General features: G+C 51.7%; 60 protein-coding genes, 1 pseudogene and 1 riboswitch (2 of these 62 only partly in view). Of the genes and pseudogenes, 9 read left to right on the top strand and 52 right to left on the bottom strand.

The genetic code is table 11. The features are described 5' to 3' along the window. The 6 genes from NST37_RS03175 to NST37_RS03150 all read right to left on the bottom strand — a co-directional run. Positions 1-466: the 5' portion of a hypothetical protein gene (locus NST37_RS03175; RefSeq protein WP_238986216.1), read on the bottom strand. Its footprint begins 83 nt before the window's first position; the window shows 466 of its 549 coding nt (coding positions 1-466); its start codon is at positions 464-466; its stop codon lies off the left edge, out of view. An 84-nt stretch (positions 467-550) separates the two neighbouring features. Further along, a complete protein-coding gene (tatC, locus tag NST37_RS03170) occupies positions 551-1,324 on the bottom strand; it encodes a twin-arginine translocase subunit TatC (protein ID WP_024985082.1) in 774 nt (257 codons plus the stop codon). Between the two features lie 21 nt (positions 1,325-1,345). Beyond that, a complete protein-coding gene (locus NST37_RS03165; protein ID WP_003389763.1) occupies positions 1,346-1,696 on the bottom strand; it encodes a twin-arginine translocase TatA/TatE family subunit in 351 nt (116 codons plus the stop codon). Positions 1,697-1,738: 42 nt separating this feature from the next. Further along, positions 1,739-2,740 carry a molybdopterin-binding protein gene (locus NST37_RS03160; protein WP_031932565.1) on the bottom strand — a complete coding sequence of 334 codons (1,002 nt, stop codon included), beginning with the start codon at positions 2,738-2,740 and terminating at the stop codon, positions 1,739-1,741. After that, a complete protein-coding gene (locus tag NST37_RS03155) occupies positions 2,734-3,249 on the bottom strand; it encodes a MogA/MoaB family molybdenum cofactor biosynthesis protein (RefSeq protein WP_003389765.1) in 516 nt (171 codons plus the stop codon). The genes NST37_RS03160 and NST37_RS03155 overlap by 7 nt, the downstream gene beginning before the upstream one ends. A gap of 105 nt (positions 3,250-3,354) precedes the next feature. Beyond that, the gene (locus tag NST37_RS03150; RefSeq protein WP_327955885.1) at positions 3,355-3,951 is read right to left on the bottom strand and encodes a 5-formyltetrahydrofolate cyclo-ligase; all 597 of its coding nucleotides are present in this window, start codon (positions 3,949-3,951) and stop codon (positions 3,355-3,357) included. A 188-nt stretch (positions 3,952-4,139) separates the two neighbouring features. Between NST37_RS03150 and NST37_RS03145 the strand changes: the two genes are divergently transcribed. Continuing rightward, entirely contained in the window at positions 4,140-6,074 is a 1,935-nt protein-coding gene (locus NST37_RS03145) for an ABC-F family ATP-binding cassette domain-containing protein (protein ID WP_122958042.1), read from the top strand. Between the two features lie 33 nt (positions 6,075-6,107). On the opposite strand, the gene NST37_RS03140 is transcribed toward NST37_RS03145, so the two are convergent. From NST37_RS03140 to NST37_RS03110, 7 genes are all read right to left on the bottom strand, one after another. Further along, entirely contained in the window at positions 6,108-8,372 is a 2,265-nt protein-coding gene (locus tag NST37_RS03140) for a hypothetical protein (RefSeq protein ID WP_339186243.1), read from the bottom strand. Between the two features lie 215 nt (positions 8,373-8,587). After that, positions 8,588-9,664 carry a tRNA (adenosine(37)-N6)-threonylcarbamoyltransferase complex transferase subunit TsaD gene (tsaD, locus tag NST37_RS03135; RefSeq protein WP_172920591.1) on the bottom strand — a complete coding sequence of 359 codons (1,077 nt, stop codon included), beginning with the start codon at positions 9,662-9,664 and terminating at the stop codon, positions 8,588-8,590. Next, on the bottom strand, positions 9,654-10,118 hold the full coding sequence (gene rimI, locus NST37_RS03130; protein ID WP_003389771.1) for a ribosomal protein S18-alanine N-acetyltransferase: 465 nt from the start codon (positions 10,116-10,118) through the stop codon (positions 9,654-9,656). Before rimI ends, tsaD begins: the two co-directional genes overlap by 11 nt. Before the next feature lie 2 nt (positions 10,119-10,120). Beyond that, positions 10,121-10,843: a tRNA (adenosine(37)-N6)-threonylcarbamoyltransferase complex dimerization subunit type 1 TsaB gene (gene tsaB / locus NST37_RS03125; RefSeq protein ID WP_003389772.1), complete on the bottom strand. Its 723-nt coding sequence runs from the start codon at positions 10,841-10,843 to the stop codon at positions 10,121-10,123. Continuing rightward, positions 10,843-11,295, bottom strand: a complete 453-nt coding sequence (gene tsaE / locus NST37_RS03120; protein WP_081924360.1) for a tRNA (adenosine(37)-N6)-threonylcarbamoyltransferase complex ATPase subunit type 1 TsaE — start codon at positions 11,293-11,295, stop codon at positions 10,843-10,845. The genes tsaB and tsaE overlap by 1 nt, the downstream gene beginning before the upstream one ends. 4 nt (positions 11,296-11,299) lie before the next feature. Beyond that, entirely contained in the window at positions 11,300-12,325 is a 1,026-nt protein-coding gene (thiL, locus tag NST37_RS03115) for a thiamine-phosphate kinase (protein WP_122958044.1), read from the bottom strand. A gap of 120 nt (positions 12,326-12,445) precedes the next feature. After that, positions 12,446-12,925, bottom strand: a complete 480-nt coding sequence (locus NST37_RS03110) for a SprT family protein (protein ID WP_024985088.1) — start codon at positions 12,923-12,925, stop codon at positions 12,446-12,448. Positions 12,926-13,040: 115 nt separating this feature from the next. Between NST37_RS03110 and NST37_RS03105 the strand changes: the two genes are divergently transcribed. Continuing rightward, positions 13,041-13,376: a hypothetical protein gene (locus tag NST37_RS03105; protein WP_003389776.1), complete on the top strand. Its 336-nt coding sequence runs from the start codon at positions 13,041-13,043 to the stop codon at positions 13,374-13,376. Between the two features lie 203 nt (positions 13,377-13,579). Further along, a complete protein-coding gene (gene cmpA, locus NST37_RS03100; protein ID WP_003389777.1) occupies positions 13,580-13,702 on the top strand; it encodes a cortex morphogenetic protein CmpA in 123 nt (40 codons plus the stop codon). A 35-nt stretch (positions 13,703-13,737) separates the two neighbouring features. Here the strand turns inward: cmpA and NST37_RS03095 are convergent, their stop codons facing one another. From NST37_RS03095 to NST37_RS03035, 13 genes are all read right to left on the bottom strand, one after another. Continuing rightward, positions 13,738-15,900, bottom strand: coding sequence for a Tex family protein (locus NST37_RS03095; protein ID WP_339186239.1), 2,163 nt, complete (start codon positions 15,898-15,900; stop codon positions 13,738-13,740). Between the two features lie 225 nt (positions 15,901-16,125). After that, positions 16,126-16,914, bottom strand: a complete 789-nt coding sequence (gene sigB, locus NST37_RS03090; RefSeq protein ID WP_003389779.1) for an RNA polymerase sigma factor SigB — start codon at positions 16,912-16,914, stop codon at positions 16,126-16,128. After that, a complete protein-coding gene (gene rsbW, locus NST37_RS03085) occupies positions 16,889-17,374 on the bottom strand; it encodes an anti-sigma B factor RsbW (protein ID WP_339186238.1) in 486 nt (161 codons plus the stop codon). The genes sigB and rsbW overlap by 26 nt, the downstream gene beginning before the upstream one ends. Beyond that, a complete protein-coding gene (locus NST37_RS03080; protein WP_003389782.1) occupies positions 17,374-17,700 on the bottom strand; it encodes an STAS domain-containing protein in 327 nt (108 codons plus the stop codon). Before NST37_RS03080 ends, rsbW begins: the two co-directional genes overlap by 1 nt. Before the next feature lie 24 nt (positions 17,701-17,724). Then, entirely contained in the window at positions 17,725-18,723 is a 999-nt protein-coding gene (locus NST37_RS03075) for a PP2C family protein-serine/threonine phosphatase (RefSeq protein ID WP_003389783.1), read from the bottom strand. Between the two features lie 27 nt (positions 18,724-18,750). Continuing rightward, entirely contained in the window at positions 18,751-19,131 is a 381-nt protein-coding gene (locus tag NST37_RS03070) for an anti-sigma regulatory factor (RefSeq protein WP_327926871.1), read from the bottom strand. Between the two features lie 210 nt (positions 19,132-19,341). Further along, positions 19,342-19,692 (bottom strand): type II toxin-antitoxin system PemK/MazF family toxin, encoded by a 351-nt coding sequence (locus tag NST37_RS03065; RefSeq protein WP_003389786.1) that lies wholly within the window; start codon positions 19,690-19,692, stop codon positions 19,342-19,344. Positions 19,693-19,695: 3 nt separating this feature from the next. Then, on the bottom strand, positions 19,696-19,995 hold the full coding sequence (locus NST37_RS03060) for a CopG family ribbon-helix-helix protein (protein WP_024985091.1): 300 nt from the start codon (positions 19,993-19,995) through the stop codon (positions 19,696-19,698). Positions 19,996-20,160: 165 nt separating this feature from the next. Then, a complete protein-coding gene (gene alr / locus NST37_RS03055; RefSeq protein WP_024985092.1) occupies positions 20,161-21,363 on the bottom strand; it encodes an alanine racemase in 1,203 nt (400 codons plus the stop codon). Positions 21,364-21,366: 3 nt separating this feature from the next. Beyond that, on the bottom strand, positions 21,367-21,807 hold the full coding sequence (locus tag NST37_RS03050; RefSeq protein ID WP_003389791.1) for a hypothetical protein: 441 nt from the start codon (positions 21,805-21,807) through the stop codon (positions 21,367-21,369). Between the two features lie 396 nt (positions 21,808-22,203). Then, the gene (locus NST37_RS03045) at positions 22,204-23,238 is read right to left on the bottom strand and encodes a DUF4367 domain-containing protein (protein WP_003389792.1); all 1,035 of its coding nucleotides are present in this window, start codon (positions 23,236-23,238) and stop codon (positions 22,204-22,206) included. Between the two features lie 249 nt (positions 23,239-23,487). After that, on the bottom strand, positions 23,488-23,877 hold the full coding sequence (acpS, locus tag NST37_RS03040; RefSeq protein WP_003389793.1) for a holo-ACP synthase: 390 nt from the start codon (positions 23,875-23,877) through the stop codon (positions 23,488-23,490). A 124-nt stretch (positions 23,878-24,001) separates the two neighbouring features. After that, the gene (locus tag NST37_RS03035; RefSeq protein WP_003389794.1) at positions 24,002-24,169 is read right to left on the bottom strand and encodes a gamma-type small acid-soluble spore protein; all 168 of its coding nucleotides are present in this window, start codon (positions 24,167-24,169) and stop codon (positions 24,002-24,004) included. A 214-nt stretch (positions 24,170-24,383) separates the two neighbouring features. On the opposite strand from NST37_RS03035, the gene NST37_RS03030 reads away from it, so the two are divergent. Further along, positions 24,384-24,635 carry a glutaredoxin family protein gene (locus NST37_RS03030; protein WP_024985093.1) on the top strand — a complete coding sequence of 84 codons (252 nt, stop codon included), beginning with the start codon at positions 24,384-24,386 and terminating at the stop codon, positions 24,633-24,635. A gap of 22 nt (positions 24,636-24,657) precedes the next feature. On the opposite strand, the gene NST37_RS03025 is transcribed toward NST37_RS03030, so the two are convergent. The 6 genes from NST37_RS03025 to NST37_RS03000 all read right to left on the bottom strand — a co-directional run bounded on the left by NST37_RS03025 (position 24,658) and on the right by NST37_RS03000 (position 30,413). Then, a complete protein-coding gene (locus tag NST37_RS03025; protein WP_003389796.1) occupies positions 24,658-24,993 on the bottom strand; it encodes a metalloregulator ArsR/SmtB family transcription factor in 336 nt (111 codons plus the stop codon). A 252-nt stretch (positions 24,994-25,245) separates the two neighbouring features. Beyond that, positions 25,246-26,538: an arsenic transporter gene (locus NST37_RS03020; RefSeq protein ID WP_279041549.1), complete on the bottom strand. Its 1,293-nt coding sequence runs from the start codon at positions 26,536-26,538 to the stop codon at positions 25,246-25,248. A 189-nt stretch (positions 26,539-26,727) separates the two neighbouring features. Further along, positions 26,728-27,480: a phosphate ABC transporter ATP-binding protein PstB gene (gene pstB, locus NST37_RS03015; protein WP_024985095.1), complete on the bottom strand. Its 753-nt coding sequence runs from the start codon at positions 27,478-27,480 to the stop codon at positions 26,728-26,730. 36 nt (positions 27,481-27,516) lie between these two features. Then, entirely contained in the window at positions 27,517-28,374 is an 858-nt protein-coding gene (gene pstA / locus NST37_RS03010; RefSeq protein ID WP_003389799.1) for a phosphate ABC transporter permease PstA, read from the bottom strand. Further along, positions 28,374-29,321 (bottom strand): phosphate ABC transporter permease subunit PstC, encoded by a 948-nt coding sequence (gene pstC, locus NST37_RS03005; protein ID WP_227277995.1) that lies wholly within the window; start codon positions 29,319-29,321, stop codon positions 28,374-28,376. Before pstC ends, pstA begins: the two co-directional genes overlap by 1 nt. Positions 29,322-29,411: 90 nt before the next feature. After that, positions 29,412-30,413: a PstS family phosphate ABC transporter substrate-binding protein gene (locus NST37_RS03000; RefSeq protein WP_003389803.1), complete on the bottom strand. Its 1,002-nt coding sequence runs from the start codon at positions 30,411-30,413 to the stop codon at positions 29,412-29,414. Positions 30,414-30,593: 180 nt separating this feature from the next. Between NST37_RS03000 and NST37_RS02995 the strand changes: the two genes are divergently transcribed. Beyond that, positions 30,594-30,788 carry a DUF378 domain-containing protein gene (locus tag NST37_RS02995; RefSeq protein WP_003389804.1) on the top strand — a complete coding sequence of 65 codons (195 nt, stop codon included), beginning with the start codon at positions 30,594-30,596 and terminating at the stop codon, positions 30,786-30,788. Positions 30,789-30,865: 77 nt separating this feature from the next. Here the strand turns inward: NST37_RS02995 and NST37_RS02990 are convergent, their stop codons facing one another. The 11 genes from NST37_RS02990 to NST37_RS02940 all read right to left on the bottom strand — a co-directional run bounded on the left by NST37_RS02990 (position 30,866) and on the right by NST37_RS02940 (position 44,780). Then, on the bottom strand, positions 30,866-31,408 hold the full coding sequence (locus NST37_RS02990) for a GerMN domain-containing protein (protein WP_024985096.1): 543 nt from the start codon (positions 31,406-31,408) through the stop codon (positions 30,866-30,868). A 39-nt stretch (positions 31,409-31,447) separates the two neighbouring features. Next, entirely contained in the window at positions 31,448-33,187 is a 1,740-nt protein-coding gene (locus NST37_RS02985; protein WP_339186234.1) for an N-acetylmuramoyl-L-alanine amidase, read from the bottom strand. 347 nt (positions 33,188-33,534) lie between these two features. Next, positions 33,535-34,209 (bottom strand): hypothetical protein, encoded by a 675-nt coding sequence (locus NST37_RS02980; RefSeq protein ID WP_238986217.1) that lies wholly within the window; start codon positions 34,207-34,209, stop codon positions 33,535-33,537. Between the two features lie 731 nt (positions 34,210-34,940). Further along, the gene (locus NST37_RS02975) at positions 34,941-35,717 is read right to left on the bottom strand and encodes an arylamine N-acetyltransferase (protein WP_003389807.1); all 777 of its coding nucleotides are present in this window, start codon (positions 35,715-35,717) and stop codon (positions 34,941-34,943) included. Between the two features lie 241 nt (positions 35,718-35,958). Further along, positions 35,959-37,329, bottom strand: a complete 1,371-nt coding sequence (locus NST37_RS02970) for a M28 family peptidase (RefSeq protein WP_003389808.1) — start codon at positions 37,327-37,329, stop codon at positions 35,959-35,961. A gap of 164 nt (positions 37,330-37,493) precedes the next feature. Then, positions 37,494-37,979, bottom strand: a complete 486-nt coding sequence (locus NST37_RS02965; protein WP_339186232.1) for a hypothetical protein — start codon at positions 37,977-37,979, stop codon at positions 37,494-37,496. Between the two features lie 24 nt (positions 37,980-38,003). Beyond that, on the bottom strand, positions 38,004-38,264 hold the full coding sequence (locus NST37_RS02960) for a hypothetical protein (RefSeq protein ID WP_003389810.1): 261 nt from the start codon (positions 38,262-38,264) through the stop codon (positions 38,004-38,006). Between the two features lie 134 nt (positions 38,265-38,398). Further along, the gene (locus tag NST37_RS02955; protein ID WP_003389811.1) at positions 38,399-40,045 is read right to left on the bottom strand and encodes a peptide ABC transporter substrate-binding protein; all 1,647 of its coding nucleotides are present in this window, start codon (positions 40,043-40,045) and stop codon (positions 38,399-38,401) included. A 325-nt stretch (positions 40,046-40,370) separates the two neighbouring features. Continuing rightward, positions 40,371-41,105, bottom strand: coding sequence for an NPCBM/NEW2 domain-containing protein (locus tag NST37_RS02950; RefSeq protein ID WP_003389812.1), 735 nt, complete (start codon positions 41,103-41,105; stop codon positions 40,371-40,373). A gap of 218 nt (positions 41,106-41,323) precedes the next feature. Beyond that, positions 41,324-42,955: a peptide ABC transporter substrate-binding protein gene (locus NST37_RS02945; protein WP_003389813.1), complete on the bottom strand. Its 1,632-nt coding sequence runs from the start codon at positions 42,953-42,955 to the stop codon at positions 41,324-41,326. 163 nt (positions 42,956-43,118) lie between these two features. Further along, positions 43,119-44,780, bottom strand: coding sequence for a peptide ABC transporter substrate-binding protein (locus NST37_RS02940; protein ID WP_243014873.1), 1,662 nt, complete (start codon positions 44,778-44,780; stop codon positions 43,119-43,121). Between the two features lie 156 nt (positions 44,781-44,936). On the opposite strand from NST37_RS02940, the gene NST37_RS02935 reads away from it, so the two are divergent. Both NST37_RS02935 and NST37_RS02930 read left to right on the top strand, forming a co-directional pair. Beyond that, positions 44,937-45,464: a DinB family protein gene (locus tag NST37_RS02935; protein WP_024984015.1), complete on the top strand. Its 528-nt coding sequence runs from the start codon at positions 44,937-44,939 to the stop codon at positions 45,462-45,464. A 40-nt stretch (positions 45,465-45,504) separates the two neighbouring features. Further along, complete coding sequence (locus NST37_RS02930) at positions 45,505-45,651, top strand: hypothetical protein (RefSeq protein ID WP_157211842.1); 147 nt, start codon at positions 45,505-45,507, stop codon at positions 45,649-45,651. Positions 45,652-45,663: 12 nt separating this feature from the next. On the opposite strand, the gene NST37_RS02925 is transcribed toward NST37_RS02930, so the two are convergent. The 8 genes and pseudogenes from NST37_RS02925 to NST37_RS02890 all read right to left on the bottom strand — a co-directional run bounded on the left by NST37_RS02925 (position 45,664) and on the right by NST37_RS02890 (position 55,072). Beyond that, on the bottom strand, positions 45,664-47,319 hold the full coding sequence (locus NST37_RS02925) for a peptide ABC transporter substrate-binding protein (protein WP_039070419.1): 1,656 nt from the start codon (positions 47,317-47,319) through the stop codon (positions 45,664-45,666). Between the two features lie 273 nt (positions 47,320-47,592). Further along, a complete protein-coding gene (locus tag NST37_RS02920) occupies positions 47,593-48,471 on the bottom strand; it encodes a pentapeptide repeat-containing protein (protein ID WP_003389819.1) in 879 nt (292 codons plus the stop codon). 271 nt (positions 48,472-48,742) lie between these two features. Then, positions 48,743-49,582, bottom strand: coding sequence for a MetQ/NlpA family ABC transporter substrate-binding protein (locus NST37_RS02915; RefSeq protein WP_003389820.1), 840 nt, complete (start codon positions 49,580-49,582; stop codon positions 48,743-48,745). Positions 49,583-49,628: 46 nt separating this feature from the next. Beyond that, a complete protein-coding gene (locus NST37_RS02910; protein ID WP_003389821.1) occupies positions 49,629-50,294 on the bottom strand; it encodes a methionine ABC transporter permease in 666 nt (221 codons plus the stop codon). A 1-nt stretch (position 50,295) separates the two neighbouring features. Beyond that, positions 50,296-51,309, bottom strand: a complete 1,014-nt coding sequence (locus tag NST37_RS02905) for a methionine ABC transporter ATP-binding protein (protein ID WP_339186230.1) — start codon at positions 51,307-51,309, stop codon at positions 50,296-50,298. Positions 51,310-51,394: 85 nt separating this feature from the next. Beyond that, positions 51,395-51,511, bottom strand: a riboswitch (SAM riboswitch). Positions 51,512-51,604: 93 nt separating this feature from the next. Continuing rightward, entirely contained in the window at positions 51,605-52,756 is a 1,152-nt protein-coding gene (locus tag NST37_RS02900) for a Ger(x)C family spore germination protein (protein WP_339186227.1), read from the bottom strand. 67 nt (positions 52,757-52,823) lie between these two features. Beyond that, the gene (locus NST37_RS02895; protein ID WP_339186225.1) at positions 52,824-53,858 is read right to left on the bottom strand and encodes a GerAB/ArcD/ProY family transporter; all 1,035 of its coding nucleotides are present in this window, start codon (positions 53,856-53,858) and stop codon (positions 52,824-52,826) included. A gap of 9 nt (positions 53,859-53,867) precedes the next feature. Then, a pseudogene (locus NST37_RS02890) lies at positions 53,868-55,072 on the bottom strand (spore germination protein). Between NST37_RS02890 and NST37_RS02885 the strand changes: the two are divergent. Next, complete coding sequence (locus NST37_RS02885; protein WP_227277989.1) at positions 55,065-55,340, top strand: hypothetical protein; 276 nt, start codon at positions 55,065-55,067, stop codon at positions 55,338-55,340. The pseudogene NST37_RS02890 and the gene NST37_RS02885 overlap by 8 nt on opposite strands. Positions 55,341-55,402: 62 nt before the next feature. Here the strand turns inward: NST37_RS02885 and NST37_RS02880 are convergent, their stop codons facing one another. After that, the gene (locus tag NST37_RS02880; protein ID WP_024984012.1) at positions 55,403-56,404 is read right to left on the bottom strand and encodes an LCP family protein; all 1,002 of its coding nucleotides are present in this window, start codon (positions 56,402-56,404) and stop codon (positions 55,403-55,405) included. A gap of 191 nt (positions 56,405-56,595) precedes the next feature. On the opposite strand from NST37_RS02880, the gene NST37_RS02875 reads away from it, so the two are divergent. Next, a protein-coding gene (locus NST37_RS02875; RefSeq protein ID WP_172920751.1) for an MFS transporter crosses the window boundary here: on the top strand, positions 56,596-57,423 show its 5' portion. The gene runs 414 nt beyond the window's last position; 828 of the gene's 1,242 nt are visible here — the first part of the coding sequence; it begins with the start codon at positions 56,596-56,598; the stop codon falls past the right edge of the window.

The raw sequence follows: 57,423 nt of genomic DNA, 5'->3' as shown, positions 1-57,423 counted from the left end.
GGATCATCCAGGGCCGGCGGCTGCTATCCTTTGGCATGACGACGAACATGTTGGCGATCATCGTATCGATTCCCGCCTGTTTATGAAGCAGCTTTTGCGGCGGCGCCAGCGGGATTTTGACAATCATGGCGTGGGACAGAGCAGGCTGAAGGTCCTGCACCCGCCCGCTGACGCTTTTCAGGAGACTTTGCGCTTCGGTTTGAAATTCGCTCGTATTCTCGAGAGTTTTGATGACGCGCTCCTTGTCCGTATCAAACAGCTCTACCTGCTCGGCTGCCAATGGGTCAGCAGCTTCAGTCCCCTTTTGAATCTCGCCGTTTTCCGCTTGATGCAAAGTAATGGCCCTTTTTACAGAGTCATGCAGGAATCCGATCCCTGCGCCTTCGGCAGAAGCATTTGAAGAAGCGCTTGGCATTGCCGTCAAAAAACTAAATAGCGCCACGATCAAAAAGGCAGCTTTCCACATCTTCCGTCACCTCCCAAACTTTCCCGTTTAGTATGTCCAAGCAAAAAAAAATCTCCCGCCCTGGGGGCAAGAGATTTTTCACGTTCAGCGGACAGCCTCATCCGCTTCCATGTTGTATTCGTTGTTCCACTTCTCTTCTTCCGCAAGCTGCTTACGGTACACGATCTTGGAGAGCCAGATGCTCACCTCGTACAAAAGCAGCAGCGGGACTGTGACCAGAATGTCGCTGACAATTTCCGGCGGCGTCAGGGTAATGCCGACAACCGCAAGTCCAAAGTAGGCAAATCTGCGCATTTTGGCCAAACGCATCGGATTCAATAACCGCAGCCGCGTGAGGAAGATGACGATAATCGGCAACTGAAACAAAATCCCAAACGGAATGACCAGGTTAAACAAAAAGCCGAAGTACTCTGCGATCCCGTAGCTAGGCTTGACGTCCATCCCGAGCGACATGCCTGTCACGAACAGCATGATCATCGGAAAGACGACATAGTACCCGAACAAAACCCCGATGATGAACAAGAAGAAAGCGGCAGGGATAAAATACAGCGTCACCCTGCGCTCATTTACTTGCAGGCCCGGGGAAACAAATCTCCAGATGTGAAACAATGCGACCGGCAGTGTCACCACCGCCCCCACCAGAAAGGCAAACTGCATATAGACGCGCAGCGTGTCGGACGGATGCAGGGAGATAAGCGGAACTCCTTCGGTGATCGGTTTCTCTTTCAAGTATTCGATCAGCGGGCCGGCGCAAAAAAATCCGGCGATCAAAGCAACAAAAAATACTGCCAGCACCCAAATGATCCGTGTACGAAGCTCGGTCAGGTGCTCTACTACCGTCATTTCGCGATCTTCCAACATGGCACCCACCTTGTCCGGCTACGCCTTGTGTTGTGCGTTCTCTGCTTGCAGGCGCTCCTGCTCCAGTTTTTCCCGGATTTCTTTTTCCAGGCGCTCACGTTCGAGGCGTTCGCGAATTTCCCGCTCCATTTTCTCGCGGTCAAAGGCATCCTTCTCTGTGACGACAGCTGTTTTTGCTTGCTGCTGTTGATCTTTAGGCTTAGCCTCTTCTTCCTCGTCATCGTCTCTTGTCAGGCCGCGGGTCGCATTCTTGAACTCCTTCAGGGTATGACCGACTGCCCGTCCGAGCTCCGGAAGCTTTTTGGGCCCAAACAAAACCAGCGCCAGCACCAAAATTAAAATAAGACCAGGAATTCCAATCGTACTCATGCACTTCACTCCTTTTTTCCTGTCATTTGACAGTGTAACCAGCTAACACTTGCGCAATCCGCCATATCCCAAACGGGTCATGTCCTGTTCGGCAATTTTTTCTCCGGCCAGGATGCGTGGCAGGAAGACGTCAAATGAAGTAAACGGTTCGTGCATTACCGCTCCCGGCAAACCGAGGATCGGTATGTCTCCTTTATACGCTACCATCAGCATCGAACCGGGAAGCATCGGTGTGCCGTAGCGTACGACTTTTGCACCGGTTCCCGCGATCGCTCCCGGAGTGCGGTCGTCCGGATCCACAGACATGCCGCCTGTCACCAGGATCAGATCGACTCCTTCGTCAAGAAAACGGATAATCTCTTGTTCAATCAGTTCTTTGTCATCGGGAGCAAACCGCTGTTCGACCACGACGGAACCAAGCGCTTCTACCTTGGATCGGATGGCAGGACCGAATTTGTCGGAAATTCTGCCCGAGAAGACCTCGCCACCTGTAGTCACCAATCCGACACGCTTTTTCAGGAACGGCTTCACTTCCACGATCGGGCCGGAAAACTGGCGTGCCAGTTCCTCCAATCGCTCAATTCGCGCTTCTTCCATAATCAGCGGGATGATTCGGGTAGCGGCCACCGTTTGCCCCGGTTGCACCACCTGATCGCCGTAAATGGTGGAAAACGCGATGCCCTCCAGCTCATTCAGCGCGTGAACAGCCTCTTCATGTACTTTGGCCAACCCCAGATGCTTGGCTTTCATCGACACTTTGCCTTCGTAGGGCTCCGTCAAGACAAGCCCTCCTCCCGAAACGGCACGGGCAATCCTCAAGCCGGCTTCTTCTTCGTGGATAAACCCTTCCGGCATTTCAAGGACGTAAATATGCTCTTTGCCGATGGAAAGCAGCGGCTCGATATCCGCTTCTGTGACGACATGTCCTTTTTTAAACAAGCGTCCCTTAAACTCTCCTGGGAGAATCTGCGTCATGTCGTGCGGGAGCATCATGCCGATCGCTTCTCGAACAGGCACTTCCTTCAGCTTCGGTTTTTCTACCAACCCAATCCTCCCCAATCTTCATTGGCTCCTCCGGTTCCCTGCAAGATGTGCAAGGCGTCAGACAGCATGTCCCCGATGGCGTTGAAGCAAATCTCGACGCCCTTTGGATTGCCTGGCAGGTTGATAATCAGCGAATTTCCCCTCGTTCCGGCTACTGCACGGGTCAGCATTGCGCGGCGGGATTGCTGCAAGCCGGCGCGGCGCATTTCCTCGGCCAATCCCGGAACAGGTCTGTCGATGACCCACGCTGTCACCTCGGGAGTGACGTCCCGCGGGCTCAAACCCGTGCCTCCTGTCACAATCAACAAGTCGCATTTCTCACGATCTACGCACTCGATCATGTTTTCCTTCAAATCTTCCATATCATCAGACACAGCACGGTAGACAGATACATCAACCTGCAGCCATTCCTTTACAAGCGTGCGGATAATCGGGATGCGATCGTCTTCGCGCTCTCCCCTTGCAATGGAATCGCTTGCGGATATTACACCTATTTTCCAGTTGGTCACAGCCCATTCCTCCAATAGTTCTTGCTACTGTATTGTACACTGTTTTTTTTCACATGTAGATAGGGCAGGGGCAAATGACGCAATCTCGACACAAAGCAGTCACATTTACGAAAGGTCTGGCTGGCCTGTTTCTCTGATCCCTGACTCCGTCGCAAGAAAATCGAGCGAAATGTCGTGAGGTTCCATCGGCACCGCCTTTTGTACCTGCAGGTCAAACGAACAGCCGATCAACAGCGGCCTGTGCGGGAGGGAGGTAAGAAAGCGGTCGTAATAACCGGCACCGTACCCCATGCGCCCACCCCTGCGGTCAAAAGCGACACCGGGAACAAGCACAGCGTCCAGGTCTTCGGCTTTTCCTTCCGCAGCCAGGCCGGGATCGGGTTCGAGTATGCCGTACGTTCCCCGCTTCAGCATATCAGGCCCCGTATAGATGTAGGGAACAATTCGCCGCTCCGCCGGAAGCGTCAGCGGCAGCCATATCTCCTGCCCACGCTCAAGCGCTTTGTCCAGGAACGGGACGATATCCAGTTCTTCGCGAAACGGATAGTACGCCATGACCGTACGGCAGCGGCGCAGTCTGTCAAAGGAAAGCAAATGACGGCACATTTGTTTGGAGCGGGCCTGGCGTTCTTCCGGACTGACAGATGCTCTTTGGGCGAGAATTTCTCTGCGAAGTTCCCTCTTTTGATCGAGAAGCTCCATGTGTTTTTCCCCTCTCTTTTCTCCCGGCCACTCCCATATCGGTCGGGGTTGTCCCTTTCTGGTCTCTAAGCTACACTGATACAGACAGGAGCAGAGCATGCTTGGCCGCTTGCAGAAGCGCCAGGATCAGCAATCTGTGCCACGCAGGCCGACAGATCGTTTACGGTATTGATAAAGAGGTGGAAGCAATGATCTTACTTCAAGCTGAACATATACAAAAAACGTACGGGATTGAGACCATTTTACAGGACATTTCGCTGCAAATTCAAACAGGAGAGCGCGTCGGACTGGTCGGAGTCAATGGGGCCGGAAAATCGACACTAATGAAGATTTTGGCCGGGCAGCTCAGCTATGACAGTGGAACCGTCCGAATTCCGAAGGATGTCACGCTCGGTTACCTGGCGCAAAACGGCGGGCTGGAGTCCGAACGCTCCATTTGGGAGGAAATGCTCTCCGTCTTCACTCATTTTCAAAAGGAAGAGCAGGAGCTTCGCAAGCTGGAGACGCTGATGGGCGATCCGGCCGTTCTGGCTGACGAAAAACGGTACCAGCAGATACTGGAGGATTATTCCCGCCGCTCCGAGGCATTCAAGGAACGCGGGGGGTACGGCTATGAGGCGATGATTCGCGGCGTCCTGCATGGACTCAGATTCGCCGATATGGACTATCAGACGCCGATTTTCACCCTGAGCGGCGGGCAAAAGACCCGGCTTGCCCTGGCGAAGCTGCTTTTGCAGGCTCCTTCGATCCTGCTGCTGGATGAGCCGACTAACTACCTGGATATTGAGACGCTCACCTGGCTGGAGGGCTACCTGCAAAATTACCAGGGCGCCATCCTCGTGGTCTCCCATGACCGATACTTCCTGGACAAGCTCGTCACCGTCGTCTACGAGATCGAGCGCACCCGTGCGACCCGGTACACGGGGAACTACAGTCAGTTTCTCGACCAAAAGGCGGCCCGGCTGGAGCAGGAATTAAAGCGCTACGACAAGCAGCAGGAGGAAATTGCCAAGCTGGAGGACTTCATCGCCCGGAACATCGCTCGGGCGACAACGACCAAGCGGGCCCAAAGCCGTCGAAAAACCTTGGAGAAGATCGACCGGCTGGAGAAACCGATCATGAACAACAAGTCGGTCAACTTTTCCTTCGATGTCGCCAAAATGAGCGGCAACATCGTGATGAAGGCGGCCAATGTCAGCATCGGCTACCCGGACGCCGTGCTGTCCCGACACCTCACCTTTGAGCTGGAACGGGAGGAGCGCGTCGCTCTCGTCGGCCCCAACGGAATCGGAAAATCGACTCTCCTGAAGACGATCGTGGAGCAACTGCCAGCTATTACAGGCAGCATCCAGTTCGGCAGCAATGTCACGATCGGCTACTACGACCAGGAGCATCGGAATCTGAATGACCAAAATACGGTGCTCAATGAAATCTGGAACGACTATCCGCTGATGCTGGAGCGGGATGTCCGTACCCTGCTCGGTAACTTTTTGTTCAGCGGCGACGACGTGCAAAAGCGCATTTCCGATCTGTCGGGCGGCGAAAGAGCACGTGTTTCGTTGGCCAAGCTGATGCTGAAGCAAGCCAATTTTCTGATATTCGACGAGCCGACCAACCACCTTGATATTTTCAGCAAGGAAGTGCTGGAAAACGCCTTGTACGACTACCCGGGAACGATTCTGTTCGTCTCCCATGACCGTTACTTCCTCAATAAAATCGCCACCCGGGTACTGGAGCTCTCCCCGGATGGCGTGACCAGCTATCTCGGCAACTACGATTATTACGTAGAAAAGAAGCAGGAGCTGGCCGAGCTGGCAGCTGAACAGCAAGCGCAAAGCACGAAGAAACAAGCCTCCTCTGCTGCAGACCTGCAGGAGAAATCGAGCTATGAGCGCGACAAGGAGGCCAAGCGCCGCGAGCGCCAAAGACTGCGCCGCCTGGAGGAAATCGAAGCGGCGATACAGGAGCGGGAGGCCGCCATTTTGACCTGGCAGGAGGAGCTGTGTCTCCCGGAAATCTACAGCGACCACGTCCTGGCCAAGGAGCGCAACGACAAGATCGAGCAGACAAAGGTGGAGCTGGAGCAGTTGTACGATGAGTGGAGCGAGCTTTCAGAGAGTTAGCCTGCTCCCGGCTCCCGTAAAAGCAAGACGTTCTCAAGAGCTGGAATAGCGTTCCTCGACTGGCTCGCACAAAGCGGTGTACAGAGTCGGTACGACCAGGTAGATGATGCATGTGGCCGCGGTAATGATGCCGGAATCATTCAGGAGCAGGCCGGCCAGCGAACCAGCGATCACTCCGGAGAAGCCTTTGACCAGCAACGGATAATCGCTGGCGAAATGGCGCAGATACTTGTCACTGCGCAGCGCCAGCAGCCCCAAAACGAGCAGGGACACGACAAAAACCCGGCTCCACACGGAAATACGAATCAGCCTGAGATTCATCTCCAGCTTGCGTTCCACGATATGCATCACTTCCGTCCAGTCACCGGACAAAAGCTGGCTTGCGACTCTCGTAATATGAGTCGGCGGCTGGCTGGACAAGAGACTGACAGATGCGAGCAACGCAATACCGACCAGCATGCCTCCTGCGAGCAGCAGGAGGCTTTTTTTGCCTGGGCGCCACCCCTGCAGCCGTATGAGCACGACAGCAAAACCGATCAGTCCCGCCAAGAAACCGCCCGCGTCCGCCCCCCACCCCGGAGCGGCCATATAGGCAAGGACGAGCAGAAAGAGAGGCACGATTACCCACAGAGCAGACTTATTCTCCCGGCCTGGCGCTTTTTCGGCTGTTTTCGAATCGCTCCACTGGTACAAGGCGGCTGCAAAAAGGATGGTGCATCCGATCAGCACTCCTTCGTATTCATTCCCCAATCCGTAAAAACGAGCGCCGATTACCGGGTCATACCCCAGATACGAGCGGCGCATCGCCGGGGCGCCGCTCCAGCCATCGATCAACAGCAGGGCGACTGTCAACCCGGCCACGACCGCAAGCGCTGCCGGCAGCGGCCTTCCCTCCATCAGCCAGGCACCCGCCATCGCTGCCAAAATGAGCACGCCGAGAATGACCGGCGGAAATACCCGCCAACCGGCCAAGCCTTCGAGCAGGAACAGCAGGGGAAACCACAGCATGGAGAGGAGAGCAAGACGCATAGCCCTGCGCCCCCATTGCAGGCTCTCTCCGCTTTTCCCCCTTCCCCAAACCCAGAGAGCGGCCGCTGCCGCCAAAATGACGATCTGCAGCATGACGTAGGTGTAAAGCACAGAACTGCGATTGGCGTAAATATGGTGGATTTGTTCCACCTCATAGGCGAGCTCGCCGATCCCTTTTCCCGTTTCCTTTTTCATGACATGTCCAGCCAGCCCATCCGGCACGGAAACCTGCAGAAAGGCAAGCACTGTCGGGAGAATATCAAGCCCGCTGACCAATCCGGATTGCCTCGTTGTCGCAGAGGTGAGCAGCCCTGCCTCTCCCCCCTTCCAAACAAACACAGGCGGCAGCAGCATTTTGGCTTGTACCGCTTTCTGGTTGGGGACCGGCGAGAGCAGCATCACCATTTGTCCGGGCTTGCGCGACGAAAGCAGCCGGTCAAGAAACCCGCCCAAGTCCTTCAGCACCTGCTCGTACTGTTTGGCAAACCGCTCCGGCGCCATATCGTCGGCTACCTGATACAAGCGCGCCAAATCAGCCAGTTGGATCGAGATCAATCCAGAGGCCGTCTCCCTGTCGATGCTCTGGAGCAAGTAATCGTAGTTCGTTTTAACCCCGTAAGGATAAGAAGGCGCTTGTATCGCCGTTTTGTCCGAAAGATTTCCAAACGGCACCCCACCGCGCTCGTCCATCGCGAACAGAACGGCGTGCCGGGTCCTGATGTCATCGTAGTCTCCGCTCCCGTAGCTGATTACAGACAGATTGTGCCGAGCCAGTGTCTCTCCCAGCAAGCCGATTCGGGAGGTAAACGGCTTGTCTCGATTCTCTGCCTGCAGCCGGTAAATGCCGGGAAAAACGATGCGATAGCGCGCTACAGGCTCCACCTCAGGCGGGCTTACTTCCACCATCCGCTCGCCGGCTGTTTCGTACTTGGAAAGATACTCTTCCGGGTGGTAGGCTGTGCCGCTCCGGTCCGTGTAAAGAGCCTGTCCGCCGCTGCCCATCAACAAATAGGAGTTGGCTGCCGATCTCGCTCCGGGCGAACGGATAGACAGCGCTCCGGCCTCGGCTTTTCTCAGCCAATTATCCACATGTGGATACTTCCTGAGCCGCTCAACATCCTGAAAGGAGAGCCCCTCCACAAACAGCGCTATCACCTGCCGCTTTTGGAGATTCTTCTTTGACTCCACAGCAGCACCTGCGTAATCCTGTCCGAGCTGCGACGACCATAGCAGGACAAATAGTGCGGCGAGCAGCAACCATTTTTTCATCAATCTTCCCCCACTGTTGATAAAATTTTCTGTTTATCCACATATTCCACAGATTCATCCACAGAAAAAACGTGATTTTCCCGGTAAATGCCTCTTGTTATCACCAGTATTCACAGGTGTGGGGAAGACAAACCTCAAAAATTATCCAGAAGCTGTGGATAACGATGAGGAAAAGAAAGACTGCTCCCCCAAGTGAGCAGTCAGGATTATGCGTTTTATGACAAGGGCAGGCCCGGCACACCGTTTAAGTCCAGCCGTGCAAAGCGCCTCTTTTGATACGAAATGTATCCCGCTGCGGCAATCATCGCCGCGTTGTCGGTACATAGGGAGAGCGGCGGGATGACCAGTGGAAGGCCTTCCTCCCCGCATCTTTTCGAGAGTCTTTCCCGCAGCCCGCGATTGGCTGCTACTCCCCCTGCAAGCAATACTTGCCTGGCTCCGTATTCCTTTACCGCACGGATTGTTTTTTCCACAAGCACCTCTGTCACAGAGTCCTGAAAGCTTGCAGCGAGGTCTTGCGGACTGATGCTTTCTCCGCGCTGTGACGCATTGTGCAGCGTGTTGAGTACAGCCGATTTGAGACCGCTGAAGCTGAAATCATAGGAATTCGGCTCCAGCCACGCGCGAGGAAGCGGAATGCTGGGAGTTCCTTCGTGTGCCAAGCGGTCAATGTGCGGACCGCCCGGGTACGGCAGCTGGAGGGCGCGCGCAACCTTGTCGTACGCCTCCCCGGCAGCGTCATCCCGCGTCTCACCTAAAATTTCGTAATGTCCATGCTCTTTCATCCAGACGAGCTCTGTATGCCCCCCGGACACGACCAGAGCGATCAAAGGAAACTCCATCTCCGTGACCAGCCGGTTGGCGTAAATATGGCCGGCAATGTGATGCACCCCGATCAAGGGGATTCCACGGGCATACGAGATCGCCTTTGCGGCAGCTACCCCTACCAGCAGGGCGCCAACCAGGCCCGGTCCGTAGGTGACGGCGATGGCCTGGATGTCATCCAGCGTTTTCCCCGCCTCCTGCAAGGCTTCCTCAATCGTCAGGGTAATGTTCTCCACGTGCCTGCGCGAGGCTACCTCCGGCACGACACCGCCAAACCGCTTGTGTATATCTGCCTGCGAAGCGATGATGTTGGACAGGACTGTCCGGCCGTCCTGAACGACGGAGGCCGAGGTTTCGTCGCAGCTTGTCTCGATCCCCAAAATGTTTACCGGACGACCAGACTGCTGCTGAGCCAGATACGCCTGCTGCACCCGTTCTTCATAGCGTGATGGTTTTCTATTCTTCATGCAATGTCACCCACATTATGAGAGCATCTTCATCGTTATCGGAATAATAACGCTTCCGACGTCCTTGTTCTGTAAAGCCCAGCTTGGTATACATATTCCGCGCCACGGTGTTGGACGGGCGCACTTCCAGCGTCATGCTTCTCGCTCCGAATACATAGGCGAGCCCCATCATCTGCCGCATCAACCGCTCTCCTACCTTTTGCCCGCGGCAATCGGGATGGACGGCCACGTTTGTAATGTGAGCCTCGTCCAGTACAATCCACATCCCGCAATAAGCGATGACCTGGCCATTCATCACGGCTACGACATAGCGGGCATTTGGGTTGATCGTCAGTTCATTGACAAAGGCATCACGCGGCCAAGGTGTCGGAAACGCCAAACGCTCCAATTCCCAGACCGCGTCTACGTCTTCTAGTGTCATAAAGCGGAATTCTATATCGATCTGCTCAGTCATTGCTATTCCTTCACCCCGCATGCGGGGTTTTGGGCCAGCCACTTGGCTTCGGCCTCTGCCAGCTGCAAGTATTCGGGAACCATTTCGTGCGGATGACCACCCTCTGCGAGCTTGCCCAGAGCAGCAAGACCGATGTGGGCAGCTCGCGGATGATTGTGGGTTGCAGGCGCAAAAAGGGCTTGTTCACCCAACTGCTCCGCGATCGTCTCCCGGTGAATGCGCAAATCCTCTCCCATAAACAGAACGCGCTCATTCCCAGCCTGTTCCTTTAACGAAGCGAGCCAATCGCGAAGCAGCACCAACCGCTCTTCGGCTACTACAGACAGTTCCGCCCAGTCTTTTGTCCGGAAGGCCCCTGTATAGACCTGTCCGCGCCTCGCATCGAAGAGCGGGACGATCAAGCCGGAGAAGCCTCGCGCATTCATAGCGACAGCCTCAAGGCTGGAGACGCCGATCACCGGTATTTGAAGCGACCAGGCCATGCTTTTTGCCGTGGCCACACCGATCCGTACACCCGTATAAGAGCCTGGCCCTTTTGCAACTCCGATGCCAGCCAGCTGTTCCGGCAATGTTCCCGTTTCATCCATCAACTCGGAGATCGCGTCCATCAGGCGGACAGAGTGGTTTTTCTGCTGATTCGTCGTCAATTCAGCCAAGATCCTGTCCTCTTCGACTACGGCCACGCTCAACACGAGATTGGATGTATCCATTGCAAGTACCCGCATCACCAATCAATCTCCTCACACAATTTCACATAGCGATCCCCCCGGGGAATCAGTTGAATCCGCCGGGCATCATCGCCTTCCGACCGCAGGATGACAGTCAGCCGTTCCGGCGGCAGCACGTCCTCGATCAGAGAAGCCCACTCCACCACAGTGACGCCTTCCCCAAAAAAATAATCGTCCAGCCCGAGCGAGTCCACGTCCTCTCCCACCCGGTAGACGTCCATATGATACAGCGGCAAACGCCCTTCATATTCCTTGATAATCGTAAAGGTGGGGCTGTTGACTGTTCCTTTCACCTCAAGGCCGCGAGCCAGTCCCTGGGTGAAGGTCGTCTTGCCCGCCCCCAAATCCCCCTCCAGGGCGAGAAAGTCGCCGGGGAGCAAGCGGACACCCAATTTTTCCGCAAAGCGCAAGGTCTCTTCTACGCCTGACGCATTCCATTCGTACTTCATCCTGTCACCCTTTCCTGGCATCGGCCTTGCCAAAATGGTTAAATCCCGCTTTCGCAACCGGCTCCCAGCGCGAATTGCGGTTCATCACTACCGATGGTCCGCCCGCTTCCACCCGCCCGATCACGGTAAACGGGATCCCCTGCTGCGCAAACAGCGCTCCGATCCTTTCTTCTTCCACCGCTTCAATCGTTCCTGCAAGCTGATAGTCTTCTCCTCCGTACAATGCCCAATGGAGAGGATCTTTTCCCTTGTGAGACGCATACATGCGGGTTGTTTCCGCTACCGGGATCAACTCCGCTTCGATCCGCAGACAAACACCGCTGGCTTCGGAAATCTCCCACAATTCAGAAGCAAGTCCGTCACTGACGTCGTTTAGCGCTCCTGGATTCGCAGAGGCTGCCAAAATGCGTCCTGCGGCAACCTGGGCCACCGGTCTCTGGTGAAAAGCAACCAACGGCTGCCACATCTCCTCTACAGCTTCTCCCGTTTTTGCCGTTTGCAACAACAGATCCAGGCCGGCTGCCGACCCGCCTACATGCCCTGTCACAAATACAAGCTGACCAGGCTTCGCTGCTGACCTGAGCAACGCCCGTCCCTTTTCCACCTCACCCATCACCGTGACAGACAGTGAAAGAGCGGCGGGGCTGGACACCGTATCGCCGCCAATCACACGTACGCCGTAGGCCTCGCACGCAGCGTAAATGCCGTCGTAAATCTGCTGACACTCTTTTGCTGTCCAATTTGGCGAGACGGCAATGCTGATCAACGCGTATTTGGGAATGCCCCCCATGGCGGCCACGTCGCTGATGTTGCTGATGACGGCTTTGTAGCCGATGTCGCTCGGGTTCATCGTCTCTTTGAGGAAATGGACAGTCTCTACCATGGCGTCGCAGCAGGCTACCACTTCCCTGTCTGCTGGCAGCGAAAACACCGCCGCGTCATCTCCGATCCCTACGCTAAGCCCGTCGCCTGTTTGGCCGGCGGAGCGGCTCGTCCACCGCCTGATGAGGGAAAACTCGTCGTACGTCACTACTACCGCTCCTTTAGTTTACAGTGCCTTCATTATACCGCCCTGCTTTCAAAGCACGCAAGGAAACGGGCGCACAGCCCGGACAGGCTTTTCCGTGCTGCCGCTGCTCTCCGGCTGCCATCAGCCCTGCTGCTTTGCCGCTGTTTCCAGCTCATACAGCCGCAGCTTTCCTGAACAACGGCCGCAGCGGTAACGGGCCGGATTGATTTTTCGCTTTCGTTTGTACCGCATCTGGCAGGCTTCACACACAAGCTCATAGCGATACGGAAGCCGGGTTCTTCCGCCGCCGACCTCCTGGCAGTAGCGACTTCCCCCCACTTGCTTGAGCAGCTCCTGAAAGTCGCGATCTTTATGCTGGTACCCCTTCTTTTCCAGGTGCAGATGATAGTGGCACAGCTCATGCTTTACGATCCCGATCAGCTCTTCCTCTCCGTGCTGCTCCAGATGGCGAGGGTTGATCTCGATGTCGTGGGAACGAAGCAGGTAACGTCCCCCTGTCGTCCGCAGCCTGCTGTTGAACCTGGCCTGGTGACGGAACGGCCTGGCAAAATACTGTGCAGAGACCGCTTCGACCAGTGCTTGCAACTCCTGATCTGTCATTGTTTTTCTCTCCCCAGCTGAAGCTTGTACCTCGACGATAGCAGTTTTGGTTGAAAAGTGCCAGAGCAATACAGTACACTTATTTGATGAGATCATGAGATTGGTGGGGAAACTGATGCGCTATTTAATCTTGCAGGAACAAACTGGGCTGCGCTTTGTCGCCATGCCGGAATCCCATATGTATCAACTGGTCGCTCTTCTGAAACGGCTTCAAAAGGAGATCGACAAGCTGACCATTGCAGAGCGTCCGCAGCTTCCGACGGTCATCGCGGAATGCGCCGAGCTAGAGCTTCTCTCCGATGCGTTTCAAACAGAAGATGGTCTGGCGTACGTCAGCCGGCTGGAGAGCCATTTCTCCTCTTTGCAGGAAACGGTTTATCCGCTGATCTCGTTGTTGACGGAGATTCGCGCTTTGCAGGCACAGCTTGAATTCCTGCTGGAAGATGAGTAATCTCTTTTCGGAGGCTTTGCGAAGCCTCTAGTACCCAAAGGCCGAAAGTCTCGCTTTCTTACGTGCTTTCACAGTTCTGCTTTGTTGCTATATACGAACAACTGCAAATTACTCGTTTACGAGTCGTGCAAAGAAAAAAGGTACCTCCTGTGTGTTTGCCGCATACATTGCCAATATAGGAATGACACCAGGAGGTACCCTTCATGCCACAATGGATGCGCAGGCAATTGCAGCGTGCCTTCATCGGGAAGGACGTCCGGCAAATTCGATTGCTCAACAGCTGTTGGTTTTTATACTGGGAAAAACACGGCGGCCGCCCTCAATAGGGTGGCCGCCTTTTATATGCTTACAACAGCTTGTTCTATAAATCCTGTGGCGGGATTAAAGTCAATCCGACCCGTTGCCGTTTTTCATCGATATCGACTACCCATACATCCACAATGTCTCCGACGGTCACCACGTCCAACGGGTGTTTGACAAACCCTTTCCGCAAGCGGGAAATGTGGGCCAGGCCGTCATTTTTCAAACCGATATCGATAAACGCCCCGAAATCGACCACGTTTCTTACCGTTCCCTGCAGCTTCATCCCCGGGCTGAGGTCAGAGAGCTGAAGCACGTCGCTGCGCAAAAGCGGCTTGGGCAGCTCGTCGCGCGGGTCACGGCCCGGGCGCAGCAGACTGTCGACGATATCTCGCAGCGTCGGTTCCCCGATTTCCAGCTGCCGGGCAACCGTCGGCACATCGAGTCCCTGCAGCCGTTCTCGGCAGGCTTCGCTGCCAATCTCTTCGGCAGACAGCCCGATCAGGTCCAGCAGCTTGTGTGTAGCCGGGTATGATTCCGGGTGAATCGGCGTTTTGTCCAGCGGATTTTCCCCGTCCATAATCCGCAAGAAGCCTACGCATTGCTCGTAGGTTTTCGCTCCCAGTCTGGGAACTTCTTTGAGTGCGGCCCGGCTCGTAAATTTTCCGGTCTCTTCCCGCTTTTTGACGATGTTCGCCGCCACCTGCTTGCTGATGCCGGACACGTATTGCAGAAGCTGCGGCGACGCCGTATTGACGTCTACGCCTACGTGGTTGACCGCCGACTCGACGACGAATTGCAGGCTTTCCGCCAGGCGCGACTGGGAGACGTCGTGCTGGTACTGTCCGACGCCGACCGACTTGGGATCGATCTTGACCAGCTCGGCCAACGGGTCCTGGAGTCTGCGGGCGATGGAAATCGCGCTTCGTTCCGCGACGTCCAGATCGGGGAACTCCTCCTTGGCAAGTGCAGAAGCAGAGTAAACGGAGGCGCCCGCCTCATTGACGATGATATAGGACAGATCGCCCTTCACTTCCTTCAACACGCCGGCGATAAACTGTTCCGTCTCGCGAGACGCCGTTCCATTTCCGATCGTAATGATCTGTACCCCGTATCGTTTGATCAGTTCCTTTACCTTGGCAGAAGCTTCGGCTACCTTGTTTAACGGAGGAGTCGGATAAATGACCCCTACCTCCAAAAGCTTGCCGGTCTCATCGACGACAGCCAGCTTGCAGCCTGTTCGATAGGCCGGGTCTACCCCAAGCACAACCTTGCCCTTCACAGGCGGCTGCAGGAGCAGATTGCGCAGGTTTTCCGCAAAGATGTGGATCGCCCGCTCTTCGGCGACTTCTGTCAGCTCGTTTCTTACCTCCCGCTCGACAGAAGGCTGGATCAAGCGCTTGTACGCATCCTCCGCCGCTGCCTCCAACCACGGCCGGGCTACCGTCTCCCGCGGAATCAGCTTCCTTTTCAGAAAGAGCAGAATCTCATCGACAGGAGCCTCAACCGACACCTTCAGGATACCTTCGTTTTCTCCGCGGTTAATCGCCAACACGCGATGAGGCGCGGCCTTTTTCAACGGTTCACTGTATGCGTAATACATCTGGTAAATGTTTTTCTCGTCTGCTTCGGCCGCCTTCTGCTCCGATACGAGCGTCCCCTTTTGAAAGGTGCGCTCGCGGGTCCACTGGCGAATCTGGGGATCATCCGACACCTGCTCGGCGATGATGTCCATCGCTCCTTGCAGCGCCTGCTCCGCCGACTCCACCCCTTTTTCCGCGTTTATGTACGCTTCCGCTTCCGCCGCCGGATCTCCCGATTTCGGAAGGGTCAATAGGTAGGAAGCCAATGGCTCCAGTCCCTTCTCCTTGGCCATCGTCGCTCGGGTCCTGCGCTTTTGGCGATACGGCCGGTACAGGTCTTCCACTTCCTGCAGCTTTGCCGCCCGTTCGATCGATGCCTTTAGCTCTTCAGTCAGCTTGCCCTGCTCCTCGATCAGCCGGATTACCTCTTCTTTTCGCACTGACAGGTTGCGCAAGTAGCGAACGCGCTCTTCAATCGCCCGTATCTGGGTCTCATCCAATTGTCCGGTCATTTCCTTGCGGTAACGGGCAATAAACGGCACTGTATTTCCTTCGTCCAAAAGGGCGATGGTCCGCTCTACCTGATGCCTCTTGATTTCCGTCTCCTGAGCGATCGTCTGGATCATCAACGTTAGGTCCATATTCTACCTCCTGCGCTCATCTACGTGGTTATTGTACCACAACACCCATCTCGCCACCGGCAAAAATATGTCTGGAACCAAGCGGGCATCTCCGCTCTTCCCGGCTCTCGGGAGGACAGGTGCCCCTTTGACATTCACCGGCTATTCCGGGCAGCGCAATGCAAAAAATCCCGGGATGTGAAGCTGACAAAAAAAGCGGAGGATGCATGCACCCCCGCTTGTCATTTACGTTGTATATTCCTGCTGATCGGTCCGAAGAACTTCCCGCAGCTTGCCCAGTGCCCTCCGCTGCAGCCTGGAGACGTGCATCTGGGACATGCCGAGGAGTTCTCCCGCCTGCTTTTGACTCAAATTTTGATAAAAAGTAAGATGTATGATTTCTTTTTCCCGATGGTCGAGTGCATGAAGCGCCCGGTCGAGCAGCATGTGCTGATCGATGCGATCATAGCCGCTGTCTTCCGAACCGATCAAATCAAACAGGGTAATGGTATTGCCGTCGCTATCCGCCTCCAGTTCGCTGTCCATGGAAAGGGAATGATAGCTCCGTCCCATCTCCAGCGTTTCCAGAACCTCTTCTTCGCTGACGCCCAAATACGCCGAAATATCTGCAATCTGCGGGGAGCGCTGGAGCTTGATGGTCAATTCGTCCACCACCCGCTTGATTTTCGGGCTCAGCTCTTTTACCCTGCGGGGAACATGGACACTCCAGGTCTTGTCCCGTATGAATCGTTTCATTTCTCCGACAATAGTCGGAACAGCAAAGCTCTCAAAGGAGCGGCCAAATGCGGGATCAAACCGCCTGAGAGAAGCTAAAAGTCCGATCATCCCTACCTGAACCAGATCTTCATAAGGGATCTGTCCCCGAACAAACTTTTTGGCAAGGGACTCTACCAAAGACGTATAGGCTTCGACCAATTCTCCTTGAAGGACACTGTCTCCCGTCTCGCGATATTCATTGACCAGCCTGACCAACTCATCTCGACTATGCTTAGGCTTCCGAGACTGCCCGGTCATCGCAAGACACCTCATCCCGCTGCAAGTACTTGGTCATTGTCACTGTCACTCCATCATTGCTGCTCACTTGCACTTCGTCCATTACGGAGTGAATCAGATACAGTCCCAAGCCACCTTCCTTCACTTCGTCAATATCTACATCAGGACGGATCGGTGCCGGTGCTTCCTGTCTATCCTCCAACGGGAGGCCCTTTCCTTTATCCCTTACTTCCACCACAAGCCGATCAGCAAGGAGCCAGCATGAAAGGCGCAGTTGGTCATTTCCTTGCGGGCAATCGTAGGCGTGTTCGACTACATTGGTGCACGCTTCCGCCACCGCGAGCTTGATGTCTTCGATATCTTCATACGGGATTCCCATCCGGTTGGCAATCCCCGAAACAGTTAGGCGGGCAATGCTGACATACTCCGCTCGAGCTGGCAGCGTCAATGTAATCACATCTGCCTCCGGTCTCTGACCCATTATTCGCTCTCTCCTTTGTGAGGCACCATTCTTTCATACAAGCCGGTTATACGAAAAAGCCGTTCCACACGAGGCGACAGATTCTGCACAGCAAGCTCACAGCCTGTCTGCTTGCAGGCCTTCATTGCAGCAACAAAGGTACCGATTCCCGTGCTGTCGATATACTCTACCGCACTCAGATCAACAGCAACCCGCTTTACCTCTGGCCGATTTACCAAACAGAGCAGCAAGTCCCTCAGCTTCGATACGGTATACGCATCGATTTCCCCTTCCAGGTACAGCAAATGTTGGCCGTCCTGGCTGTTCTCTCTGATCATAAGCTCCATTCTGTTTCTCCTCCCTTGCTTGCCTTACGTTCTCCGAAGCACAATCATGGTGTAATCATCCGGCAGTTCAAATTGAGAGAGAAGCAACAGTCTGCGGTACAGATGGTTAGCCATCTCCTGTGCAGACGCACTCGTTTCCTCCTCCAGGAGAGAGACGAGTTCTTCTCTTTGTATGTAATATCGGCCAATCTTTCGTTCCGTTACACCATCTGTCAGAAGGATCAGAAAATCTCCGGGCTCCAAATAAATCTCACGTTCTTCGTATTCGCTGCCCGCCGCAATGCCTAAAGCCGTCCCGCAACCCTCCAGATCGAAAAATCGGTTCTCCCGAGCCCGATACAAAAATCCGGGCTCCTGGCCCGCTGTAGCGTAGCGAAACACGTGCTGAGCCGTGTTATAGCGGCCAAATTGCATGGTTACAAACATGCATGGGTCGATATTTCGTTCAACAACGCTGTTTAAATGTCTCAGCATGTTGCCCGGAGCAAGCTTCATCTCTCCCAGGCTGTCCATCGCGTACCTGAGCATCGACATACACATCGCAGCGGGGATGCCTTTTCCGGTGATATCCGCAATGGCAACAGTGAACTCACTTTTGCTTTCACAGAGGAAATGATAAAAATCTCCGCTCATTTCCTTGGCCGGAATACTGATCATGCCAATGTCTACATTCGGATATTGCGGAAGCGTTTCTGGCAGCAGCGTCTGCTGCATTGCGGTCGCGATGGCGATTTCAGCCTGCAGCTGTTGATGGCGGCTTCGCCAGCTGTCAAAGGAGCGGTAGGCATTGCCGTACTCGATCATGATTTCGGTGAGAATTTGAAAGGAATCTTGTATAAACTCCGGTACATCTCCCAAATGCTCCAGAACGTTTGCGTGCATATCGGTTACTTCCTCAGGAGAAATATTCCGTGAGAGCAGCCACTTTCCCAGTTGTTGAGCCAGGTATAGCTGGTCTTCTCGCTTTCCTTTCAGATAATCGCGCACGATCCGCGTGTATATGTCCTCATTTTCCTGACTCATGAACAGGCGTCATCTCCCCTCGTTCCCTTACCGCCATTTAATGACGACAACCTGTGTCCCCTCTCCCGGACTGCTCTCCAAAGAAAACTCGTCCATCATACGTTTCACGCCTGGCAATCCTGCTCCAAGCGCCCCGGAAGTGGAGTACCCGTCCTCCAGCGCTTTTCGCACGTCTTCTATGCCAGGTCCAGAGTCAGATGCGATGATCCTAAGTCCGACACGTTCGCCCTCCTCGAGAGGCTCTATCAATACGTTTCCGTGACCGGCATAAAGGAAAATGTTCCGTGCCAGCTCGGAAATCGTAGTGGCAATCCGCGATTGCATGATCGTCCCAAACCCCAGGCTTTTCGACAAGTTTCGACCTATTTGTCTAGCTGTGACTATATCTGCCTCTGAATATATCGTTATGTTATATGAATGAAGCCCTGTCACAACAAGAAACTCCTTCCATCGACGAGCTTTTCAGCAGTCGGTTAAACATGCAAAACGTGTCACTTTTTGTCTTTTTTCTTGTACACCATTCGATGCCAGGGCGCAAAATCCCTGCAATCACAGCAAAAAAACCACTGGCTATCCAAGTGGTTTTTCTTTCCTGCTCGTAATATTACCATTCCTTATTTAAAAGTCAATGATTCCCAGGCTAATTTGCAGCGATTCATTGACTCGATCCATCATCTCGTCGTCCAGATGAGTGATCTTATCGGTCAGTCTTTGCTTGTCAATGGTTCTAATCTGTTCTAACAAGATGACGGAGTCACGATCAAATCCATACATTTTTGCGTCAATCTCTACATGCGTCGGCAGTTTTGCTTTTTGAATCTGCGCTGTGATGGCAGCGACGATGACCGTCGGACTAAATCGATTGCCAATATCGTTTTGGATGACTAATACGGGTCGCACGCCTCCCTGCTCGGAGCCGACGACCGGTGACAGGTCAGCGAAAAATACATCGCCCCGTTTGACAATCACATGTCACACCCCGCTAACTAAGCGGACAAGAGTATGGTCAGCCTCTTCTTCAGCGCCGAATGCCTCCGATGCCATTTTCAAGTTGATTTTCGCCATTTCCATGTACCCTTTTTGCATGGTTTCGCGAATGACGCGCTTTTTGCGCTCCTTCAGATACAGGTGCATCGCTTGGCGAATAAACTCGCTGCGATTGGATTTTTCTTTTTGAATTACGCCGTCCACTTCCTGAAGCAAGTGTTGTGGCAGGCTGATCATGATGCGTTTCGTGTTTGACTTGGACAAGACAAATCCACCTCCAACCATGACCGTAACATCCGCAGTGCTTGTTACCACTTACCAGTATGGGTCACTACCATTATGTCGAACCATTTGCAAAAATATACCTGTCCGGTCGCTTCGGGAATAACCCGATTTTGCGCTTTACTAGTATTCGTGCTTTGCTCCAAAATTCCTGCCTGCTTTTTGCTGCTAGTTATTGACACTTTGTGCTGGCGCATGTGTCATCGTCAACGGATGAAACACCTCCGACACTTTCCCGTCTTTGCGATAAACACGCGGAAGCCGGTAATTCAGCATGCACGGAATCTCATAATTGATGGTCCCCACGAGCTCAGCTACTTCGTCCAATGAAATTTCTTCCGTTCCCAGGCGACCGTAGAGCACTACTTCGTCGCCTACCTTCGCGGAAGCGCCATTCAGCCTGACCATGATCTGGTCCATGCACACCCTGCCGACAATGGGAGAACGTCTGCCCTCGTGCAGAACAAAGCCGCGATTGGACAACGACCTGGAGAAGCCGTCTGCATAGCCGATCGGGAGCGTGGCGATTGTTTCACCTGGCTTGGCGGTGTACGTAGCTCCATAGCTTACCGTCATTGCTTCCGCTGCCGTTTTCACATGGGAAATGCGAGTTTTCAGGGACAACGCCGGCACCAGCTTCACCTGTGCCCGCTGCTTCAAAAACGGAGAAGGATATAACCCGTATAAACCTATGCCCAAACGGATCGTATCATACCCCCATTCAGGAAAGACAATCGCGGCGGCCGTATTGCAGCAGTGCACGCGCGGAAGCGTTTTTCCCGCCTCGCGAAGGGCGGCCAGCAGCTCCTGAAATTGCTGGTGCTGACGTCTGACATGTGTTGTATCTTCTTCATCCGCACAGGCGAAGTGGGTAAATATTCCTGTCCAATCAAGGAACGGACTTTGCTCCAAGGCTCTCACGACGTGAAGAAGCTCCTCGGCTGTACGCACTCCGAGTCTTCCCATGCCGGTATCCGTTTTGATATGGATCCCGATCGGCTTTGCACCGGCTTGCTCGATCCGCTCGTTCGCCTGTATGATCCAGTCGGCATGGTAAGCGGTCAGTTCAATTCCGAGCCGGCTGGCAGTTTCGACAGAGTCGACCGGGGTATAGCCGAGAACAAGGACAGGGGCAGTAATTCCCGCCTCGCGCAACACGACTGCCTCGTCCAGCATGGCTACCGCCAGTGAATCGGCGCCGCTCCGCAATGCCTGCTGGCCTACATGCACGGCCCCGTGCCCGTATCCATCCGCTTTGACTACGGCCATAATCCCCGTTGTTTCAGGAATATGCCGACGAAAGCTTGCTACATTGGCCGAAATGGCGTCCAGATCTACCTCTACCCACGTGTCGCGACAAAACGGTTTCATTTGCTATCTCCTCTTTTTGCCCTTTTGGTATAGATACAAGCGTTCATTCAAGTGATTGAGAAACTGCCTGGAAACCATCAGCGACTGGCGCTTTCCGCCCACTCTGTACAGATGGCGCCCTTCAAAAATCGGTTCCACCTCGGAAAGCGGATAACTGGTTTCCTGTCCGCTCATCCGAATGATCAGGTGAGTCTTTGTCAGTGTATACGAGGGACGCAGCGTGAATTTGTACAGGAACGGGGCCAAGCCAACCACCGCAATCGCGATGGCAAAAGCAAAGATCTTGAATGCGTCCGTTCTGGAGTCAAAGAACTGCGACAACAAAAGCATTCCGATGACAAAGGCTAGCGTTTCCATAATCCGCATCTTCATGCTTTTCCGCAAAAGAAGGTCTTTATACCCCGATTCCTCTTGATACAAAATGTCGTTCGACTGTTTCTTCATGAATACCGCTTCACCTCATAGCATAGTTACTCTGACTTTATCTCTTTTGGACAGAAGGTGTCAATTCGTTAAGCACAAATGTATGGTTTTTTTCATATAATACGGACACTTTGCGATTTGGAAAGGGGCCCAATAACGTCAGGCGAAGAGGCCCCTGTCCCTTCCCCTGCCCCGCTGAAAATCCATAGAACTAGGCTGTGATCACAATCGGATACAGGGACTTTCCTAGGAAAACACTACCGTAAGAATTTAAACAAAAACACGCCTGATCCTGCATAGGACCGGGCGTGTTTGTTGCAACATCTTTGATTTGCGAGAAAGGAAAACGGAATCTCAGTGTGATGCGGACATTTCTCTTGCGCTCAAAGCTGAAACTGCGGCGGCTTGGATTCGTCCTTATTTTCCGCCCAAACCGTATGTGGATTGAGCTACCTGAACCATTTCAACCTCCGGCAGGTCTCCCGTCAGCGTAAACTCGACGCCGTCCAGCTCCCAGGTCAGATAACGCTGATTATCTGCCGTTTGGGTCAGCACCCCGATCGTAAATCCGAGGTCGACAGGCATTCCCTGTTCATATGAAACGGTGGCCTCGGTCGGACGGGACTCGATCAGCTTGTAGTTATACGCTCCGTTGTACTGCAGGACGATCGTCTTTTGACCATTCCGGGTAACCGGCTCAATGTCTCCCTGTTTCACACCTTCAGGCATGTACGTTGGAACGATGACCCCGAACTGGCTGTTCGGCTGCTGGCTTGGCTGAGATGCCTGTGCCATCGTCGGGATGACAGACATCGAGCTGGTTGTCATGTTGCGATCTTTGTCAAAGGCATCTTGATCAAATGTCGGATTAAACACAAATTCCGTGAAGTTGATCTTGACCAGCGTATCCAGATTGGAATCCATGATCTCTGCGCGTTTTGGTTTCAAGTCTTCTGTCAGCCAAATTTTTTGTTTCGTGAGCGAGCGGTTTCCACTGTAATTCGCTTTTACTTCAAACACGTAGTCTTTGTTGTCCATGTTCATTTTACGCTCGGTATCGTCGATAATGCTGCGGGCGAGCGTTTCGTAGAGATACAGCGGCCCATTGTTTTCCGGCCATCCGCTTTGGAAACGGAAGCTTTTTTTCAAATGGGGCGTAAGCACAAACACACCTTCGTTATTTCGCAGGATGATCTGTGTGATTCCCCGCTGCTTGGAGGTGAGGGCTACCCGGTAGTTGGTCGGCTTCTCGTACCAGACCTCCACATCGTACTCCATGGGAGTCGAGCTGGTTTGCATGGTCAAAACTGCTTGTGATTTGTAGCCCCCCATTTTGTCCAGCGTACTGCCTAGATCATCGACAATGTCCTCCGGTGTCTTTTGACCGAAGCAGCCGCCGAGCAGCAGAGAAAAGACCAACAAGAGCGCCAATGGAAGTGCTGCCCGTTTCATTCAAAGAACTCCTCCTTGTCTGCATTTTTCGACGAAGAAGGGCTCCCCTGTCTATTTCCTGGGAAATCTGTCATTCTTTCATCCGATCAGCGCATATCTTGTCATCCTCTGATGGGCCGCAGGTGTTAGTCTATCGCTGATTTTCAGCAAACTTCCCATTCTGGCTAGAGCAGGTAGTCCCTCCTAATCTACGCGATATAAATCTATGTCCCATCTCGTCCCAATATGCAGACAAGTTGCAGTTGTCCTCTATTCTTTCGATTCGATGACCACCTGCGCTACTGCGTACTCTTTGCTGTGGGAAATGCTTACATGGATTCGCAGCTTGGAGGGGTCATGTCCGATCCGGTTGCATGCCGCCTCGGTAATCGTCAGTTCCGGTTTTCCTGTCGTCCCTGGGGCGATCTGAAGGTCATGCAGACCTACAGCCCCACCGATGCCGGTCCCGAGCGCCTTGGCTCCTGCTTCTTTGGCTGCAAAGCGCCCTGCTACGTACTCAGCCAGCCTTCCCTCTGGTTTCCCCTCTAGCAGCTTCCTTTCCGCTTCCGAAAAAATCCGGTGAAGCAGCTGCGGCTGGCGCTTTAAAATCGCTTGAATGCGATGAATTTCAACGATGTCAATGCCGATGCCAACTATCATACCAATCATTTCTCCCCGACTTATTTTGCTGCCAACATAACACTTACGATCCATTATTGGCAAGCACACAAATAAAACACCCCCCGCAATCGCTGCGGGGGGAGAGGCGCTCTTAAAGGGTTTGTTATTCAGTCGGTTGTTGCTGCGCTTGTTGAGCCGCATTCGCAGCGGATTGCTGGTTTTGGCGGCGTACTTCCGACACGTTGGTTTCGCTCGCAAACTCAGTTGCGTTCGTAGCGGTTTGGTTGCGCATCGCTTGGTTCATACCTGCTTGCTTGTTTTGTTTCGGCATGGTCTTTTCACCTCCTCGACGTCACTGAATATAATGTGTGCTGAGCAATGCCCCCGTATCCCCGCCTGTTTTTTCCTCACCTCGACAACAGGGGGTTAAATCCCAGCCGCTAATCAAGCCGCGTTTGGTTATGCTATAACGAGAAGCAGGAAGAGCTGCCGCCTGCCGCGAATATGTACGTTCAATGTAAAAGCATGAGAGGAGCAAATGGACTATGGCTCAAACCGTTATTATTTATACACAAAAAACCTGCGGCCCTTGCCAGGAAGAAAAAATGTGGCTGTCGCAACAAAACGTTGCCTTTGAGGATCGCGACATACGTGAAAATGACGCTTATTTTCAGGAAGCGATTGGACTCGGGGCCAGCATGACACCGGTTACTCTGATCGAAAAAGATAGCGGCGACCGTATTGTCATCCACGGATTTGACAAGGAACAACTAAAAAAAGCGTTGGATCTTTCCTGATCCAACGCTTTTTTCCTATACGTCAACCTAGCGAATGCGCTGCTGTAGCCTTTTTGTCCTTTACGATTGGCGACATATCCGGCAAATGCTGCAAAATCTGCCGAATGGCGGGTGAACACTCCGTGTTAAGGGAATAAAACACCCAAGGTCCCTTGCGTTTTTCTTTAACCAAACCGTGTGTCTTCAGTTTGGCCAAGTGTTGAGAGACAGATGGTTGGGACGTTTGCAGAATCTCCACGAGATCTCGTACACAAAAGGATTGTACCTGCAAGAGAGCCATGATCGTCAAGCGTGTTTTGTCGCCGAGCAGTTTGTAAATCTCAGACAAATACAACACCTGCATCAAATCTGTGTCCATAAAAACCCACCCTTTGCCTTGCGTTTCTGATTACAAGTATACTACACGGACATAAGGCAGGGAAGATATGATGTCGACAGATCGGTGAACGCTTGTCTTTTTCCCGGTCAATTCGCTCCGGCCGTGATCGGAGCAAGCACTTGAAATCAGCGCCATTCGTGGATGTATCCGACTGTTTACCGCAGTGAAAAAGAAAAGCGCTCTCTTGGAAGCGGTTTTTGCAGTTTTTTCCATTGCCCGACGTCCATTTTTTCATCCAAATATCCGCAACGTCAAATACAGACCGGTCAATGTGATGAACAGCGTAGGGACAGTCAGGACGATGCCCGTCCGAAAATATTGCCCCCACGTAATCCTGACACCTTTGTTGTTCAATACGTGCAGCCACAAGAGCGTCGCGAGCGAGCCGATCGGCGTAATTTTTGGCCCCAGATCGCAGCCGATGACATTGGCGTAAATCAGCGCTTCCCGGACGATTCCTTCGGCCCCTGACCCTTGAATCGCCAGAGCGTCGAACATGACTGTCGGCAGATTGTTCATGAGCGAAGAAAGTGCTGCAGCGACAAATCCCATGCCCAATGTGGCGGCGTACAGTCCGTGGGCCGCAAACAGTTCCAGCCATCCTCTGACGACTTCAGTCAGCTGCGCATTGTGCAGCCCCCATACGACCACATACATGCCAATGGAGAAGATGACCACTACCCACGGAGCCCCTTTCAAGATACGTCCTGTCTCGATGGCGGGACTTCTCCTCGCCGTCAGGTAAAAGACAAGGGCGGCACCGGTTATGATCAGCGATACGGGAATATCCAGCCACTCGCTCGCGAAGAAACCGGTCAGAAGCACAGCCAAAATCAGCCAGGACAGCCGAAACATCCTCACGTCCCTGATCGCTTCTCGCGGCTCCCTTAGCTGACTTGTCTCATAGCGACGCGGGATGCTTTTGCGAAAATAAAGAAACAGAACAAGCAAGCTGCCGGCGACAGAAAACAGATTGGGCAGCAGCATCCTGGCGGCGTATTCGGCAAAGCCGATCCCGAAGTAGTCGGCGGAGACGATATTGACCAGATTGCTTACCACAAAAGGAAGAGAGCTCGTATCGGCAATAAAGCCGCTCGCCATGACAAAAGCAAGCACCATTTGCGGCTGCAGCTTCAACGCTCTCACCTGCGCCAGCACAATCGGGGTCAAAATCAGCGCAGTCCCGTCATTGGTAAACAGCGCCGAGACAAGCGTGCCGAGCAAAATCACATACATAAACATCAGACGGCCATTTCCTTTGGCCAGCCTCGCCATGTGCAGGGCTGACCACTCGAAAAAGCCGATTTCGTCCAAAATCAGGGAAATAACGATGATGCCAACAAGGGAAATCGTGGCGTTCCAGACAATTCCCGTCACCTCGCCGACATCCGCCATCGTGACGATACCTGTCGCCAATGCGAGCAGCGCCCCTCCCACTGCCGGGTAACCGATCGACAATCCCCGGGGCTGCCAGATCACGAGGATGAGTGTCCCTGCAAAAATGAGTAATGAAAGCCAGACCACGGTTGTGTTTCTCCTCTCTGTTCTGCACATGCTAAAATCGTGTATTCATTACATGACGAAAAGCTCTCAGCTCTCCTCTTTTGGCGAACAAGGCTGGCAGAAGCAGCCGCCAAAGAACCTCCCTGTACAGGAACACACCAAAAAGAGCGGACTTTTGTGTCCGCTCTCCTACGATACTACAGATTCTCTCTAACCGAAACGCCCTGTAATGTAATCCTCGGTTCTCTTGTCACACGGATTTTGAAAAATGACCGGTGTGGAATCGAATTCAACCAGCTCTCCATTCAGGAAAAAGGCTGTCTTGTCGGAGATGCGGGCTGCCTGCTGCATGTTGTGTGTAACGATGACGATGGTGTAGGTCGTTTTCAGCTCATCGAGCAGTTCCTCGATCTTTGCCGTAGAAATCGGGTCCAAGGCCGATGTCGGTTCATCCATGAGCAAAATTTGCGGATTCACGGCCAGAGCGCGAGCAATGCAGAGGCGTTGCTGCTGGCCCCCGGACAAGCCATAGGCCGGTTTCTTCAAAACATCCTTTACTTCCCCCCACAGGGCTGCTGCTTTCAAGCTGCTCTCCACGATCTCGTCAAGCTTGTTGCGGTCTGTAATGCCGTGCAATCTGGGGCCGAAGGTAATATTTTCGTAAATGCTTTTTGGGAACGGATTGGGCTGCTGAAAAACCATGCCGATATTTTTGCGCAAAATCTCTACGTCCACCCTGGACTCGTAGATGTCCTCGCCGACGACCTTCACACTGCCGTCGATTCGCACGCCCTGAATCATGTCATTCATCCGGTTCAACGTCCGCAGGAACGTCGATTTACCGCAGCCGGAAGGTCCGATAAAAGCAGTGATGCTGTTCGCTTCAATCTCCATATTGATATTGTGCAGGGCTTGGTGTTGTCCATAATACAGGTTCAGATCGCGTACCTCGATGATACTCACGGTTGCCAGACCCCTCTCTTTGTAAAAGTTCCTCTATTAATAGCGCTTCTGATATTTATTGCGAAGGTAAACCGCGGTCGCATTCAGTGTAAACAGCACGATCAACAGCACGATAATACCGGCGGCGGCAATCGCCCTAAACTCATCCTGCGGCTTGGATGTCCAGCTGTAGATCTGGATCGGCAGGACCGTAAACTGGTCGAGCGGAGAGCTCGGTACAAAAGCGATAAACGTAACCGCTCCGACTACGATCAAAGGCGCCGTCTCTCCGATCGCACGAGACAGGGCCAGAATAAAGCCGGTCAAAATGCTCGGAAATGCAGCGGGAATCACGACGCCCCGAATCGTCTGCCATTTGGACGCCCCCAGCGCATAAGAAGCATTTCGCAAATGCTGCGGCACGCTCCTGATCGCTTCCTGGGAAGCGACGACGATGATCGGCAAGACCAGGAGAGCCATCGTCAGCGCACCGGACAGAATCGTGCGGCCAAACAGAAAGCCTTCCACGAACAAACCGAGACCCAAAATCCCGAAGACAATCGACGGTACGCCGGCCAAATTGTTGATATTGACCTGAATCAGGTTGGTGAACCAGCCCTTTTTCGCGTACTCTTCCAAATACAGCGCCGTTCCAATCCCCAAAATAAAGGCGACTGGCGCGGTTATGCCAATGATCCACAAGCTGCCGAACAGCGCGGACAAGATACCCGCCTTTTCCGGAAAACGGGAGGCAAAACTGGAGATAAACTGCCAGTCCAGCCAGCCAAGACCATCTGAAAGGATGCGATATAGCAATATGCCCAGGGCAGCTACACCTAGCAGCGTAGCGAGCAAAAACACTACGCGGGAGGCCCTGTCATAGATTTTTCGACGAGTCAGATTTCCTGCCGACATCAATACTCCTCCTTGTAGCGGCGCGTAATCCACTGCGCAATGATGTTAATGCCAAGAGTAAGAAGGAACAGAGTCATGCCAACAGCAAAAATGGTGCTGTACTCAATCGAGCCATGCTCGATGTCTCCGCCGCTGACCTGAACGATAAAGGATGTCATCGTCTGGATGCTTTCCAGCGGATTGAGCGTCAGCTTGGGCGTAGCTCCGGCCGCAATCGTCACGATCATCGTCTCTCCGATCGCGCGGGAGCAAGCAAGTACAAATGATGAAATAATCCCCGACAGGCCTGCAGGCACGACGACTTTGGTCGCTACCTCCAGCTTGGTCGCTCCCAGCGCGTAGGCGGCATCCCGAAGCGAACGGGGAACGGCCACCATCGCGTCCTCACTCAAGGAAGCAACCATGGGGAGAATCATGATACCGACCACGATACTGGCGGAAAGGGCGTTGAACACCCCGGTATCGGGAAAAATGCTGCGGATGAGCGGCGTGACAAACGTCAAGGCAAAGTAGCCGTAAACGATTGTCGGAACACCCGCGAGAACCTCCAAAATCGGTTTAATCGTTCGACGCACTTTTTCATGCGCATATTCGCTTAAATAAATCGCTGTCATCAGCCCAAACGGCAGGGCAACGAGACAAGCCCCCAGCGTAATCAGCAAAGACCCGGACAAGAGGGGCAAAATGCCAAAGTGCTGCGGTATAAACAACGGCGTCCACTTGGTGTCCGTTAAAAAGGAAAAGAGCGACACTTCTTTGAAAAAGCTGATCGTTTCAAACAAAAGCACCATGACGATGCCGACTGTAGTCAAAACGGATACGAAGGCACACGCGATCAAAAACGTGCGGATGCCGAATTCTCTATTTTTCTTCTCGTTTTTGACGACAATCTGGCTTTTTTTCGAGCGTACTTCCTGATTTAATGTTAGTATTTCTTGTCTACCCAACGTGAACATCCCCTTTCCTCTCGCGGACAGAGGGAAAAGTGGCGTTATCTCGATCATAACGCCACATTCCTCGTGCACCCGCTGTCAGGATTACTGGATCTTGGCAAGCGATTCTTTGTATTTGTCATCGGTCAGCGGTACGTAGAATACCGATTTGACCAGTTCAGGAGCGTTTTCCAGATAGAACTTCACAAACTCTTTTACTTCCGGTTTTTCCAGGGACTTTTTGTTTGCATAGATAAAGATCGGGCGAGCCAAAGGCTTGTAGGTACCGTCTTTGATCGTGTCAAAAGTAGGCGTTACCGCATTGCCATCGCCGTTGTCGATCGGAACCAGCTTCAGCTTGTCTGCATTTTCTTCGAAGTACGCATAACCGAAGTAGCCCAAGCTGTTTTTGTCGCCGGCAATACCTTGTACCAGCACGTTGTCATCTTCACTGGCGGTGTAGTCAGGACGGCTCTTTTTAGCCTCGCCTACAATCGCTTCTGTGAAGTATTCGAATGTTCCGGAATCCGTTCCCGGCCCGTACAGCTTGATTTCTTCAGCTGGCCATTCCGGACGAACGTCTTTCCATGTTTTCACCTTGCTGTCCGGCTCCCAAATCTTTTTCAGTTCATCGACTGTCAGCTTGTCAACAAAGCTGTTTTCCTTGCTGACGACGACGGAGATACCGTCATAGGCAACCGGGATTTCAACGAAATCAATTCCTTTTTCCTTCGCTGCTGCCGCTTCTTTTTCTTTAATGGGACGGGAGGCATTGCTGATGTCCGTTTCGCCGGCTGCAAACTTCTTGAAGCCGCCGCCTGTACCCGATACCCCGACCGTTACCTGTACGCCAGGGTTTGCTATTTGGAACTCCTCCGCAGCCGCTTCCGTGATCGGGAATACGGTGGAAGAACCATCTACTTTAACAGTTCCCGACAGATTGCTGGCTGTTTTGTTATCAGCTGCAGGAGTCGTTGCCTCCGTGCCGCCGGTAGAACCTGTAGCGCCATTGGAGCTTGGAGCAGATGTTGCGCTGTTGCTGCCGCATCCGGCGAGAATGGAACCTGCGAGAGATAGTGCCAGCATCAAACTACCGAGTTTTTTCACGATGAAAATCCTCCTTAAAATCGGTTTGTTTTCCTCTTTCCACTTACAGATGATACAGGCGGAATGTTGTTCTATTGTTTTGGCTTTGTAAAGCTTTCTTAAAGATTGGCCATTTCGTTGAGTAATCGCTTGATAAAGTGGGCAGACTGTTACTACTTTTTTCAAGGAGTGAAACATACGATGGATAAACTGGCATTGATTCTCGTTATTATCGGTGCTCTCAACTGGGGATTGATCGGCTTGTTCCAGTTTGACCTCGTCGCTACCCTGTTTGGCGGAGAGAATTCGCTTGTCAGCCGAATCGTATATACTCTGGTTGGGCTTGCTGGCATCTACTCGATCAAGTTTTTGGTAGGCGACCGGGAACGGGCTTGACAGAGTGAAGCTTTCCGGAACAATAAAAAAGGCACATCCTGACCATCCAGGACGTGCCTTTTTTACGATTTATCGGTTTATTGTCTGGTTAACGGCTCATCGATGCTTACATGACCCATCAGCGATTCAGTCGGTTTTCCATCGACCAGGATGACGATTTTCTGTACCTCGTCAAACTGGAAGAGCGTATCCTTCAACGCATCAATCGCCATTCCTTCCCCGCTGGAGCCAAGGTTGTAGACGTTTTTGCCGTCTGCATCAATCGTCAGCGTGCCTTTGTCGAATGTGACAGAGTGGTAGTGAAAGTCCTTCCACAACGGCGCGTGAGCTTCATCCTTTGGCTTTTCCAAAAGGGCTATCGCCTGCTTGTACTTGTCCAGATCATCTGTGTAAGCAATCTCCTGCTCTTCTTTCTTCAATTCCATCAGATTGTCATCGGTGTAATAAAGAGCGATCGTTTGCTTCGTTTTCTGCTGCTCTGTTTCCGGCTGAGCAGCGGAGCCGGGCGTCTCCGTTTGTTCCGCGGGCGGCTGCGCTTGCGGCGCCTTTCCCTGACCACATCCTGTGACCAGAAGGATCGCTGCAGCTGCTGTCACCCAAAACGTCATGCGTCTTTTCATCGGAAACCTCCCTTTCTCATCCATGCCCTTCGCAATTTCTTAGTGGTAGGACTGATAGTATTCACGGATGGCTGCCGCGAGTGCTTCCGCCACCTTTTGCTGGAACGCCGGGGACGTCAATTTGGCATTCTCCCCCGGATTTGAGAGGAACCCTGTCTCCGTCAAAACGGCAGGCATCGTCGTATGCTTGATGACATAGAAGCCTGTCTGTTTCACCCCGCGATTCGGGAACTGTGTCGCCCCTTGCAGGTGACGGTGAACGACCTCGGCCAGATTCTTGCTGTTGGCGTTATAGTAAAAGGTTTCCGTCCCGCCGGTGGTCGGCTTCGTAAATGAATTGGCGTGGACCGACAGGAACAGATCGGCGTGCCGCTCATTGGCAAAAACAACGCGCTCGTCAAGTGTCAAATACACATCTGTAGAGCGTGTTGCTTCTACCTGAAACTCCGGATACTGCTTCAAAAGCTGTACCAGCTTGTTGGCGACAGCCAGCGTGAAGTCTTTTTCGATATTTCCGTTCACGCCCTTGGCGCCTTGATCCTTGCCTCCGTGACCGGCATCCACTACGATGAGGAATCCCGTCTTTTTCGGAACAGGCGAAAGCTTTACTTCAATGCCGTCTTCCGTATACTCCAGATTATACTTGCTCTTCTGGTTGAGCTCAATGACGACACGCACAGTTTGCGGCGATGCGCTGTACTGACTGTAGCGCACGTCTTGCACCAGAGTGTCCTTTTTGCTTTTTTCTTCGTCTTCGTGCTCAGCAGCTGCGGATTGGTCATCTGCTTCGTCCGACTCCCGTGAAGCGTCCGTGTGGCGATTTTCTTTGTCGTCGTCATCCTGATCGCTGCCTTTCTTTTTCTCGTCAGCGTCAGCATCCTGATCTTCATCGTCCACACTTGTTTCCCCGCCCTCGTAGTCGTCAGAGTTGCTGCTTTTCTTCAGCTTGTCCAACAAATCCTGATCCAGCTCTGTCTGGGGCAGGTCCAGGACAATCCGATGCGGTCCTTGCAGGACGAACGCATTGGCCGTCACAGGAAGGCTTGTTTCAATGCGCACAACCTCATCATCATGGGTAACTCCCGTGAAGTAAGCGAGCCGTTCAATCTCCACCCGGTTTTTCCCCTGATCCCAGGTGAAACGTCCACCCAGCTCAGCCTCCAGCTCTTCCAATGGCAGAGCCAATTCGCCGTCGATGGTGAGTCCGCGGTCCGGATGCTTCCATACCTGTCCCTTTTTCCCTACCTGTTCGGCTGCGGCTTGGGCAGATATGTACAGCTTGTCCCCGTACTGGAAGCCTTTGAGAGACAGTGTTGGCTTATTGCCATTGTAGCGCATTTCCGGCGTTTCATTGGCAATGACCGTACGCGAAGCGTTGTCCCACCCTACCGTCACTCCAAGCGATTCCCCGACGAATCGCAGCGGCAGCAGCATTCGCTGATTCCGCATGACAGGAGGAGTATCCAGTTGCACTTTTTTTCCGTTCACCAGTGCATTTTTGGATCCGACCGTAAGCTGCAATGTATGCGGGCCTCTTGTTATCACGGCCGTTCGCGTGGCCTGATTCCAGTCCACCTTGGCTCCGAGACCTTCCGCTATGACTCTGACTGGCACCAGAGTACGGCCTTTTTCAATGATCGGCGGTACATCCGGCTGTACGGCTTGTCCCCCAATCATCAGATGAACCGATGGGGCCGCAGAGCTTCCTGCAGCTGACGCCCACCCGGGGATGATGAGCAGGAACAACAATACAAACAGCGGTAACAAACGTGTTTTCATCCTGACCTCCTTCATGTTGTGTTTTCCTCTGGCAAAAGAAGCCGAGCGAATGAATTGCCCCGTATAGTTAGACGCAGCACCACCTGCAAAGTTTGTAGTCTTTTGGTACTAAATTCGGTCGAATACTGAAAAAAAGTGCCGAAATTCGGCACTTAAATACACAAATAGTCTTCGCATGATGTTTCCAAGTAATAAATGTCAGCTTTTTTAACAGGGGGATTTGACCTTGTCAATAAAACGATTCGATTTGTTTCCACATTTCCTATCCGAATATTGTCAACTACCAGCTCCTCAGTACTTGAAACCCTACCATCTTGCCTTTTACAGACTTTCGTTTCATACTCGTTTCAACTTAAGAAATAGCTGTTCCTACCTTTACCGTCTAGTTCATCTATATAGCCTTGTATCATTTTTAACTGGCTATTCTTATACCCCATGGCTTCTCGATATAACTTAGTGGTCTGCCTTGGATATTCGTTTCTGAATTTTTCAAGACGAATCATTTCTTTAATATCAAACTGTGTTTTATAAGCCATAAATTCTGATATGTAGTCACCTAAGTTCACTTCTGAAACGTGTTCTTCGTTTCCTTCCCATTTGTAAAGATTGACCTTGCGTTGAATTTTGTTTATGTTATCGTCTTGAATAAGAAAACGATAAATTAAATCACTCTTTACTTTAAGAGTAACATCATCTTCTTTTTCATTCACGTTTTTATAACGTTTCTCCATTAAAAAAACAATTATCCCCATAAACACATCGATGATTTGTAATGGTATTGAGTCATCTGATGTTTGAGGAATAACAGTATCCACTCGATAGCCTTTGTTTCTGTAAGCAGAGTGAGCATTCATTTGTTCCTCTAACCTATTGTATACCTCCAAATCACTATATTCTTGGTTATTGTCCACGAAAATCTTTACTGTCTCGCCATTATTCAAATAACGTGTCATACCATAAAAGAGGCGCTCAGGTATCTTTACGTAAAATAACTTTCGCAGTTCTGTAATGGTCAGAGCCATTTGGCTACCAATACGTTTTGCATCTTCATTAATTTACAATAAAAATGTTTATATGGATATCATAGTTTATGACACAGTTCATCGATTCAAAGTATTTTCCAAAGTCCTTATCGTTTGTATACTCTGCAAAATGCATTTCTCTGGTAGTTCCAAGTTGTGTTTTTATTCGTTCGATCTGCTCAACAACCTCATTCATTGTCGCTTCATTAGTCCCAAATGCCCCGTAATAAGAGTAAGCACCATTAGGTTGATCGAGCTTGTTAGATTCGTCAAAAAAAAATATAGTATCCCATTTCTTCTCCCCCTACTGATACATTTCATCTATTTGGAAATGTCAACTTGACGTTATTCCTCAAGGATATTATAATTGATTTAAGCTTAAAATACGGATGAGTGTTCACTTTCTCCGCCACCATTACGCAGGGCTGGTGTCACTCAAAAAGAAAGCCTTTCCCCGCCACCATTGTGCAGGGCTGGGCTTTTTTCGTTTACCCTTGAAATCTTTTTTAGCGGTCAGCTTGTTTATTCTTGACGATGCATCTCAATCGCCTCTTTTCATCTAAAAAACTACGCGCTTCAAACTTTTGTCCTTTTTTCACAAAAAAACACTCTTTAAAGTATTCATCGTTTTTTAACAGCAGAGCGTTTTCCGATGGCTACTTTTAAAAGAGTGCAAACTAAGTATTTTCGTGGTCCCGAGTGATGTTTTGGACGAATACGTGATTCGTTCGTTATAGTCCAAAATACTGTTTCAACAGCTCTTTGAATCTCGCATCGTCAATCTTCTCCTTCGTCACGACTCCATCCCGCCATTGTGTAAATGAGGTATTGGTTAAGGTTATATTTCCTTGATCTGTAATCTTTGTGATCAACGGAGATTTGTTAAACGGGGAATCCTCGTGCTCGGCGATGATCCTTTGAATCTCATTCCATTCCGATACGTCGGTGACAGGATGCTTGGAATCGAAAGCGTATCCGATCCTCCAGTCGGCATCCTTATGCTTCAATTTCATCTCAAGAACGTAGTCTCCGTGTTCGCTATCTACTTGTCTGATCCGAAACTCTCCATTGTCGGAGGCTACAGTCTCTCCGGTCAAAGGAACCGGTGTTAACGGCAAATTCGCTCCAAAGCCCGTATCCACCAGATACGTCTGTTCCTCGTGAACGACCAGGATGGTTACATGCGTTCTTCCAATCGTCTGGTACTCTCGCGTCTCGTTTTTGTAAACAACTCCGCGGGCCAGGACTGCATCAAAGCCATTTTCAAGCAAAAAGAAGTACAGAATCGAATTGAGCTCGTAACAAAGGCCGCCTTCTTTTTTTACGAGCATTTTGTTTACCAGGCTTTCTCTCGTAATCTCGCTCGTTTTATTTCCAATGATGCAAAAGTTTTCAAAGGGGATGTTTTTTGCCGTTTTTTCGAGAACGGTGTCCAAGTGTTCAAATGTAATCTGTTCGTCCTCCGGAATACCGATTCTTTTGCGAAACAAAGCATTTAGCCCACTCATTGTGTATTCCTCCAAATAGTAGTTGTTCCTTTTTCGACCTGGTTGTCCCGCAAATATTTGAAGCCAAAAACGTGTTTTTCTTCTATTCATATTCCCGAAACGGGAACAGATCCCTTTTCGGAAAGAGACGAACAAATCCTCTCCATCGTCAATTCGACTGCTGAACGGCAAAAGCAGTCATCGATTAGACGAAACAAGGCTGCCGAAAGATTCCGGCAGCCTGATGCGACGAGTCATCTACCTATTCGAGCTCTCTTTCCTCGAAATCATACTCAACCTTTTTCGGAGCGACCCGGGCGTTTTCCAGAGCAGGCGTATCTGGGCGGGCAATCTGGTAAACGGCTGCTCCCACGATTTCCGCTACCTCCTGGAGCTTGTCCTTGCTGATCTTGTCAATGCTGTCCTCTGGCGTATGATACCATGGCTCAACCGGAGCGTGGATGAAGAGCGCTGCCGGGATGCCTACCTCAGCAAACGGAACGTGGTCGCTGCGGCCTTCCCGTCCATAGTTAACGGTTTCCGACAGGCGTGATCCGGCCGCTGCACCCAGGTCGGTGACGATGTTTTTCTCGCCATCCACTGTGTACATGATCAGCTTGCCTGCATCGCGGCTGCCGACCATGTCCATCTGGAACATGCCGACCGTGCTTTCGATCTCTTCTTCTGACAGAGACTCCACGTAGGCGTAAGACCCGAGCAGCCCATTCTCCTCCGCTCCAAACGTAACAAACCGGAGTTCCGTATCGATCGGCATGTTGGCCATCACTCTGGCGAGCTCCAGTGTAGTCGCCGTACCGGAGGCATCGTCATTGGCTCCAGGGGCACCCTCAACAGAATCGTGATGGGCTCCCACCACAATGATCTGACCCGTGCTTTTCTTCTTGTCCGGCTTTTTCGTGGCGATTACATTGTAGGAGGTGCTGTCCTCGATCCTTGCTCCCTCTACCTCGACAGCAGCGGTCAAGGACTCGCCCGCTTCCAATTTTGCAAGCAGCTCCTCCCCCTGTGCCTTGGTCAGGGCCAACACAGGAACGAAGTCGTCGTTTGGACCTCCAAGCGTGCCGTTGATCACCCCTGAGCTGTTGTTAAACAGGAGTACGGCCTCAGCTCCTGCCCGAGCGGCATTCAACACCTTGTCACCGAAGCTGATTTCGCCGCGCTGGATGAGAGCGATTTTCCCGGTCAAGTCCACGCCTTCCAGATCGCTCTCGCGGCCCAAGCCTGCATACACCAATTCCCCGGAGGCTTGTCCGCTCACTCCGTATGTAAAGTTGCCCAATTCCCATTCGGTATCTTCATAGCCGCTGACAGACAAGGATACCCGGTCCGGCTCCTTGTAGCTGGAAAACTCAAATGGCTGCAGTTCGGTATCATACCCATAAGATTTGAACTGTTTCTCGATGTATTTGGCAGCATCATGCTCCGCTTTTGTCCCGGCTACCCGGGGCTGCTTGGAAAGGTAGTCGATTGTCTCATAAATGTTGTCAACCTTGATTCGCTTTACAATTTTGTTGTCAAAAGCGCCATCAGACGGATGCGGTGCCGCATAAACAGGGAGACTGCATGCCAAACTTGCCAGTAAAGCAATCGGAATGACCTTGTGTTTCAGCATAATTCTCCTCCTTGTGGTAATGAATTCACGAACTATGTCCATTATCTTGGCTATTGCGCAAAATGTGTAGACTGAATCGTCAGACAATTTCACGCAACATCCGACATAAAAATAGCCGCTTTTTGCAAAAAAAAGAGACGTTCTTAGTTCGAACGTCTCTTTCGCTATCCCCAAATTCTTCTTTCCCTGCGACTTACGGGTGTGACAGTCCTGCCTTTTAAACCGCCGTTTGCCAGAAATTGTTGAATCATGGCGATTGCAGCCGGGTTGGACAACACCTTCACCGATTCGGCCACCTTGGGATTCTTCAACTGGGGAATAACATTTCCCAATTGGGGCAAGAGCGGCAGCAGGTCCTCCAAAGGCAGTGCGGGCTTTGGCTTTGGCGGTTCCAGTTCAACGGGAATGGAACGCCTCCTGCCAAACAGTCCCCCTCTTCGCCTCTGTGAGGGCTGCCTCACTTTCAAACGGTCCAGCGTAGCTTTCATTTCCTGGATTTCCTGGCGTACCTGATGCATCTCTCGCATCACTTGCTCGTTGCTTGTCGTATGAGCTTCAGCGATTCGATGGATCGCTTCTGCCATTTTCGCTTGTGAAAAGCTGTTCTTTGGTTTTTGCTTTGCCTTTGTTTTTGCAGCGATCGTACCCACCTCCCCCTTCCTTTTGCACCGTCGTTATTTCTTGAATTTCTTCTTTAAGGCACCGAGATCGTTGGGATTGACGCCTTTTTGCGCCAGCTTGTTCATCAGGCTGCCGACGTTCTCCGTTTTGGCCATTTTCCGGAACTGGGACACGTAGCTGTTCAGCTCCTGGTCGGAAAATTTCTTGCCCGACTTTTTGCCGAGTTCACGGATGACCTCCTTCAGACCTGCATCTGTCTTGAGCTTATCTTTTGGAATCGATTTGACAATGCCAAGCAGTTTTCCAATATCCACGCGCTTTTCCCTCCCAAAGTGGTGGTACTCCTTTTTACTCTATGTTTGCGGAGGGCTGGGGGTTTGGTCATTTGTCCATGATTGCAAAAAAAAGAAGAGAGCACGCCTGTGCCCTCTTTTTATTTGGAAATCTTTTATTCGACATCTGCCCATTTCCAGTCGACGTCGCCGAGACCGGAAATAACTACGCCTTTGACGTTGTCCTTTTGTACCCAGGATTGGGTATAGAAGTAGATCGGCATGATCGGCATTTCGTCCATCAGGATTTTTTCAGCTTCGCCGAGAACCTTCAAACGTTCCTCGTGATTTTGGATGGTTGCGGATTTGTTCAGCAGTTCCTTGTACTGCGCATTTTCCCAACGAGTATCGTTGTTGCCGCCGTCTTTTTCCTTGTACAGCTCCAGGAAGTTGATCGGATCGTTGAAGTCACCCAGCCAGCCCATGCGGCCTACCTGGTAGTTTCCTTGATGCAAGTCTTCAATATATACTTTCCACTCTTTGTTTTCCAGTTTGACATCTACGCCGAGATTCTTTTTCCATTGGTCCTGGATTGCCTCTGCAATCTTCTTGTGACCTTCGGACGTATTGTAGGACAGGGTGATCGGTGGCAGCTTGCTCATGCCGAGCTCTTTCAGACCTTCTTCGAGCAGCTTTTTCGCTGTCTCTACATCGTTGTCTTTGAAGTAGCCGTCTTTGTTGACAGCCATCGACATTGGCAGAGCGCCCATCGCCGGAAGCTGACCGGTTTGCAGGATGTTATCGATCAGTGATTGACGGTCGATCGCGTAAGCAAACGCTTTACGGATTTTTACGTTGTTAAACGGCGGCTTTTCCGTGTTGAACTTGTACCAGTACGTACCCGCGATCGGCTGGGTTTTCATTTTGCCAGACTCTTTCAATGCAGGAATCGCATCGGTAGGCAGAGCGCTGGTCGGAGAACCTGCCCAGTCAATTTCACCGTTGTCAAACATGGACAACTCGGTATTCTCGTCCTCTACCATCGCAAACTCGATTTTGTCCAGTTTTACGCTGTCTTTATCCCAGTAGTTTTCGTTTTTCACGAGAACCAGCTTGTTCTTGTGCTCCCAGGATTCCATTTTGTACGGACCGTTACCCACGTGGGTTTTTGCTTCTCCAGCCCATTTTGCATCCGCTTCGACTACTTTCTGGTTAACCGGGAAGTAGGTCGGGAATGCCGTCAACTCCAGGAAGAACGGAGTCGGGTTCTCCAGCTTTACTTCCAGTGTTTTTTCGTCGAGCGCTTTTACGCCTACTTCATCGGCGCCAACTTTTCCTTTGTTGAACGCTTCCCCGTTTTTCACATAGTAGAGCTGGTATGCGTAGTTGGAAGCAGTCTTCGGATCGAGCGCTCGTTTCCACGCGTATTCAAAATCCTTTGCGGTCAATGGATCGCCATTGCTCCACTTGGAATCGCGAAGTTTAAATGTATAGGTCAAGCCATCCTCAGATATTTCAATCTTTTCTGCCACTGATTCATGAGGTTGTCCGTCTGCACCAACACGAGTCAGACCGTCAAAGGTCGCACGGATGATCGCTGCGGAAGTCGTATCCTCAGAGAGGCCAGGGTCAGCCGTAGGCGGTTCGGAATGAAGGTTCAATTTCAGAACTTTCGGACCGGTTTTTTCCGGAGCAGCCGCTTGCGGGTTTTCTGCTGGCTTTTGTCCGTCAGCCGGTTGAGCGGTATTTCCGCCGCCGCAGCCTGCAAGTGCAGCGCCAAGCACGAGAATGGAACTCATTGCTACAAAAATATTCTTTTTCATGCCACTTGTCCCCCTTGTCTAAATCTTTAATCAATATACATCCTTTTATATTCTTTTTAAATAAGTTTTAGATTGATTTAATAAAATTTTATTTGTTTATAAAGAAATTTATAAATTAATAAAAAAATATTTATTGATCAAAAATGAACGATCCGAAGCAGCAACGGTATCGGCTGGGAATATTTCCGTGAAAACAGCCAATGAATTGGCAAATCTATTGAGAAAAAGCTGAAGATACAGAAAAAAGCAGACCGCTTTCGCTGCGATTTGCACGCAACAAAAGAGTCTGCTTTTTAGCAGCAATTGCTGTGTTGTCGTAAACCCTCTACTTTAACAGCGCGTTGCCGATAAAGGCGTGAATTTCTTTTTTATCATTGCCGGCTACCTTGCGAATTTCCAACTCCAAGGTTTTGACGCCCGCTACATTTACATTGATTAACTGGCTCTGTCCAGCCTTCATTCTTTCGCTGTCGAAAAGAACTTTTCCGTCTCCCTTGATCCTCCAGATGATCAAATCCGTTTTATTCGGCGAATTGTCATCTGCTGCTACAACACCGGACAGCGCTTTGTATTTTCCATTCAGCTCGATTTTAAACACTTGTCTGGTCGTGTTGGGCAGCTTGTCATTTGCGATCTTATCGACATTCGTATAACCCAATCCGTGATCGTAAACCGTTCCCCCTGCTGAAAAAGAGCCCTTATCCCAGTTGTCGACATAGGATTTTGTGTTAATCAGTCCATACGGCATGGAATACTTCAGTGAGGACAATCTCGTCTCGCTTCCGACTGATGCCGCGGGGCCGCCGATCGTCACCGTACTTGCATTTGCATCCCATGAGACATTTTTGCCTGCGGCTGTACCTACAAATGCGACCGGCGCATAAGGTACTCCCTTATATAAAAACGCGTCGTTGGTCTCACGCAGCTTGCCGTCTACCATGAACTTGATCGGCTTGAAATCGACCGGAATAGATTGCGTAGCTGCATAGGTCAGGCTGGAAAAGAAGATGGACCCCAACAGAAATCCTGACAAAAATCCCAATTTCGACTTTTTCTTCACGATTACTTTCTCCCCCTATATCTTGCCAAATCTACCCAGATCATAACACTACTTGCTGTATTTGGCGGTGAGTCAAAGGATGGATTTTTTCGACATTTTTTCAATGCTTTCCCGAGACTATCCTCCTAAAACGACAAATTGCCGCTTTGGACAATAAAAAAGAAGGACGCTCGGCCCTTCTTTTTTGATCCCAGACCAGACAGATCCAGTCGGAGCGATTATTCGATTGTTGCCCACTTGTAGTCGACAAAGCCGAGACCGTCGAGTACGACACCTTTTACCTTGTCGTTTTTCACGTAGGAGTGTGTGTAGTAGTAAATCGGTGCTGCCGGCATTTCGTCCATGAAGATTTTCTCGGCATCTGCAAGGATTTGCTTGCGTTTCGCTTCGTCCTTCTCCAGTGCGGATTGGTTCAGCAGCTCTTGGAACTTCGGATTTTCCCATTTCGTATCGTTGTTTCCGCCGTTTTTGAACTTGAACAGCTCCAGGAAGTTGATCGGGTCGTTGAAGTCTCCGCTCCAACTGGAACGTCCGATCATGAACTTTCCTTGGTGCAGGTCGTCCAGGTATACTTTCCACTCTTTGTTTTCCAGTTTGACATCGATGCCAAACGCTTTTTTCCACTGGTCTTGAACAGCTTCCGCGATCTTTTTGTGACCTTCGGAGGTGTTGTAAGAGAGCGTGATAGTCGGCAGCTTGGTCAGGCCTTCTTCTTTCATGCCTTCTTCCAGCAGCTTTTTCGCAGTTTCGATGTCGTTGTCCTTGAAGTAAGGCTCAGACGCTACAGCCATTGTCGGCGGCACGAGACCCATAGCCGGTTGTTGGTTTGCCTGAGTCACGTTGTCAACGATGGATTGACGATCGATCGCATAGGCAAACGCTTTACGGATTTTTGCATTGTTAAATGGCGCTTGCTCCGTATTGAATTTGTACAAATAGGTACCGGCGATGGCATGCACTTGCATCTTGCCGGATTCTTTCAGCGCAGGGATCGCGTCTGTCGGAAGCGCGCTCAGCGGTGCGCCGGCCCAGTCGAGATCGCCGTTGTCAAACATGGACAGCTCGGTATTTTCGTCCTCAACCATGGAGAAGTCGATCTTGTCCAGCTTTACTGCATCTTTATCCCAGTAGTTTTCGTTTTTCACGAGAACCAGCTTGCTCTTGTGCTCCCACGTTTCCATTTTGAACGGACCGTTGCCCACGTGAGTCTTCGCTTCGGTCGCCCATTTCGGATCTGCCTCGGCTACTTTCTTGTTAACCGGGTAGTATGTGTAGAAAGCGGTCAGCTCGAGGAAGAACGGAGTCGGGTTCTCCAGCTTCACTTCCAGCGTTTTGTCATCGAGCGCTTTTACGCCGACATCTTCCGCTTTTGCTTTATTGGTGTTAAATGCTTGAGCATTTTTGATGTAGTACAGTTGGTAGGCGTAGTTGGCTGCTACGGAAGGCTCCAGCGCGTGCTTCCAAGCGTATTCGAAGTCGTGCGCGGTAACCGGGTCGCCATTGCTCCACTTGGAGTCGCGCAGGTGGAATGTATAGGTAAGTCCATCTTCGGAAATGTCGATTTTTTCTGCTACGGATTCATGCGGCTTTCCGTCTTCGCCGATACGGGTCAGACCGTCGAAGGTAGCGCGCAGCAGTGCACCAGAGGTAGAATCTTCAGCCAATGCAGGATCTGCTGTAGGCGGCTCAGAGTGGAGGTTCAAGCGCAGAACCTTTGGACCTGTGCTCTCTTCTTTCGTTGTTGTATTTCCTTGGGCATTGTCAGCTGCCTTGTCGCCGCCGCCGCAACCGGCCAGCGCCGCACTCAGTACGAGAATAGAACTCATTGCTGCAAATACACTTTTCTTCATACGATTTGTTACCCCCTTATAACCTATAACTCACCTCATTTAATATACCGTACTTTTAGTAATATTGAAGCGATTTTAACTAAGTTTAATTTTACTTTATTTAAACATTTATTTACGTAAAAGAAAATAAAAACCGTCCCATTTTTGGAACGGTTCTGACATTTCACTTCACGATTTCAGCCCATTTCAGGTCGATAAAACCAAGCGGATCAACCTGGACGCCTTTTACCTTGTCGTTTTGCACCCAGACATCCACATCCGTGAACATCGGTATGACCGGCATCTCATCCATAATAATTTGTTCAGCCTCAGCAAACATTTGCTTCCGCTTCTCCGGGTCCAGCTCCGCTGCAGCCTGCCTGATCAGCTGTTTGTATCTGGCATTCTCCCACCCGGTGTCGTTGTTCCCGCCGTCTTTGTCGCGATACATTTCCATGTAGTTGATCGGGTCATTGAAGTCGGCGCTCCAGCCAATTCGCCCGATTTCAAAATTGAGCTCGTGCAAGTCCTGCTGGTGGACCTTAAACTCCTTGTTTTGCAGCCTGACCTCGATCCCCAGCCCTTTCTTCCATTGATCCTGAAGGGCCTCGGCGATTTTCTTGTGACGATCGGTCGTATTGTAGGAAAGTGTCAGAACAGGAAGCTTGCTTAGCCCCAGTTCTTGCAGTCCTTCTGCCAACAGCTTTTTGGCCGTTTCTACATCATTGTCCTTGAAGTACCCATCCGGCTTCAAGATCATGGTCTGTGGCAGTATTCCCATCGTCGGCACCTGTCCTACCTGGGTGACGTTATCCACGATATCCTGCCGATTGATCGCATAGGCGAGCGCTTTGCGGATTTTGGCGTTATTGAGCGGCGGCTTGGTCGTATTCAGTTTGTACCAGTACATCGATGCCTGCGGATGGATCACCAGTTTGCCGGATTCTTTCAACGAGGGAATCGCATCGGTCGGGAGTCCGCCGAGAGGCTGCCCTGCCCAGTCGAGCTCGCCCTTTTCAAACATTGCCAGCTCCGTGTTGTCATCCTCGATCATGGCAAATTCGATGCGGTCCAGCTTCACCGCTTCTTTGTCCCAGTAGTTTTCGTTCTTTTCGAGCACCATTTTGCTCTTGTGCTCCCAGGCTGTCATTTTAAAAGGGCCGTTTCCAACGTGCGTGGCTGCTTCTAGCGCCCAATCCGGATTTGCCTCCACCACCTTTTGATTGACTGGATAATAGGTGTAAAAGGCTGTCAGCTCCAGAAAAAAAGGAGTCGGATTTTCCAGCGTGACCTGCAGTGTCTTGTCGTCCAAAGCTTTTGCGCCCAGCTCATCCGGCGAAGCCTGCCCTGCATTTATCTTTTGCGCATTTTTGATGTAGTAGAGCTGATAGGCGTACTCGGAAGCCAGCTTCGGATCGAGCGCCCGCTTCCAGGCGAAAGCAAAGTCGCTTGCCTTGACTGGATCGCCGTTGCTCCAGAGGGCATCGCGCAGCGTAAAGGTGTACGTCAGGCCATCCTCCGAGATTTTCACCTCTTCGGCCATGGAGTTCATCGGCTTGGCATTTTGATCCAGACGAGTCAACCCGTCAAATGTCGCCCGTACCACGGTACCCGATGTCGTATCCTTTGCCAGCCCCGGATCGGCTGTCGACGGTTCGCTGTGCAGGTTCGCACGAAAAACGCTAGGTTCAGTTGATGGAGCAGGTGTATTCTGGTTGGTCTGACCTGCAGATGGCTGCGGCTGCCCGGTGTCAGCGGATTGTCCCCCTCCGCCAGTACAGCCTGCGAGCACTGTCGTCAAAACGAGGGCCATGCCGGCCACAAGAGCGCCTATCCTTTTTTTCATGATGGACTTCCCCCTAATCGTTATCTTTTGCTTAAACGATACGCAAGCGATAGTAAATTCGAGACCGGTATCGCGTTTATTTAATGAATTTTTAGAATATTTTATATAAAATGGAAGTGCAAAGGATGTTACTCTGCCGTTTGGAGGATGAATTACATGCTGGAGAAAGAAGAACTGATCTCCCATTTTGAAGGCGTGCGGAAGCGAACTTTGAAGTATCTGGGACAGTTGCCTGAAGGGGTAATCGACTGGCGTCCCGACGAGGGCAAGTTTTCGATCGGCGATATCATTCGGCATCTGGGCTCAGCCGAGCTCATGTTTTTCCATGCAATCACGCAAAATGAATGGAAGTACGATGGGCATGGGCCTGAGAAAGGCAAAACGTTAGCGGAAGCAATTCACTATTTGGAGCAGTGTCATGCTACTGTACTTGCCGGTCTTCGCCAGTTGGAGCCAGAGATGCTGAAGGGAAAAGTGAAAAATGTCCTCGGCTACGAAGTCAGTGCATGGAGAATGATCATGGCCATGACAGAACACGAGATTCATCACCGGGGTCAACTCTCTGCCTATATGCAAGCCAACCACATTGACCCTCCGCAAATTTTCGGCTTGAAGATTGAGCAAATCCCGAAGGACGAAAGCCGCCGGTACGGGGAAGCCGAGGAGGATGCCAGGCATCAATAGGGTGAGATCATATCTGGAAAGTCTGTGATGGGCGGACAAAATGGCAGCAGAATGGCAGACAGAATGGTGGGCGGAATGCTGGGCAGAAGGTGGGCAGAAGGTGGGCAGAATGGCAGTCTGGAACGCGCTTTCCCTGTTCTGGACTGCCATTCTTAGTTTTCTGACCGGGACGCTGATCTGGCAGTAAGGCCCTTTTTCTTTATTCGCTAATCTCCGCCCATTTCAGGTCGACAAATCCGAGACCGTCCACCTGCACGCCCTTCACCTTTTCTTTTTGCACCCAGACGTCTACGTCAGTGAACAGCGGAATGATCGGCATTTCATCCATAAAGATTTGCTCCGCTTCCGCAAACATTTGCTTGCGGGTCTCGGCGTCCTTCGCTGAAGAAGATTGGATCAACAGCTCCTTGTAGCGGCTATTTTCCCAGCCTGTATCGTTGTTTCCGGTATCCTTTTCGCGGAACATCTCCAGGTAGTTGATCGGATCGTTGAAGTCGGCATTCCAGCCGAGGCGGCCAATGTCGTAATTGAGCTCGTGCAGGTCTTGCAGATAGACCTTGAATTCCTTGTTCAACAGCTTCACATCGATGCCCAGCGCCTGTTTCCACTGATCCTGAACGGCCTCGGCGATTTTTTTATGGCGGTCAGACGTGTTGTAGGAAAGGGTGATCGGCGGGAGCTTTGTCACGCCCAGCTCCTTCATGCCTTCTTCCAGCAGTTTCTTCGCGGTTTCAACATCATTGTCTTTGAAATAGCCATCCGGCTTCAGAATCATCGATTGCGGCAACAGACCCATCGTCGGGACCTGACCAACCTGTGTCACGTTGTCCACGATGGCCTGCCGATTCACTGCGAGCGCCAAGGCTTTGCGGATCTTCACGTTGTTAAGCGGAGGTTTCGTGGTGTTGATCTTGTACCAGTACATGGTCGCTTTCGGATGGACGACCAGTTGGCCCGATTCCTTCAGTGCCGGAATGGCGTCCGTCGGCAGTCCGTTGAACGGCTGACCCGCCCAATCCAGTTCATCGTTTTCGAACATGGAGAGCGCCGTATTGTCGTCTTCGATCATGAAGAACTCGATTTTATCCAGCTTGACGACGTCCTTCTCCCAGTAGTTTTCGTTTTTCTCCAGCACAATTTTGGCCTTGTGCTCCCAAGCGGTCATTTTGAACGGTCCGTTCCCCACATGCGTCGCCGCTTCCATGGCCCACTTCGGATTGGCTTCCACGACCTTTTTATTGACCGGATAGTAGGTATAAAAAGCGGTCAGCTCCAGGAAGTACGGAGTCGGATTCTCCAATGTGACCTGCAGCGTTTTGTCGTCCAAGGCTTTTACGCCCAATTCCTCAGGGCCAAGTTTGTTGGCGTGCACCTTTTCCGCATTTTTGATGTAGTAGAGCTGGTAGGCATACTCCGCTGCCAGCTTAGGGTCGAGCACGCGCTTCCAGGCGAATTCGAAGTCGTGTGCGGTGACAGGGTCGCCATTGCTCCATTTCGCATCTCGCAGGGTAAACGTATACGTCAGCCTGTCATCGGATATTTTTACATCCTCTGCGATCGAATTCATCGGCTTGGAGTCTTTGTCCAGGCGGGTCAAGCCGTCAAAGGTGGCGCGAACGATCGCCCCGGAGGTTGCATCCTTGGCCAGGCCCGGGTCCGCTGTGGACGGCTCGCTGGTCAAATTGGCCCGAAACACTTGCGGTCCTGATTTGGCCGCCGGTGCCGGTTCCTGGGAAGCATTCGGGGCCGACTTGTTCCCGGATGCTGACTGGCCGCCGCCTGCCGAACACCCGGCGAGAGCCGCGCCGACTACAAGCGACAACCCCAGTGCCAGTACTGAGATTTGCTTCTTCATCTGAAAATTCCCCCTTGTCTATCAATAGCAACGCAACCAAAATATACCTGCAAAATACCGTGTTGGGAATGGGTTTTGTTTAGATTTAATTAAATTTTACGAATATTTTATCTATTAGTAAAAAAATATAAAGATAGATATGAAAAAGAAAAAATACCGGTAATTCTGTATGCCAGATTCCCGGTATTCTTGTTTGCACGGAATAAAACGGGTTCATATACTTCGCATTGCGAACCTTTGCCACAGCACTTAAATGAACGTCGCCCTCCCGCTTCACGCCTCAGGTGAGGACCAGTGCATCGGATGGGAAAGGGACGGCGGCAGCTTTGTACTGGCATCACCCTTTGCCGCATTGATCTGAGGCTGCGTCAGAAAGATGCTTTCCGTCAGATCGGCTCCCCTGATGTCAGCGTCCCGAAAGTCAGCCCCGATCAGATCGGCTCCTCTCAGGTCAGCTCCTCTGAGATCGGCGGCAATCAGGTAGGCTCCTCTCAAATTGGCGGCTCTCAGATCGGCTCCTCTCAGTTTGGCTCCGATCAGATCGGCTCCCCGGCTGTACGTCTTGCGCTTGCCTGCGGATCCCCTCTGCGAGCGCAAAAAATCGGCTCGCACAAGTTCGCTGGTCCGCAAGAGCAGCTTGTTGACATCGGCACGGTGTGCTGCCACGTCCAGCTTCAAGATCGAGTCTGGATCGAGGTTCGTGAGGCGCTCTGTCTTGTCGAGAGCCTGGCTCAGCTCATCCCGGATGGGACGGGCTGGCCGAAGCGTCAGCGCCTCGGACAAATACCAGAGCAGCTCATGGAGCTGCCACATGATCGGAAACACTTCAAACATTTCCTTCGCGGACTTAGGGGACTTGCGCCAGTCGAGTCCTCCGTAAGTGACCTGGGAGACCTTTTGTCCCGCGCCAAAGCAGTCATAAACCGTGCAGCCTCGAAAGCCCATCTGTCTGAGGCTGTTGTGAACGCCGCAGCGGAAGTCCGCCTGCAGGTTTTGACAGGGCTGTCCGGCATGTTTGTCAATCGCAAAATCTGCCGAAGCAGCGAAGGGCAGCGCGACACAGCACAAGCCGAAGCAGTTCTCGCAGTCAGCTTGCAGACTGAGGCGACTACTGCCGTGGGGCGCTTTTGCATATTCGAGATCCTCGGACATTGCGTTGTCTCCTTCCGCTTCTTTGTATGTCCATGCTTGCATCGTCCTGCCTGAAGACAAGGCTGTGGTTATGATAGTACTGAACGATCCTCTCCGTCAATCCTGGTTCGGACAGGAGGAGAGCCAGGGGGATGAGCAGGTACGGTGTTCACGTTCCGTATTTTCCGCTTGTTTTCTCCTAAAAAAGGAAGGTGCCCCACGTCTAAATGACTGTGGGGCACCCTCTCGATATCTTGAGCAAGAAGCCTATCGTAGAGCTTGAAGCCTGGCATTAGAATGCAGGCACAATTGCTCCTTTATACGTATCTTCGATGAACTTTTTCACTTCTGGCGTATTCAGCTCTTTCGCCAGCTTCTGGATCGCTTCGGAATCCTTGTTGTCCGGACGAGCTACCAGGTAGTTTGCATATGGAGAATCCTTGTCTTCGATGAACAGGGCGTCTTTGGTCGGTACCAGCTTCGCTTCCAGCGCATAGTTGGTGTTGATCAGAGCCAGGTCTACTTCATCCAGGACGCGTGGCAGCATCGCAGCTTCTACCTCTTTGAACTGCAGGTTTTTCTTGTTTTCTACGATGTCTTTTACAGTACCGCTGATGCCTGCGCCGTCTTTCAGCTTGATCAGGCCTTGCTTTTCGAGCAGAGCAAGTGCGCGGCCGTTGTTCGTTGCATCGTTTGGCAGAGCAACGGTTGCACCGTCAGCGAGTTCATCCACGCTTTTTACTTTTTTGGAATATGCGCCAAACGGCTCGATATGAACAGGTACTACTTCTACCAGGTTCATGTTTTGTCCTTTGTTGAAATCATCGAGGTACGGCTTGTGCTGGAAGAAATTGGCGTCCAGCTGCTTTTCATTTACTTGCACGTTAGGTTGAACGTAGTCGGTAAATTCTTTGACTTCCAGAATTACGCCCTGCTCCTTCAGCTTCGGCGCGACGAACTTCAAAATCTCAGCCTGCGGGACCGGCGTTGCGCCCACTTTCAGCGTTACTTCTTTTTGCTCGCCTTGGGAACCGCCGGCAGACGGCGCGGGAGCCGATTCATTTTGGCTGCCGCAAGCAGCCAGAGACAGTGCCAGTACAGTGGACAGTACAGATACGACCAATTTCTTCACAGATGATTTCCCCTTTCTATTTTGAACATTCTCTATGGACAAGATCCTACTTCCGGCTGAACTTGATGACGAGCCTGTCGCCCACCATCTGCAGGATCTGAACCAACACAAGCAAAATACATACCGTCACGACCATGACGTCTGTCTGGAAGCGCTGATACCCGTAGCGGATCGCCAGGTCTCCCAAGCCTCCGCCGCCGATGACCCCGGACATCGCCGTGTAGGACACGAGCGACACCGTGGTAATCGTAATCCCGGCGATCAGCCCCGAACGGGATTCCGGCAAGAGCACGCTGCGGATAATTTGCCAGTTGGAAGCACCCATCGATTGCGCCGCTTCAATCACGCCGCGATCAACCTCGCGCAGGGAGGTCTCCACCAGTCTGGCGAAAAAGGGAGCCGCCCCGATCACCAACGGAGGAATCGAGCCCTTTACCCCGAGTGAGGTGCCGACGAGCATTTTGGTAACAGGAATCAGCAGGATCATCAGGATGATGAATGGCACCGAACGCAAAACGTTTACGACAAAGGATGAGATCGAATAAAACGCGCGATTCTCCAAAAGCTGGCCTCTGGATGTGAGAAACAGCAAAATGCCCAGCGGCAGCCCGATAACGACGGTAAACAAGGTGGAAAAGCCAAGCATCGTCAACGTATCCTGCGTTCCCTTCCAAATTTCCGCCCAGTCTATATTTTTAAGCGTGAATCCCATTTTAAATCACCTCCACTTCCAGGCCGCGCTGACGAAGCGTATCGACAGCTTTCCTGTTCTGCTGCGCATCCCCGCCCAACTCGATCACGAGCTGGCCATATGGGGTGTCTTTCATACGCGAAATGGTTCCTTGCAGGATACTGAACACCGTACCGGTTTCCTGCATCGTTTGGAACAGAATCGGCTGGTAGGTCTGTTCTCCGAGGAACGTGACACGCAGGATCGTTCGGTCGCCTGACGCCTTTTCATGAGCGACGGCAGCCCGCAGCTCGCTGGAGTCTGCTACTTGTTCCACGAACTCCTGTGTCGTCGGGTGCTGCGGCTTTAAGAACACATCCAGAACATTGCCCATTTCCACAATGTGCCCCCCGTCAATGACACCGACCCGATCGCAAATGGAGCGGATGACATGCATTTCGTGGGTAATGAGGACGATCGTCAAGCCCAGCTTTCGGTTGATGTCCAAAAGCAGCGCCAGAATGGAGTTGGTCGTCTGCGGGTCCAAAGCGGATGTCGCCTCGTCGCACAGCAGCACCTTGGGGTCGCTCGCCAGCGCCCGGGCAATGCCGACACGCTGCTTTTGTCCGCCCGACAATTGTGACGGATACTTGTCGCGATGCTGTTCCAGCCCTACCAACGCCAGCATTTCCTTCACCTTTTTGTCGATCTCCGCCTTGGGCCGCTTGGCCAGCTTGAGCGGAAACGCAACGTTCTCCCCGACCGTAGCGGACGAGAGAAGGTTGAAGTGCTGAAAAATCATTCCGATATGCCGCCGCTGTTCCTGGAGCCTGCCTTCATCCAGCTTGGTCAGATCGACCCCGTCTACAATAACGCTGCCCGCTGTCGGACGTTCCAACAGGTTGATGCAGCGAATCAGCGTACTTTTGCCGGCACCGGAATGTCCGATGATGCCGAAAATTTCCCCCTTCTCGATCGAGAGGTCAATTCCGCGCAGCGCAGGTGTTTTATGGCCTTTTACAATGTAGTCTTTTTTCAGATTCTGCAACCGAATCATCCGGTTCACCTCCCATTACAATCAACAGCCCCTTTTTCATCAGGCGAAAAAGGGGCTGCACCGCATTATACGATCGCATTCACCCTTCTCATCTGTCAAGATTCTACAATCTTGTAGGAATTGGCACCGCGCCACCCATCAGAATCGATGAGCCGGTTGCCGGGCTTCATAGGGCCTGTCCCTCCGCCGCTCTGGATAAGAAGAATTCTACGTATATTTAGTTTGAAGAACTTTATTTCTTTTTATGATACAAAACGGATTATATGCTATACCAAAATAGAAAGTCAATGGGCAATTAATCCAACACGCCGTTGCGGACAATTTCTACATCGATGTTGTAATCGAAGCGGGACTTCCTGTACATCTCATGCCACTGATCGTGAGACAGCTTCCGCGCCCCGCGGAATTTTGCCCGGTATAATTCCCCGAACCCAAAGGGGTCTACCTCCCATTTTTGCATTTTGGCGACGACCTTGGCCAAATCCTGCTTCATGTTTTCAGACAAGGCCTGCTCCATTTTTCTGAGTACCTCCGGTTGTTCTATTTTTAACGGTATTGACATTTCCAGAATGCGTGTCCGTACTTTCACATCGACCTTGTAGGTCAGTGGATTCGTACTGACAATATCGACGTGGGTCTTGCTGCTCAGCGTATCAAATACCATTTGGATGTCAGGGCCGGTTGTGTTCTTCTTTTTCGGCTTTACCCCCATCCTCTCCGGATCTACCGACGTTTCGTACGTTCCCGCTCGATAAGCATCATGAACTAGCTTGATGTGAAAGGCTTCCTTTGGAGGAATCCAGCCGACATATTTGTCCTTGTGAAACAGAGCCACGCCTTTGATCCTCACCTCATCCCCTTTCCTCTCAAGAAAAGGGACGTAAGGGTCGATTCCCTCGCTGAAGTAGGAGCGGTAAAACTCATGGAGAGTAGGAGACGGAATTTTGTCATCCTCTACGTTGTGCCGGATCAATTGGTAGAGGTAAATGCCAATATTGCCTTCCTCTTTGAATTTGTACGTCAGCAAATCGTAGGTTTGGCCCTCAATGACACTTAAATAAACCCGGCTTCCAATCGAGGGGTCGCGGTACAGAGTGTCCACAATGCTGCCTATCCCTTTTCTGGCCAGCTCCTCGCTGTACATCGCGACCCGAAGCTGCCCGCCCAGCACTTCTTTGTCTGACTGCAGGTTGGCCTTGTCGCGAATGCCCTTGCTCGTCAGACTGATGCCGGACATCACCTGCACTTTTTCTTCAGCCTCGGGATTGATGGAGGGCATCACCACCGTTCCGCGTATGTTCCCGTCCTTTAACAGGTCATATCCCGCCACCGTAATCATTCCAAGCTCATCAAAAATTTGCGTCCTGATACAGCCGCTGAGCAGAACAGAACATAGAAGGAGCACGGCTCCCGCTCTCAGGAGCCGCTTATTTCCGGATCTCGGCACGATGAATCCTCCCTCCTGTTCCACCGCCGTTTGATCAGAACTCCCAACAATAGGACATAAGGGTAAATCACAGCCATGTACAAGCTAACGTACGACATGCGATCGATGATGTAATTGGCTGCATGTCTCGAGACAATTGCATCGCAATAAAGATGACCGCGCCGATGATGTACAAAACCCGCTTCTGGTTCCAGCCAAACATTCTTTTGCACCCCCTGGAGGCGGACCACATATACAGCATGACGTTGGGCAGGATGATCAGCATCCACAGGGAGATGGCAAGGTACTCGAACCGCTCCAGAAACGGGAAATACACGACGGTCTTGATCTGCAGCGTTGGCCATATCGTTCGTATGAGCTGGCCTTCGCTGAAGAATATGAGCGAGATGATCATCAGGACGACGTAGATGAAATTGGTAATGAACGCTCCCCACTGGGCATGCCGATGCAAACGCGTTTTATCTCCGACGTAGGGGTAAATCGAATACAACACTTCATACCCGACGGAGGTAAAGGCCATGATCAGTGCCCCCTTTAGAAGCTGCTTGAAATCTGCCTCCATAACCGGCAAAAGATAGTGCCAGCGGGCGTATTCCAACGTGAAGTAGAGATCAAAAAAAAGCCAGATCGTGATAAACACCGAAATGATCGCGTAGCCGGTAATCACCCGAATACCACCGAGGACAGTGTACATCGCAAGAAATAACAATATCGAGCCAAGTATCCAGATCGGAATCCCTGGAAAAATCCATGATTGTACGACTTCTATGTACCCCCGCAGGATGACCATCGCCATTGCGATGAAGTAGAGGATGTACAGAAGGCTGAATAGGTTGCCGATGATTTTCCCGTACACATCCCGATGTATCCCGAATAAATCTGCGGACGGGTAGTGCCTCAGTGTCCGGCATATGATCCAAATCGTAAGATGCGACAGCAGTCCCGCGATGGCTACGGAAATCCATGCGTCATGGCCGGATTCGGCTGCGACCACCCGCTGATAGCCTAATATTCCTACCCCTATTTGCGTCGACATGACAACGAAGCCGGTCATGTAAGGAGCTATGGTCGTCGTTGGTTTGGGCTGAACATTGATCTTCATGGCTCCTCCCTACTCATCTTCATCAAAATTATGGATTTGGCGTGCTCGTTGCTTGTTGTAGCGATAAGGCTTGCCGTTTTGAAAAAACTCGAGACGTTTGGCAAGGAACGCAAAGGGAGCCCGGATGAAGCTGTTTTTCCAGTCGATGAGGCGAACCGGATAAAGCGGGGAGAGGTACGGTCTTCCCAAGCTCGTCAGCCGCAAGAGATGGCTGATGAGGAAGCTGACCGCCATCATGATTCCGATCAGACCAAGCAGCCCCGCCATCAAAATGATGGGAAAGCGAATCACGCGGATCGTAGAGCCGATCACGTAGCTGGGAGCGATAAAGGATGACAAGGCTCCGAGCGCAACAATGATAATCAAGATGTTGCTGGTAAAGCCCGCCTGCACGGATGCTTGCCCAATCACGATACCGCCAACGATGCCGATCGTCTGTCCTACTTTGGTAGGAAGCCTTGCCCCTGCTTCTCTCAAGAGTTCAATAATAATCTCCATCATCAAAGCTTCAAACAGAGGCGGAAATGGGACTCTGGCCCGGGACTGTGCGAGTGACAAAGGAGATCAGCCGGAATCATTTCGTAGTGAAAAGTGAGTGCCGCCACGTAAAGCGGTGTAAATAGCAGGGAAGCGATCATCGCGGAGACACGGAGAACCCGGTTAAACGTGGCAATGCTCCAACGGAAGTAATAGTCATCCGGCGACTCAAAAAAGTGGATTAACGCAGTTGGCCCAAGCAGCACAAACGGACTTCCCTGCATCAATATGGCCACCTGACCCTTCCGCAAAGCGCTTGAGACGCGATCCGGCCGCTCCGTTTGCAGCAATGTGGGAAAAACGGTAATTTCATTGTCCGCTATGTACTGAGTCAAAATGTTGACTTCAACAAGTCCATCCACCTCCAAATCTTGTATCCGTTGACGGATGGTTTGAACATGCTCCGGATTCGCCGTTCCCTCCATGTACAGGATGGCGACTTCCTGCGGCACGCTTTTCCCAACCCATAGCTGCTCGTGAAATAGCTGAGGGGAGGCAAGGTATTTGCGAATGATCGACAGATTCATATCAAGATCTTCAACGAACGCTACTTGCGGGCCAAGTACGTTGGTCTCGATTTCCGGCCTTTGCAAATTGCGTGTTGCCACCCCGCTGGCAGGTATCGCCAATCCATAGGGAGCTCCGCTTACATGAATGTAAATGGCACCCTTGAGCAACTGGTTGATGACCTGCTCCTGCCGGGATTATCCGCTGAGAGGCCGGGACACCGAGCCGATTTTCCACCTCGCTGATCGTTGCGTTCTGGAGATCGAGCTGCCTCAGCTCCGGCAAAACCTTTGTGTAGACAACCTTGTTGTCAGCCATGCTGGACAGAAAATAAATCCGTACACGGCCTTCTTGTTCGTCAACATGCTCGACAATCAGGTCTGCTGTATGGGAAAACCAGTCACGGATGACATCGGAAGCCACCACTTCCCCTCCTAACACATGGGATACGGCTAGTTTTCCCCAATCTCTCCGATTGATGGCAAAAAAAAACGACACGCTTATCTTTGCGTGTCGCTGCTTGTTTGCTGCGGAATGGAAGACGTCTCTTTTTCTTCTTTGAGCGGAGGCTGCAGCGCTTCCTGAATAAACGCTTGCACCTTGTCCACGTCGGGAATCAATACCGAGCCGGCCCGATGAGATTCACGGAAAGTTCCCATCGGCGGCAGCTGATACTGCCCCGGCTGCTGCGTGTCCAGCGAAAGCCCCAATCCGGCCAGCTTCAACATATCCATAGAGCTGATGTTCGTCTGCACGTATGGAGTGATCTGTTTTAAAATGGAAGGAAGCTGAATCAGGGTCGTTCCGTTTTTCATCTGGCTGGCAAGAGCAGCCATCAGCTTGCGCTGCCGCTCTGTCCGGGTGTAGTCGGAAGTAGCGTCATGGCGGAAACGAACGTATTGCAGCGCTTTGGTTCCATCAAGCCGTTGCAGTCCTTTTTTCAGATCGATGTCATACATGCCTTTGTCTGTCGGGTCGCGGTAGCGCATGTTTTTTTCCACATCGATCTCCACACCGCCGACAGCATCGATCAGGTGCCTGAAGCCTTCAAAATCAGTAATGACATATCTGTCAACGGAAAGACCCGTCAGTTGGCTGACCGTTTTCATCGCCAATTCCGGTCCGCCCTCTACGATAGCAGCATTGATGCGTGAACTGCCGTGACCGGGTATCTCTACATACGTATCGCGCAAAATGGAAAACAAATCGTATCTTTTGGTCACCGGGTCAACGCTCACAAGCATCATGGAGTCTGAACGGGGAAGCCCATTGTTCTTCATGCCGCGCCGGTCTACCCCCATGAGGAGAATATTGACCCGGTCCTTTCCATCCCATACAGGCATCTCCGCTGCCTTGGTCGTCTCCCCCGGCTCCTGCCGATGTTCGATGACGTTGGGCGCTTGTATGTCTTCAGCAAACTGATAAAATGCGTATCCGTAATAACCTCCTGCCACAATGACGACGAGGAGAAGCATAAACAACAGTCGTTTTAATGTACGAATCAAGCATAACTCCACCTTTGTTTCTGTCTGAATGCGGTCAACTCCCACTTTGTCTAGTATACTCGAATCACGTCGAGATGGGGCAGCCTTTATTTGCCTGATGGCAGCTACTTTATAAACTTTTTAGTTTACAATATTTAATAATTCAGCTATACTACTTCCAAAACGTACCGCAAAGGGGGAAGCCCAGCATGATCTCACCAAGGGCATGGCTCCACCGCTATCCCCGGGAAGCCTGGCTGTTTCTTGCCGCCAGCTTTCTCAACTCTTCCGGCAGTGCCTTTATGTGGCCCTTGACGACCTTATATGTCCATACCCAGCTGCACCGTTCGATGACGGAGGCCGGTTTTGTGCTCATGCTGCAATCGCTGGCAGGCATCGTCGGTCAATTTACCGGAGGATCCTTGTTTCATCGGGTCGGAGCCAAGCGGCTGATCGTAGGCTCACTCCTGCTGCAGGCTTGCTGTATGCTCGGAATCCTGCTCTTGGGCAACTGGTATCTATACATCGGATTTATGATCGGTCTTGGCTTTTTGTTTAACGTGTCGAATCCCGCTATCCAGGCGTTTATCGGCTTTCGCTGGAAGGAGCAGCGGCGTGAACTGTTCAACATCGTGTATGTGGGCAACAACCTCGGCATGGCCGTAGGTACCGCGCTGGCTGGCGTGATTGCGGCCATTTCCTTTCACTTTACGTTTTTGTTCAACGGTGTGAGCACGTTTCTTTTTGCCGGCTTTTTCTTTTTCTTCATGCGGAACATGTCTCACGATGAACTGGTCGGCACGATGAGCGAAAAAACGGAAAAACGGAGCCAAGGCTCGATGCGGCTGCTTCTGCGTTATCAAATATACCTGTTTATGGCGCTTGGTTCTGCCTTCATTTTCTTCTCCACGACCGTTTGGAACACGGGCGTCGCTCCCCACCTCACCTCGTCAGGCATGCCGCTGGCTGCCTACAGCTGGCTGTGGACGATCAACGGCATCGTCATATTTGCCGGACAGCCCGTCACCTCCTGGTTG

It is taken from the genome of Brevibacillus sp. FSL K6-6036 (assembly GCF_037964015.1).
In the GTDB taxonomy this organism is placed as follows: Bacteria; Bacillota; Bacilli; order Brevibacillales; family Brevibacillaceae; genus Brevibacillus; species Brevibacillus borstelensis.
Note: the sequence above shows the minus strand (reverse complement) of the source record. Positions and strands in the feature narration are given on the sequence as shown.

Bases quoted from the DNA above. Each gene is read 5' to 3' on its own strand.
- tsaE (WP_081924360.1), bottom strand. From the start codon at position 11,295: ATGAAGTACGAATGGAATGCGTCAGGCGTAGAAGAGACCTTGCGCTTT.
- NST37_RS03025 (WP_003389796.1), bottom strand. From the start codon at position 24,993: ATGGACACAGATTTGATGCAGGTGTTGTATTTGTCTGAGATTTACAAA.
- NST37_RS02975 (WP_003389807.1), bottom strand. From the start codon at position 35,717: ATGAGTGGGCTAAATGCTTTGTTTCGCAAAAGAATCGGTATTCCGGAG.
- NST37_RS02980 (WP_238986217.1), bottom strand. From the start codon at position 34,209: ATGGCTCTGACCATTACAGAACTGCGAAAGTTATTTTACGTAAAGATA.
- NST37_RS02925 (WP_039070419.1), bottom strand. From the start codon at position 47,319: ATGAAGAAGCAAATCTCAGTACTGGCACTGGGGTTGTCGCTTGTAGTC.
- rsbW (WP_339186238.1), bottom strand. From the start codon at position 17,374: ATGGGTCAGAGACCGGAGGCAGATGTGATTACATTGACGCTGCCAGCT.
- NST37_RS02935 (WP_024984015.1), top strand. From the start codon at position 44,937: ATGCTGGAGAAAGAAGAACTGATCTCCCATTTTGAAGGCGTGCGGAAG.
- NST37_RS02895 (WP_339186225.1), bottom strand. From the start codon at position 53,858: ATGAAGATCAATGTTCAGCCCAAACCAACGACGACCATAGCTCCTTAC.
- NST37_RS03045 (WP_003389792.1), bottom strand. From the start codon at position 23,238: ATGAAACGGGCAGCACTTCCATTGGCGCTCTTGTTGGTCTTTTCTCTG.
- NST37_RS03030 (WP_024985093.1), top strand. From the start codon at position 24,384: ATGGCTCAAACCGTTATTATTTATACACAAAAAACCTGCGGCCCTTGC.
- NST37_RS03095 (WP_339186239.1), bottom strand. From the start codon at position 15,900: ATGGACCTAACGTTGATGATCCAGACGATCGCTCAGGAGACGGAAATC.
- alr (WP_024985092.1), bottom strand. From the start codon at position 21,363: ATGAAACCGTTTTGTCGCGACACGTGGGTAGAGGTAGATCTGGACGCC.
- NST37_RS03110 (WP_024985088.1), bottom strand. From the start codon at position 12,925: ATGACAGATCAGGAGTTGCAAGCACTGGTCGAAGCGGTCTCTGCACAG.
- NST37_RS02910 (WP_003389821.1), bottom strand. From the start codon at position 50,294: ATGGGATTCACGCTTAAAAATATAGACTGGGCGGAAATTTGGAAGGGA.
- NST37_RS03080 (WP_003389782.1), bottom strand. From the start codon at position 17,700: ATGGAGCTTATGATCAGAGAGAACAGCCAGGACGGCCAACATTTGCTG.
- rimI (WP_003389771.1), bottom strand. From the start codon at position 10,118: ATGACTGAGCAGATCGATATAGAATTCCGCTTTATGACACTAGAAGAC.
- NST37_RS02940 (WP_243014873.1), bottom strand. From the start codon at position 44,780: ATGAAAAAAAGGATAGGCGCTCTTGTGGCCGGCATGGCCCTCGTTTTG.
- NST37_RS03060 (WP_024985091.1), bottom strand. From the start codon at position 19,995: ATGGTTGGAGGTGGATTTGTCTTGTCCAAGTCAAACACGAAACGCATC.
- NST37_RS03150 (WP_327955885.1), bottom strand. From the start codon at position 3,951: ATGGAGCTTCTCGATCAAAAGAGGGAACTTCGCAGAGAAATTCTCGCC.
- NST37_RS02955 (WP_003389811.1), bottom strand. From the start codon at position 40,045: ATGAAAAAGAATATTTTTGTAGCAATGAGTTCCATTCTCGTGCTTGGC.
- cmpA (WP_003389777.1), top strand. From the start codon at position 13,580: ATGCCACAATGGATGCGCAGGCAATTGCAGCGTGCCTTCATCGGGAAG.
- NST37_RS03105 (WP_003389776.1), top strand. From the start codon at position 13,041: ATGCGCTATTTAATCTTGCAGGAACAAACTGGGCTGCGCTTTGTCGCC.
- NST37_RS03075 (WP_003389783.1), bottom strand. From the start codon at position 18,723: ATGAGTCAGGAAAATGAGGACATATACACGCGGATCGTGCGCGATTAT.
- tsaB (WP_003389772.1), bottom strand. From the start codon at position 10,843: ATGCGGGTACTTGCAATGGATACATCCAATCTCGTGTTGAGCGTGGCC.
- NST37_RS03165 (WP_003389763.1), bottom strand. From the start codon at position 1,696: ATGAGTACGATTGGAATTCCTGGTCTTATTTTAATTTTGGTGCTGGCG.
- NST37_RS02905 (WP_339186230.1), bottom strand. From the start codon at position 51,309: ATGATTCGGTTGCAGAATCTGAAAAAAGACTACATTGTAAAAGGCCAT.
- NST37_RS02985 (WP_339186234.1), bottom strand. From the start codon at position 33,187: ATGAAAACACGTTTGTTACCGCTGTTTGTATTGTTGTTCCTGCTCATC.
- sigB (WP_003389779.1), bottom strand. From the start codon at position 16,914: ATGACCGGGCAGTCTCGGAAGCCTAAGCATAGTCGAGATGAGTTGGTC.
- NST37_RS03035 (WP_003389794.1), bottom strand. From the start codon at position 24,169: ATGCCGAAACAAAACAAGCAAGCAGGTATGAACCAAGCGATGCGCAAC.
- NST37_RS02945 (WP_003389813.1), bottom strand. From the start codon at position 42,955: ATGAAGAAAAGTGTATTTGCAGCAATGAGTTCTATTCTCGTACTGAGT.
- NST37_RS02990 (WP_024985096.1), bottom strand. From the start codon at position 31,408: ATGAAAAGACGCATGACGTTTTGGGTGACAGCAGCTGCAGCGATCCTT.
- NST37_RS02920 (WP_003389819.1), bottom strand. From the start codon at position 48,471: ATGTCCGAGGATCTCGAATATGCAAAAGCGCCCCACGGCAGTAGTCGC.
- NST37_RS03050 (WP_003389791.1), bottom strand. From the start codon at position 21,807: ATGAAGAAACAGTCGAACGACATTTTGTATCAAGAGGAATCGGGGTAT.
- NST37_RS03140 (WP_339186243.1), bottom strand. From the start codon at position 8,372: ATGAAAAAATGGTTGCTGCTCGCCGCACTATTTGTCCTGCTATGGTCG.
- NST37_RS02995 (WP_003389804.1), top strand. From the start codon at position 30,594: ATGGATAAACTGGCATTGATTCTCGTTATTATCGGTGCTCTCAACTGG.
- NST37_RS02930 (WP_157211842.1), top strand. From the start codon at position 45,505: ATGGCAGCAGAATGGCAGACAGAATGGTGGGCGGAATGCTGGGCAGAA.
- tsaD (WP_172920591.1), bottom strand. From the start codon at position 9,664: ATGAAGAATAGAAAACCATCACGCTATGAAGAACGGGTGCAGCAGGCG.
- pstA (WP_003389799.1), bottom strand. From the start codon at position 28,374: ATGTCGGCAGGAAATCTGACTCGTCGAAAAATCTATGACAGGGCCTCC.
- NST37_RS02970 (WP_003389808.1), bottom strand. From the start codon at position 37,329: ATGCTGAAACACAAGGTCATTCCGATTGCTTTACTGGCAAGTTTGGCA.
- NST37_RS03145 (WP_122958042.1), top strand. From the start codon at position 4,140: ATGATCTTACTTCAAGCTGAACATATACAAAAAACGTACGGGATTGAG.
- acpS (WP_003389793.1), bottom strand. From the start codon at position 23,877: ATGATAGTTGGCATCGGCATTGACATCGTTGAAATTCATCGCATTCAA.